The organism is Candidatus Omnitrophota bacterium (assembly GCA_040755155.1).
GTDB lineage: Bacteria > Hinthialibacterota > Hinthialibacteria > Hinthialibacterales > Hinthialibacteraceae > JBFMBP01.
Genome location: JBFMBP010000150.1, coordinates 40,001 through 97,671, shown reverse-complemented (window position 1 = coordinate 97,671; position 57,671 = coordinate 40,001). Strand labels below are relative to the sequence as shown.

Below are 57,671 nucleotides of genomic sequence, written 5' to 3'. Positions count from 1 at the left end.
ACGCTTTATAGCATGGATTTGGACATTAACGCACTCTGGCGATTGTCCAAGGTTCTGCGCGAATCCTATCGCCGCTATCGCCAGGCCGATCCGCAGGAGCGAAAGGCGCTCGCCGCCCAGATGGAAGATTCTCCCGCCCGGCTGAAAGAGAGTTGCAAACTCATCCGCGACGGATTGAACACGATTCGCGATGCGCGGCAAGAGATGATTCGCGGCAACTTGCGGCTGGTTGTCTCCGTAGCGAAGCGTTACAAGCATTGTTTCATTCCCATGCTGGACCTGATCCAAGAAGGAAACCTGGGCTTGACCCGCGCGGTGGATAAATTCGACGCCAGCCGGGGGACGAAATTCAGCACTTACGCCGTATGGTGGATTCGTCAAAGCATTTCCCGCGCCGTCAAGCAACAGCGCCGAACCATCCGCCTCCCTACCGGAGTTACCGACCAGATCGCTCAGGTAGACCGGGCGAATACGCAGTTGACGCAGGATTTGGGACGCGAACCTTCCTTGCGCGAATTGGCGGCTCATGTGGGAATGGAAGAAGAACGGGTAACCGATCTTCTCGGTTGGCAGCAGGATCCGCTTTCTTTGGAAACGCCCATCCGCGACGACCGCGAAACCACTATTGGCGAGTTGATTAAAGACGCCAGAGTGGTCTCTCCCGTTTCCAAGTTGACCCGAAGAGTGCTGAACAAGCGCATCGAAGAACTTTTGTGCCAGCTTTCCGAACGCGAAGAGACCATCATTCGCCTTCGCTACGGATTGTCCGACGGCAAAGTATGGAAACTGGGCGATATCGGCAAGCGCTTCGGCATCACCCGCGAGCGCGTGCGCCAGATCGAACAACGAGCCATTCGGAAATTGAGACACCCCCTGCGGGCGCGGGAGATTCGCGATTTTCTGAATTGATCGCGGGAATTACGTTGAGAGGAACGAAAGGGATGGTTGAACGCCGTCCCTTTTTTTATTCTTTAACAGGGATTTGGAGAAAGGTGGGCTAAGCTTCGCCTTGAGCCCACCCTACTCAACTGTCTACGAAAAGATAAATGAAATATGTCGAGAGGATAAGAGAATCAATATTTCCCCCAAAAATACTCATCCTCCATTTTTCGCGCTTCTCCAACGGTCAAATTTGGGGGAATCGTTACGGAATTCTTCAAATGTTTGGGGATTTGCGGATTGAATAACTTATTATCTCTCTCCGACGTATCTTCGCATACATTGTCAAGCATGTGCCGCCATTTAAGAGAATATTTTTTGATGCATTGTACTTTTTCCGCCATCGCCGGTTCCAAGTTTTCAAGCAACTTTTGATCGATTACCGACGGATCGATAGTGTTGATGAAGGCGGCTGCCCGCAACCTTAAATCTTCTCGAAGATTCTTGTCTTTTACCGCGTCCAGCAATTTGGGAACCGCTGTATTCGTATTATTGAATATCGCGCAGGCGGAGGGCCAAAATTTTATTCGCTGCGATGGCGTCAATTTAATATCCGGCAGCATATCCATACTCGTTGAATAAGTTATATTCATACCAGTCGCCAATTTAAAATCGCCAACGAATACGGTAGCGTATTCAAGGTAAGGTTTAATATCTTGAATGGCGCCCAGCTGTCCCGAAACGAAAATCGCCGTCAATACGCGAAGCGAATCGATCTCGTCCAGATTGCGGTAATAGACCGCCATTAAGTTATTGAATCCTTGAATGGGAAAATGGCTTTTTTTGCGGAATTCTTCCGTGAATATGGATTGCAAATAAGCATCCCGTTTTTCTTTTACTAGCGATCCCGACCAATACATTTTGAGGATTTCACCAGATAATGATGAATATTCGTGATTCAAAGCGCTTCTAAAATTAGAGTTTTTTGCATTTTCATCAGCATCGATTTCGCTTAAATCGATAGGGAAGCCGACCAACGCTTTCAATATTTCCTGGTTGACGATATCCGATTCAGTCGGCATTTTTTTTGAATTTTCCAGCATCTTTTCGATGGAGGGTTCGCCGAACTGCGTCTTCGATTCGTCCCCCGTTTCTTGCGCGGATGGCGAGATAGTTACAATCAATAATGAAATGAAAGTTAAATAAGAATATTTCACTGTTATATCCTATCTTTGATAAAATGTTTTGATGCAAACAAGAACCGCCCTGCCGCCAATGCGCGTTCTATTATACCATGCACAAACAAAAACAGGGCGTAGAATTTCATCTAAGCCCCGATTTTTTACTATTATGAAAACATCAAAATCGCAGGATGGATTGCTCTAACAAACTCATCGTAAGTATCTGAAAGAATTAATATTTCCCCCATATATCCTCATCGGCTATTTTCCGAGCTTCTTCTACGGTCATACCATCAGGAATAGCCATTGACTTTTTGTGTAATTGTTCATCCTTCTTATCTCTCTCTGACGTATCTTCGCATACATTGTAAAGCATGTGCCGCCATTTAAGGGATTTTTTCTTGATGCACTGTACTTTTTCCGCCATCGCCGGTTCTAAACCGTCAAGCAACTCTTGATCGATTACCGACGGATCGATGGTATTGATGAAGGCAGCCGACCGCAGCCTTAAATCTTCTCGAAGATTCTTGTCTTTTACTGCGTCCAGCAATTTAGGAACCGCTGCATTTGTATTGTTGAAGATTGCGCAGGCGGATGGCCAATATTTCAACCGCTGCGATGGCGTTATTTTCACTTCCGGAATATCCGCCATATCAATACTATATACAAATGAGAGAAAGCCTGTCGCCAATTGAGAATCGCCAACAAAAACAGTAGCATATTCAAGATAAGGCTTAATATCTTGAATGGCACCTAGCTGTCCCGAAGCGAAAATAGCTGCCAATACGCGAAGCGAATCGATCTCGTCCGGATTGCGGTAATAGACCGCCATTAAGTTTTTGATTCCCTTAATGGGAAAATGGCTTTTTTTGCGGAATTCTTCTGTGAATATAGATTGCAAATACGTATCCCGCTTTTCTTTTACCAACGATCCCGACCAATACATTTTTAGGATTTCATCCGTCATTAGATAATATTCGTGATTTTGACTTTTAAACCTACGTTCTTTAAGTTTTTCGTCGGCATTGATTTCACTTAAATCGATAGGGAAGCCGACTAGCGTTTTCAATATTTCCTGATTTATGATCTGCGATTCATTTGGCATTTTTTTGGAATTTTCCAGCATCTTTTCAATGGAAGGTTCGCCAAATTGCGTCTTCGATTCGCTTCTCGTTTCTTGCGCAGATATGGAAGTATGAATCATTAAGAATGAAATGAATAATATGGAGTATGTTTTCATTATACTATCCTTTCTATTTGTTTTTTATATTTTAATATAATTTTAATATAATTTTAATATAATTTTTAAAAAGGTGGATAATCCCAATCTGGAATATAAATATTATCTCCAGTATGAAAAGTAATTGATCCTGAAGCTCCAAAATCGCAATTAACATTTTTCTGTAAATTTATTTGGACATAAAATAAGCATTCATCTAAAACAGTATAAGGATTATTAATAATTACCTGTATTTTAAAATTTTGCCAAAATGCTACTTTTTCTGCATTATAATATGTAAATAAAGTTCTTGTTGGACCTGGATGATCGAATACTCTAAATTTATCTGAATAATATCTTGATACTTGGTGATTGCTCGCGATAGAACTTAGTTCATAGCATTGATTTCCTAAAGGCAAACTCCATTGGCGTTTTTCATTTGGCCAAGCAATAAAATCTAAAATCCAACCATTCCATTCTGCAGGACTAACAGATATACCTATCTCTTCTTTAACTACATCATTTTGATTATTCCACGCTTTAGATCTGCCATTTCTCCATACAACAATTGCAATGTTATCTGGATCATTTATACATAAATTTTCTGCTGCTTGATTTAAGGGATTTGCAATTATATCAAATCCCTTTCCGTAAACATACTCATAGTAAAATATGTATGTTCTACCTAGATATATACTAGATAGTCCTCGCAGTGGATTAATTTGACTTAAATCACATTCATCAAAAAAACGATCATCAAAATCACCAGCAGCAGTAGTTACATAATTATGAATAGGATCGTTCGCATCAAATGTTCCGCTTGTATCAAATTCTATTACAAATTCTGGCGTTTGAGCGTATATACTTACCGATAATGAACAACAGCATATTATTATAAACACTTTTTTCATTGTCAATACACTCCTTTTAAATTTTAGGTATTCTCTCTCATTGCGTTTAAGGATTTAAAACAAAATATAGACGTATTTTTTTAATAAATTTACGAATCCAAATTTTGTGATTCTTGAAGATGGATTAAGGGACATAATTAATGAATGCCATAAGCATCACCCCTTTCTATTTCGACTTTTATTCTACTATATTTATATAAATCTTTAAAATAAACACAAATATGGAACTGATAGAAAGAAATGGAACTGATAGAAAGAAATGGAACTGATAGAAAGAAATGGAACTGATAGAAAGAATAGCAAAAATAAATTTGGCTGTCAAGAGAAAATTTAAAAAAATATAAAAATTTTTTTGGGGTTATTAGAAGGGAAAAAATCAAAACGGTACGCAGGACATTGCTATAGTAAGCGTGTTGTCGATGTCGGAATCTTGATCAGTCTGCCGTCAGGCAAGTATTCATAATGAAACGATGAACAAGATTTTTATCCTAAAAATCCTGGCTATCCTGATCCTGACGAAATCTAAATGACCGCTGACGCCGATTCGAGAACTTCCTCCCTAACCCGCCGCACAAGTTCCGGCAACGCCTTGCGTACGTTTTCGGTCAGATCGCCGCCTATGGTGAAGGGATCGGCGACCTCCATAGAGAAGATTTTGAAATCTTGCGGAAAGGGAATTTCTAGTTGTTTTGCCAGAGCCAGGATTTCCGGCAATCCGGCGTAGTGGGGAGAAGGAGCGGCGACGGCGTCCAGATCGGACGCCGTCAATATGCGAATGGTTCCGGGAGGGTATTTTCCGGTGTAGATGGCGTCGATCAATATCGCCCGGTCGTAATCAACCATCAATTCCATCAAAGCGATGCCGGATATGGAGCATTCGATCACGTCGGCGGCGCCGTTGAGATTCTGCGCCAGACTGCGCGCCGCCAAAATCCCAATGGCGTCGTCGCCGATTAAATCATTCCCCAAGCCCAGTACGATGGTTTTCATAAAGGTGCGGATTATGTCATCCACTTTTAAATGCGTCGCTTTTTATTCCTCTCCCAAGATTGGGAGAGGTTAGGTGAGGGTTGATTTTATTATACTTACTATCCCCTCACCCTAGCCCTCTCCCAAAGGGAGAGGGGATTTAATCACGCAATTAGATCAATTCTTTTTCAACTCGCGCACGACGTTTCTTTCCGCATCCAGGACGCGAACGAGCAGCGGCATTTGTCCCGGCAGCGCATGAGTGGCGCAGCCGTGGCAGGGATCGTAGGCGCGGAAGGCCATCTCGATCATGTTCAATATGCCGTCGTCCACCTGTCCGTTTTTAATCAATCCTTTAGCGGATTTATCGACGGACATGGCGATGCGCGCCGCGTTGTTTTGCGTGGCGACGATGAGATTGGCCATGGTTACCCGGCCTTTTTCGTCGGTTTTGTAATGATGGAACAGCGTTCCGCGCGGCGCTTCCACCACGCCAATGCCTTCGTTCGGCGTGGCGGTGGGAATAACGCGGTAATTGGGGTCGGTAATTTCTTGATCGTTGGCTAGTTCCTGCATCCGCTCGGCGGCGTAAAGCAATTCGATCAACCGCGCCCAATGGTTGGCTAGAGTGTGATGAACGGGTTTGCCGCCCAGCGTCGAATACATCTGCTCGTAAGCTTCCTGCGCCAGAGGCGTGGCCATTCCTTCGCTGGCGTTGAGCCGCGCTAAGGGCGCCACGGCGTAAACGCCACTGTCCGCGCCGTCTTCGAATCCCTTCCAGCCGATATCTTTCAGGTAGCAGAATTTAATGTAACTCCACGGTTCGACGTGTTCGGCGACATGATCCAGATATTTGTCCGTGGGGAAATTGAGAAATTCCTTGCCGTCCGGCTTCACGACGCGCAGCGTTCCTTCATAGAAATTGACTTTCTTATTTTGATCGACGAGACCCATATAATAGGTCTTATGCGTATAGGCGTCCGAAACAATCCATTCGACATATTGACTATTCTTGAGAACGATATCATTGAAAACCTGCAAGCTGAACTGGCCGAATTCCACGGCGTTTTTCGCGCTTTGGATGAATCGTTGCTGTTCTTCTTTGCTAATCCCTCGCGAAACGCCGCCCGGCAATCCTAAGACAGGATGAATCGCCTTGCCGCCCAATAAGACCATCAGGTCGCGCATTTCCTTGCGTAATCCGATGACCTTTTTTCCGACTTCCAAACCCACTTTGCCGAGAACGCCGAGAATATTCCTTTCCGCCTTGGGCGCCGATGGGCCGACGACGAAATCGGGGCCGCCCAGAAAATAAAAATGCAGCGCGTGGTCTTCGATGGTGAAAATGTCGTATACCATCTCCCGGATTTTCTTGGCGGCGGGAGGCGGATCTACGCTGAAGACTTTGTCGAGGGCTTTCGTTGCCGCCATGTGATGCGCCATAGGGCAAACGCCGCAGATGCGCGAGGTGATCTGGGGCATATCCTCCACCGGCCGCCCCTGGGCGAACTTTTCAAAGCCGCGCAGTTCGGGAACCTGGAAGTAAGCGTGATCCACGCCGCCTTCATTATTCAAAAAGATGTCGATCTTTCCGTGCCCTTCCAAGCGGGTGATGGGATCGATGACGATTCTGCGGCTCATGCTCGTATTCCTTTCCTTACGCTCCCAGGCTCTTGAACATCATCGAGGAGGGCAGGCTGTATCGGTAAAACGTTCCGTTGGGATCGACGATGGAATCCAAAACCGCCTCCACGTCTTTCTCTTCCATGCTGGTCAAAATGGACGCGAAGCCGGAGAGGGCTTTGGCGCCATAGTCTTGGACGCGGCTAGTCGGCCCTTGGCAGCCCGTGCAAGGCATATTGGCTTTGGTGCAGACGCCTTCGCATCCAGCGCGCGTAACCGGCCCCAGGCACATCAAACCTTGCCCCAACAGGCATTTTTCCGAATCGACGATGATTTGATAAGGACGTTTGAATTCGGCGATTTCCATCTTATCCGGTTTGGTTTCCTTGCGCGGGCATTCGTCGCAGAGCGCTTTATCCGGCGCAAGAACCGTTCCTTTGGGTGGGAGTTTATTCTCCAGAATCGCGCCTAGCGCTTCTGTAATCAGGCGCACCGGCGGCGGGCATCCGGGAAGGTAATAATCTACGTCCACGACCTGGTTCAAGGTTCTGACGTATTCCAGAAATTCCGGCAATTCCACTTCGCCTAGCGGTGTTATGGTCTCCATCTGAGGAAAGGTTCCATCTAGGTTGATCGTGGAAGGCGATTCCTGATAGCTGTTTTTTAATATAGAATCTTTAGAAAAGAAATTGCCCATTCCAGGGATGCCGCCCATGTGGGAGCAGCTGCCGAATGCGATCAGGATTTTCGATTTTTGACGCATGAGATGCGCCATCTCTTCTTCTTCGGAAGTGCGGATGGCGCCATTAACGAAGCAGACGTCCATCTCGCCATCCGCCATAGCGCGCACGTCGTCTTTTTTGAAATCCATGGCGCAAGGCCAAAAGACGATATCCACCGCTGCGACGACGTCCAGTATTTTTTCGTTCAGATCAATAATCGCTTCCTCGCAGCCGCCGCAGGAAGCCAGCCAGTTGAATCCTACTTTGGGTTTGCTCATCTTATGCTTCCTCCGCGCCCGCCATCGCCAATTCCTCTTCTACCAATTCGTGAGGAACGGGAATCGGCGCCAAGCGCAACGGCCCTAACCGGCGAATCTGTTCCGTCATCTCGTTGACGACTTTCTGCACTTTGTCGCCTTCGGAACCGGCGATCCACTCCAGGCGGACGCGCTCGTCTTCCAAACCCATTTCCGCCAGCATCCGCTTCAGCAATTTGATGCGGCGCAGGCATTTGTAATTGCCTTCCTGATAATGGCAATCGCCTGGGTGGCAGCCGCCGATCAGCACGCCGTCGGCGCCTTGGCGCAGCGCCTTCAATACGAATTGAGGATCGATGCGGCCAGAGCACATCACCCGGATCACACGCACGTTGGGCGCATAGGCCAGGCGGGAAATCCCCGTCAGATCGGAAGCGGTGTACGTGCACCAGTTGCAGAAGAAAGCGACGATTCTCGGCTCGAATGGTTCATTATGCATAAGTCAGCACTCCTTCGATCTCTTCGAAGATCTGCTCATCGGTGAATAGGTTTTGCGAGGCGGCGCCGGAAGGACATGCGGCGACGCATGTGCCGCATCCCTTGCATAGCGCTTCGTTGACGACGGCGACGCCCTTTTCCAGATTGGGAGAGATGGCGCTGTAAGGACACATCCCGATGCAGGTGCGGCATCCGCAACATAATTCTTCTTTGATAAACGCCGTATCCGGCTCTAGTTCTACGAATCCCTTATCGACGAGAGCCAGCGCTTCGGCGGCGGCGGCGCCCGCTTGGGCTACAGTGTCGGGAATATCTTTTGGTCCTTGGCACGCGCCCGCGAGAAAGATGCCATCCGTCATAGTGGATACCGGCGCCAACTTAGGATGGCGTTCGGTGAACCATCCATCCTTGCTGCAAGAGATGCCGAACATGCGCCGCACCTCGTCGGCGTCGGCTTGGGCTTCCAAGCCCACGGATAGAATCACCATATCGACGGGAATCCGGCGCGGGGAACCAATGAGCGTATCCTCGACGCGGATTATCAATTTCCCTTCCTCTTTGGCCGTCATTGCCCAATTCGTTACTTCCGCCACGCGGCCCCGGATAAAGTTAACGTCTTCCTTTAGAAGTTTGTCGAAAAATTCTTCATAACCTTTTCCCGGCGTGCGCATGTCGATGTAGAAATTATAAATTTCCGCTCCCGTTCGCTCCTTGACCAGGTGAGCCAGTTTCAAGGAATACATGCAGCAGACGCGCGAGCAGTATTTGTTCGTCTTGGCGTGGCGCGAACCGACGCAGTGGATGATGCCCACGGATTTGGGCTTGGAGCCGTCCTTGAGAACCACTTCGCCTTGAGACGGTCCCGATGCGTTCACCATCCGCTCCACCTCAAGGCTGGAATAGACGTTGTTGTAATGGCCATATCCATATTCGGGCACTCGCTTGGCATCGAAGGGCTTGAAGCCGGTGGAAAGAATCACCGCGCCGCAGTCGACTTCGATTTCCTCTTCTTTCTGCTCGAAATTGATGGCGCGGCGTTCGCAGACTTCGGCGCATGTCTGCTTGCATTTTCCGCGCTTCAATTGGAGGCAAGTCTCCGGATCGATGAGCACCGTAAGAGGCGTCGCTTGCGGGAAGGGAAGATAAATCGGCTTTCGTTTGGACATGCCGAGGTTGAATTCGTCGTCGAATTTCGGTTCTTTAAAAACGCATGCGTCCACGCACAATAGGCAGCCCACGCAATGTTCTTCGATGACGTAGCGCGGTTTTCTTTTGATCTTCACTTTGAAGTTGCCGGTGAAGCCCTCTACCTTGGTCACATCGGAATAGGACCAAAGAGTGATATTGGGGTGATTTTTCACGGCGGACATTTTCGGCGTGAGGATGCAGGCGGCGCAATCCAGCGTGGGGAAGGTTTTATCGAACATGGCCATATGCCCGCCGATGGTCGGCTGGCGTTCGATAAGGTAAACCTTGCGCCCGGAATTGGCGATCGTTAGAGCCGCATGGATGCCGGCGATGCCGCCGCCGACGATGACCACATCGGAATGGACGGGAACCCGCTTCTTTTCCAACGCCTGATGCTGGGCGACGCGGCGAACGGCGGCGCTTACGAGCGCTTTCGCCTTATCCGTCGCTTCCTTGAAATCTTTCGTCACCCAGCTGACATGCTCCCGGATGTTGGCCATCTGGAAGTAAAAGGGATTCAGCCCGCCATCCGCCGCCGCCTGGCGAAATGTTTTTTCGTGCAACAGCGGGGAGCACGAGGCGACGACGATGCGGTTCAGGTTGAATTCCTGGATATCCTTTTGAATCATCTCCTGACCGGGATCGGAGCACATGAATTTATAGTCGCGGCTGACGGCGACGTTGGGCAGGATTTTTCCGTATTCCGCCAATTCGGCGACGTTCAATTTCGAAGCGATGTTCATGCCGCAATGGCAGATGTATACGCCGATGCGCGGGGCGTCTCCGTTGTTTTTATACTGATGCGTTGACACGTTCGCCTCCTCCTTATACCAATCGCCTTTGAATTTGTCGTTTTTAAAATCCATCTCCCAAGATTGGGAGAGGTTAGGTGAGGGTTGATATTATTAGACTTATTATCCCCTCACCCTGACCCTCTCCCAGAGGGAGAGGGAATTATAAGTTGCAATCTTATTAGGAATTGGCATCACACGGCCGCCTTGGTTTTCAAGGGAACAAACAAGCGCTCGAAGCCCAACGTTTTCTCGGAAATTCCGAAAGCGAGGCCCATTAGTTGAGTAAAATAAGCGACGGGCAAATTCAGATTGTCTTCGAAAGTACGATTCATACTGTCCTGATAGCATTCCAGATTGAACTGGCAGAGAGGACAAGCGGTGGCGACGACGTCGGCGCCGCGCTTCTCCGCTTCTTTGAGCAGAATATAACTGAGCCGTTGCCCGATGGCTTCGATGGTGCCGGTCAACGTGCCCCCGCAGCAACGGGTTTTCAACGGCCAATCGACGATGTCCGCGCCTAACGCCGCCATTAACATATCCATCGTTTGGGGATTGTATGGCTCATCGAACGTGGAATAGGGCCGGACGAACTGGCAGCCGTAATAGCTGGCGATTCTCATGCCCTTGAGCGGCTTCTGCGTCCGGGCGGCGATTTTTTCCAGACCGATATCGTTGACGAGAACGTCTAAGGGATGGCGAACCTTGGCTTTTCCCGTGTAATACAATCCATTATTTTTCATGGCTTCGAGAAGAACGTTGGCTTTTTCCTTTTTCTCTTTGATCGCCTTTTGCGCTTTTAATAAAACGAGATAACAGGCGCTGCATGGAGCAATAATTTGGGCGCCGTCGCCGTTCGATTGCATTTCCGCCAAGGCCAGGTTTCGAGCGGCCAGGGCGCTGGCTTTCATATCGTCGACGGCCATATACGCCGTCGCTCCGCAGCAATTCCAATCGTCGATCTCTTGCAAATCCACGTCCAACGCCTTGAAGACCTCCAGCAGCGATTCCTCATAGGCTCTGCCAGTACTTTTTAACGAACAACCTGGGTAATAGAAATATTTCATCGGTTTCTCTCCAGCCATAACTTTGCCATTACTGGCCATGGTTTCCGTTTCCATTCCCATTCTCAACGGCATGAAGAATGTTGAGCAACTGCTGCTTGCCCTTAATCGTATGGGGCATGATCTCCAGCCGCCCTTTAAAGAACAATTTCGAGCCAAGCCCGCTCATGGTGAACAATTTGAAGGGATTGGTTTTTAGAAACATGCGCAATAACAGCAAACCTTCATGGTTGCGTCCGAAGTTGCGGACAGTGCGGGCGAATTCCCGCGCCAAAACGGGAATGGGAAAACGGCTGGGATAGACTTTTTCTTCGATCGCCTTCTGTTTTAGGGTGTACATCAATTCCGTGATTTTGATCTCCTTGGGGCATCCCACGGTGCAGGAGTAGCACGAAGCGCAGAGCCAAATGGTGAAACTGCGCATGACTTCGTCTTTGAAACCTGCGCGCGTCATGGCGATAATCCGCCGGGGAGAATAATCCATGTGATGGCTTACCGGGCAAGTGGCGCTGCACGTTCCGCATTGAATGCAGCCGAAGAGATTGTCGCTGCCAAGTTTCTTTACAACGTCTTGGGCGAATTGAGGATCCAACTCTTCCTCGTATTTCATTTTACGTTGAATTTCCCAATTCGTTACAAGATGGGACTTTCTTCCACCCACCATTTTGAATTTAATTCTTTGTTGCACGAGCCAATCTCGCATGAGAATCTCTCCTCTCACGGTTGTTCGAAGGGATAAACAAAAAAACGCCTGGCGAATTAAGTATACCCATTATCACTACTTCCAAGGCTGTCTCGAATGGGTTATTGGCGGGATAGAAGCCGTAAAAATATTTCTCGACATCCAATTAAATCATAGTTAAATTTTCTATAATGTCAATTCATGAAAAAAAGAAAATTCCCTTTAATCGAAAAATAATTTAACTTTTTTTGATTGCATATTATAATTTTATATTATTATAATTAATATTTTTCCCTATTTTATCGTCCCTTTCTTGAGATTCAATCGACTCAATATTTCCTTGTAAGAATACCGCTAGAAAAAATACCGGTGGATAGCATCAATTATTTCTCGAAATCTCTCATATCTGTACATCGCAGATTAGATGCATCTACCAAATCCCAAATTTGGAATCTATGGCAATGATTAGATAATTATCTATTATTAAGGATAAATTTTTAACCATATATAAAGAGATTTCCCCAAAACATATCCTTAAAAGATTGGCTATGATGGCGCGGCGAGAAGAAAAGATTGCATCCAAACGCCAATTGGCTATATAATCAACCGGCCTTCGCCGGTCAATTTTTATTCATATACTCATTCCAGCTTAAATAAGGGAGCCGGAACCGAATGCCTCCAATCGTTTCTCACGAATATTTCATGCGCCTGGCGCTCAATCAAGCTAAAATCGCGCAAGCCTTTGGAGACGCGCCGGTGGGAGCGATCATTGTGAAAAACGGCGCCGTCATCGGACGGGGACGGAATCAACGGGAAGAAAAGAACGATCCCGCCGGCCATGCGGAAATACTCGCCTTGCGGGACGCCGCCGCCCAGATTGGGAGTTGGCGGTTGGATGAATGCTCCCTTTATTGCACGCTGGAACCGTGCGTTATGTGCTCTGGAGCTATCGTGGCCGCCCGCATTGCGCATTTATATTACGGCGCTCCCGATCCCAAGGCGGGGGGAATCGAAAGTCTGTACCAGATCGCCGAAGACGCCCGGTTGAACCATCAGGTTCTGGTTCATTCGGGAATTTTGCGGGAAGCCTGCGAGGAGTTATTGAAAGATTTCTTCGAACGGCTACGATAAGCAACGTTAGATTCGTACAAAAAGCCTCAAGGTCCCGGAGGGGTGGCCGAGCGGTTGAAGGCGCCCGCCTCGAAAGCGGGTATACGGGTAACTGTATCGAGGGTTCGAATCCCTCCTCCTCCGCATTATTTCTTTCTATATCCGGCGAAAAAGTAGAAGAGCCATCCTGGCTCTTTCTCCTTTCAAGAGGCTGGAAGCTTCTTCTACGCTGAAGTTTCAAAAAAGTTGGCGCCGATATCCCTTTCGCCGAAAGAGAAAAAATCATGAAATACGAAATCCTGGGCGATGACATGCAAATGGCTTTGATCCACCTCGACTCCTCCGATGAAATCCGGGCGGAAGGGGGAGCGATGATGTACATGAACGACGCCGTCCGCTTTGACAGCAAGATGCAAGGCGGTTTTTTTAAAAGCATCGGGCGCATGTTGACCGGCGAGAGTCTGTTTCTGGCGACGTTTACGTCGCCCTCCGGCGGCGGCAAGGTGGCGTTCGCCGCGCCCTATCCGGGAAAAATCCATGTCTTTGAATTGAAGGGCAATGCCGTTCTCTGCCAGAAGGACGCTTTTCTCTGCAGTCACGGCGACATCGATGTTACGATCGCTTTTACGAGAAAACTGGGCGCAGGCTTCTTCGGCGGCGAAGGATTCATTCTGCAAAAAGTCCGGGGGCATGGAACCGCCTTCATCCATGCGGGAGGAACGTTGGTTACGGAAGAACTGGGGCCGGGACAGGTCCTGTTGGTCGATACCGGCTGCTTGGTCGCCTTCGACGATTCCATTCAATACGACATCCAAATGGCGGGAGGATTGAAAACCAGTTTATTCGGCGGCGAAGGGCTTTTTCTCGCCCGTTTGACGGGGCCGGGCCGCGCCTTACTGCAAACGCTGCCCTTCTCGCGGCTCGCCAACCGCATTTACAGCGCCGCCGGAGGCAGTAAAGACGACAGCACGGCGGGCGGGGGATTGTTGGGCGGATTGGGTTCGTTATTAGGCGGGGATAGGTCTTGACTATAGATGTTTTTATACCCACCTGCAATAATATTGTAACTCATAATTCCCTCGCCCTCTGGGAGAGGGTTAGGGTGATGGAATTATAAGTCTAATAATATCAACACTCACCTAACCTCTCCCCATCTTGGGAGAGGAATTTTAAAAGCAACGAATTTAATAGTGATTGGTATTATTTTTCGGCTTTTTCCGTTTTCTTTTTAGTATCTTCTTCTTTGTAGGCGAAAACTTCGATCTCTCTTCCCCGCAGAGCGAAAATGGCTTTTGAGGTCATGGCTTTTACAGGAAAGAGATTTCCCATGATGGAGATCATCACGCCTGGCCAGGCCACTTCTCTCGCCGCAATGCCTTTTTGCTGGGAACGGCCTGTTTCCACCTGTTTCTCCATCAGATGAATGTCGTTCTTCATTTTTTTAACCTGGGCTTGAAGATGCAGCCCGCTGCGGATAATTTTCAACCGCAGTTCTTCCTGCTGCGGCGTGATCTTTCCCTTATCCCGCAATTCGTTCAACGTATGGTTCGCTTGCTGCATTTTTTTATAATTCGCCGCGAGGGACTCCATCTTTTTTTCTTCATCCTTCATGGAGTTAATCAACGCGACTAAATCCTGGCCGAGTTCCAACGATGTTTTCGATCCGATTTCCGAGCCGATGACGGAGGCGGAAATCTCTTTTTCCGCACTGATGCGTCCCCCCACGACAACCGCTTTGCTGCCGCTCACGATAACACTTTTCTTCGCGCGCACATTGGAATTCGATATGGCGCCATTGACGACGACGTCGCCGCCCGCTTCTACAAAGGCATTATTGATGTATTTGACGACGACATCGCCCCCGGCGCGGATTTTGGCTTTTTCGTACCCTTGAATGCCGCCGGCGATATAAATGTTCCCCCCCGCGGTCAATTCCGCCGCTTCCACGAGTCCGTTAATGTGAATATCCTGTCCCGCAATAATTTTAAAATCGCTTAACACGCCGCCGGAAATTTCCACCGTCTCCTGGTAATTGATATTCCCCGTTTTCAAACTGACGTCGCCTTGAATGTTGAGGATGGGACTTACGGAAACCTTTCCATCCACCATGGATACGGCGCCCGTAATTTCCGCAAACAATTCCGTCCCGTCTTCGTTGATGCGCAATCCCTTGCCCGCCGGGAATTTCGCCGGTTTTCCCGGTTTCGGCGGAATCTCTTCCCCATAGACGTTCACGCCCGCTTCCCCAGGCGTAGGATCTGCGAGAACGGCTAATTTTTGATCCGCCGCGACTTGCAAGACGTGATGCTTCTCTTTCCAGTCGACGCGCCCGCCTTTTTCGACGAGTTTGGCGCCTTCCAAAATCGACAGATCGATCGACCAATCGACATAACCGTCTTCGCCGTCTTTGGGTGGGATTCCGCGAGCTGCTGCTACGGATTGATTGAAGAGACCCTCGTCGAATATCCTGCGAATGGCGTCGGAGTCGACGGAAGTGGCAAGATTATTGTCGCCTAGATACTTCAGGATATCTTCAGGAGTATAGTGTTCCGCCGCTTCGAGTTTGATCTCCAGCGTAGCGGACATTTTGCTGGCGGAAACTTCGAGACCGATCCCGTCTCCCCAGACAAATGCCTCTTGTTCCGGCTTTTTCTCTTCGAGAGGCGATCCGGCGTTTGGATTTACGTCGTTCATCGGCCAACTGCCTTGGTAAAAAATTCAGTCTGTCGAGTCAGGGCGATAACTTAACCTTTGGGAATTACCGGCGGATACCGAATTAAGTTCTTGTATTCATATCCGCTGTTGTTATAGTATCTTAAGTATTATACAACCTATCGCTTCTTGAGGATACTCTATTCTTTTAGAAAGTTGAAGGATTTCCATCATGAACGGAACAAGTTCTGCTTTTCGCTGTTTTTTTCTTGTCCTCTCGGCAGGGATATTGTCTTCCTGCGCCTCCAAGGAAATCGTCCAGCTTCAGGAATCCGTCCAAGATATGGACGCTAAGATGCGTCGCATGGAACAACAAGACACTTTGGAAACCGCTCAAACGACGGGCGCTCTCAAGGACGTTAACGAGACGGTCAATCAATCGCTGCGCGATATCCGTTTTACCCAAACGAACCTGACGAATTTGTTGGAACAAATATCTTCTCGTTTGGGAAAAGTGGAAAAAGACCTTGCCAGCTTGCAGGATCGCGTCAGCCGTCTCGATTCCTTCTCCTCGGAAACAGCCAATCTGACTCAGGATTTGCGAAGATCGGGCGACGAGAAGCAAGAACAATTAGCCAGCGTAATCGATAACCTATCCAAAAGCGTCAACGACCTCAAGCGAAGTTCGGCTTCTGAATATCGGCAAGCGCAGCAATCGATCGAAAGTCTGGAAGCGCGGTTGAATAAACGAATCGACGCTATGGATGAGAACACGAAAGCCATCTACAAAAAAATTCTTAAAGAACTCGGCGCCGAAGTTCCCGCCGACGCCAAAACCGCGGCGCCCTCTACGAAAGAGAACAATGCCAAGGAGAGCGCATCGGGTAAATTTCACGTCGTTGAAAGCGGCGATACGCTCTCCAGCATCGCCGCGAAGTACGGCGTCGATATGAAGGCCATTCAAGATTTGAATGGAATCGACAATCCTTCTCAAAATAGACTTGGACAACGCCTGCGCATACCCTAAACCAGAGGGAAATATCCAGTTTTATCTAGGCAAGGCGTCATCCTTACGTCCTTTAACCGGCTGCTAAGAATGGTTCATTCATACACAAAAGTATCGGGCGGTTTCTTTTATTCTTTATAAAACAATGGGATCGTTTTAGGATTTCGTTTTGAGGTTTGCAAAATTTTTAAATTAAAATTCATATAATCTCCTTCATCCGAACATCAAAAAAACGTATCATTTATGGAACGGCGTTTTTTCGCGCTTCGTTGCAGCGCCCCAAAACAGCGCCGGGAAAGACCGCCGAGAGGTTTTCGAAAACCGTCTTGGACGTATAATATTGTTTGGCTTTTTCGTCTATTTCGCTGGATTTTCGTTATGGGGACAATGCCGTCTACGTTTATCTGAGCGAAATCTTGCGGTATGAGGGAAAGACCTGTTTCTAGCAATTCGCCGCCGTATTTTTTCCTTCTTTTCGCCGCCGGAAATTTGTTTGCTCGCTCGATGAGATCGTTTTTTGTAAGAGAATTGGATTACCTAGAACCGAAAAGAGGCGTCATAACCAAATGAATGGCCATTTGTTTCAATGGATTATTTTCTCTCAACTCGGCGATGCGTTGCGGCAAATGCGCGATAGTTCGTTTATCGGCTTATCCGTTTATATCAGCCTTTTTGCGCTTTCCGTCATTACCTGGGGACTCATCCTCAAGAAAGTATTCGATCTGCGCGCGGAAAAAAAACGCGCTCAACTCTTCCGGCAACTTTTCAATAAATTGGAGGGCAATATCGTAGCGCTGTCGCAAGAAGGCATTCTTCCCGCCAACAGCCCTGCGCGTCTTTTCGTATCGGCGTATGAAGAGCTGAGGCTTTGGGCGACGCTGGACAGGGAAAGAAATTGCATTATCGCCGACCGTCCCGTCATTCCCGCCTTGGAACGAACCTTGGATCGCGCCATCGAACTCGAAAAAGAACGCTGGGAACGAGGGACGACGTTCTTGGCGACTACGGCCAGCGTTTCGCCGCTGCTGGGCCTTCTCGGCACTGTGTGGGGCGTTTTCCTCACGTTTCACCAAATGGGCATGGAGCAAAACATCACGCTGCAGACGGTCGGCCCCGGCATCTCGGAAGCCCTTTTGACCACAGTAGTAGGGTTACTCGTGGCCATTCCAGCCGTTTTCGCTCATAACGGGATTCTCCGCGCCGTGAGAAACATCGAAACGGAACTGGAAAGCTTTTCCAGCGAAATCATCAACCATTTCGACCGGCAAATCGTTGTCGGAGCCTACCGCAAGCAACCCGAAAAACTGATGCTAAGGAAGAAAACCAGTGTCGTTACGTAAAGTCCGTTATCGCACGGAAGCCTTGGCCGACGTCAACATGACGAACCTAATCGACGTTGTCATGGTGCTGTTGATCTCTTTCATCCTCGTTTCCAATTTCGTTCAAACCGGTCTGGACATCCAGGTGCCCGAAGTGGGTTACGTTACGGCGACGGGAAAAGAAAAAATCATCGTCGGCGTCGATCAATTCGGAAAAATTTCCGTCAACGGGGCTCCTATCAACAAAGAGGAACTTGTCGGAAAACTGAAAGGATTGAAGGCGGACTATCCTGAAGAGGAAATCTTCATCCGGGTGGATAAACGGAGCCTGGTCGAGAATTTCGCCTTTGTTTCCTCCGGCGCCAAAGAAGCCGGATTCAATAAAATCATGCTTCCCATGACCCTCTTGAAGCAAGAGCCATAAAGGAATGCGCCCATCTTTGCAGCGTCGTTTTTTTTCCGCCTTTCGCGATAGAAAAACGGGAACGAAATCATGAACGAGCGGACATCCATCATCGTTTCCTTCCTGATTCATATCGGCGTCTTCTGCATTCTTATTTTGCCGCCCCGCTCGCGTTATCAATTGATAACGGACCAATTCATTCCCGTATCGTTGCAACCGTTTCAAGATCAAGCCCAACAACAACCCGCCCCGCAACCGCAAAAGCCGCCGGAACCCAAACCGCCCGAACCTAAGCCGCCGGAGCCGGAAGTAAAAAAAGAACCGGAGCCGATAAAAGAAAAGCCGGAACTCAATAACATCAAAGAACTTTTAAAAGACGCACTATCGAAAAAAAATACGCCCACGCCGGCGCCTACGAAGAAAAAGATTCCAACGCAGAAGCCAACGCCCAAAAAAGCGGGTACGCCCACGCCAACGCCGCCCGCGTTTACTCCCATTCCCACGGAGAAACTGATACCTTTGTCCGAGGTTCCGGCCATTGTGGAGTCCGCTTCCGCGCCGATTGTGAAGTCCGCTTCTACGACGGAAGCCAAAATGACGCTGGAAACGGGAAACTCCAACGTCGATTTCAGCAATTACGCCGCCATGCTGCAATATTATTTACGGCAAAATTGGCGCGCTCCCGCCGTACGCCGCCCCGAACGGCGGGAATATGTTACTGTAGCCAGTTTCACGATCTATAAAGACGGACTGATTTCCGATATCATTATCGAACAATCATCCGGATGGACTTTGTCGGACGAATCGGTGATCGAAGCCATCAAGCTTACGAGCGGATTATTGAAACTCCCGCCCGAATACGCCGACGGAAGCATCCGGGCGAAATTTCCATTTATCCTACCTATGGAATGAAAAGTTGAGGGATTAAGATGAAAGGATTAACGTTAAATAAGTATTTATTGTCCGCAGTGGTTTTTGCGGGATTCATTGCAACCGGCCAAACGGAAAACATCCAGGAATTCGGTCCTATCATCGCCGATTTGCGGAAGCCGCCGCTTCTGGTGACAAAACCGCAAGCGGAAACGCCGTTCGCCGATCAGGAAAAAATCATTCAGGAACTCTACGATCTATTCCTTTTCGACTTAGCTTTTGCCGACGCTTTCCAAGTTTTCCCCGAAACGCCGCAAGCCGCCATCCTGATCCAGCAGGACAAGCAGAACAATACCTTCGATTACGCTCAATGGAAACAATTGAAATTCCAGGACGACATGCCCGAATACGTGGTGGAAACCGTCCTTGTGCCTAGAGGCGAAGGAAAATATCAACTCAATTTGCTCGTATACGATCTCGTGGATGGGAAACGAGCCATCGGCACAGCCTATGGCGCCGATCCCCATCCTCCCTTTGGGGCGAAAGACTTGCGCCGCGCCGGACATCGAGCCACAGCGCAAATTATCGGCGAACTCACCAATGGTTTAATCGAACCCATTACGGAAACAAAAATCGCCTTCGTCAATCACAACAGCGTCAAACGCATCAAGGAACTTTATCTCATCGATTACGACGGATGGAAAGACAGCCTCATCCAACTCACCTATTTTAACTCAATTACTCTTTTCCCCGATTGGTCGCCCGATGGGGCCGATCTTGCTTATGTCTCCTTTAAAAACGAATGGCCGGATTGCTTTATCCAAAATGTGGCTACGGGAAAGGTCTTCACGCTGGCGAAATTTTTGGGTACTAACACGACCCCCCGCTGGTATCCCGACGGCCAGAATCTGGCCCTGTCGCTTTCCGCTCCCGGCAATCAGGAAATTTATCGGATTCCCCGCACGGGAGGAAAACCCGTCCGCCTGACGCATACGAACAACGACGCCATCGACGAAGCGCCCGACGTCTCGCCGGACGGAAATCAAATCGCCTTCACGTCCGACCGCAACGGCAAGCCCCAGATTTACGTAATGGACGCCAATGGCGCGAATATCCGCCGGATATCCTACGTCGACGGCGGGCAGCGCAAATGCGACACGCCCCAATGGTCGCCCGTTCCCATCGATAACAAAAAACAGAACAAAAAAGATTTCCGCATCGCCTTTACCGGCTTTTTCGATTCCCTGCAATCCGACATCTTTTCGGTTTGGCAGGACGGTTCGGACCTGCAAATGATCTCGGAACACGTAGGGGAAAATCACAATCCATCCTGGTCGCCGAATGGCAAATATATCGCCTACGCTTCCAACCGATTGGGGAAATACGATATTTTCATCGCTCCCAGCGAGCCGGGACGGCTGATCTTCATCGGCGACAAGGGGATGAGAAATTACCGCGTTACCTATCTGGGCGGTGATAATTTATCCCCCGCCTGGTCGCCTAAGTAAGAATTTGATCGCGTTTTTTTTTCGAAAGGCGCTGCTTTGCTTGCAAACCGGCAACGGTTGAGATAAATTATATATACAATTTTGGGAATAGGTTCTTTTTTAACTTACATATTTTAAGTTTTAAGGATTACTCTCTTCTATGAGCGGGCGATATGCGCTTATGATGAATTTATTGTGGTTTGTTATGGCTGATCTTAGCCGCCGCTTATGGACGCTCGTTCCTTCCTTATCTTGCGAGGCGATGCCGATAAACGCCGTTCGCCGCAATTCTTTTTATGGCGAATGGCGCCGTCTTACGTTTCTTATCTCTCCTTTTGCAATAGGGAAATCCAATTGCTTTTTCAACCGAAACGCAATAGAGATATTTTGCGAAGACGGCCCAAAAGAAATGGGAAAATCGTGAATTTAGCGATTTCTCTCCTCTAGGGACTGGATTGAGTATAGAAAATGAAAAAAAAATCGCGTAAATTAGCGGCGCATGGTTGAAGAAAAACAAAGAATATGACATCCTGTTCTCGAATGATCGAAGCATGAATAGGCCGGTGAAAAACCACTTGATTCTAGAGAGTTAGAGTGTCAAACTTGTACGGTTGTTTTCGAAGAGAAAAAGAATATTCGGAAAATTATTAACGAATAGATTTATTTTAGAAGAACTGGGAGGTTCTAATTAAGATGACAAAGATGAAAAGCACAGTCTTGACTGTAATGGTTCTTTTGTTGATAGCCGGTCTTATGACGGGTTGCGCGACAAAAGGAACGGCGGGAAAAGGCGCTTATGCTCGCGCGGAAAAAGCGGGAACTCCGCCGCCGCCGCCGTCGGAAGGACCAACGGATCGTCCGCCCCTAGGCGAAGAGGTTCCTTTCTCCAAATTGCCTGATGCGCCGGCGGGAATCTGCGACCGGATTCACTTCGATTACGATAAGTCGGATATCAAGCCGGAGTGGATCGATTGCTTGACCAAAATCGCCGCCTATTTGGTCGCCCATCCCGAATTCCTCGTCGTTATTGAAGGCCATTGCGACGAGCGCGGCACCAACGAATACAACATGGCGCTCGGCGAACGGCGTTCCAAATCGGCGCAGAACTTCCTAATGGAAAAAGGCGTTGCGGCGGAACGGATCGTTACCCGCTCTATGGGCGAAGAGAAGCCCCTCGAGACCTGCCACGACGAAAGCTGCTGGAAGGTCAATCGCCGGGACGAATTCTTTGGTGTTCGTCAAGCCCGCTAAACCGGAACGAGCGATTCGAATAGCGATATAAAATTACTAGCCTGCGCCTTTTGCGGAATGAGAAGGCGCAGGCTTTAACTTTGCATACAGCGCTGATACAAATCCTCGAACTGCGCCGTCATACGCTCGGCGGAAAAGGCCTCGCGGATCCGATTTTTCGCCGCTTGGCCTATACGCCGTCTTCTATCCCCGTCGTTTAACAATTCCGCCAATGCTATCTCCAACCCATCCAAATCTTTCGGCGTAAAAATCAAGCCCGACTTGCCCTCTTCCACGATTTCAGGAATCCCTCCCGTGCGGGCGGTGATTACCGGTAGACCAGCATCCATTGCTTCCATTAGAGAGACCGGTTCGCCTTCGACGTCCGAGGGCAATGCGAAGATATCCATCCCATAAAGAATTCGGCGGGCGTCATGGCGATATCCAGCGAAAATCGTTTCCTCGGCTACGCCTTCTTTTTCGGCCAAGTCACGCAAAGCCGATTCCATCTCCCCTTGTCCGACAAATAATAAACGAAGTTCGGGAAACCGCATCTTCAACCTAGCTGCCGCTTGGATTAGCAAATCATGACGCTTGGCAGGACGCATTTGCGCCACGATGCCCGCGACAAGATGGTTTTCCGCTAAACCGAATTCCCGCCGAACCTCGCAGCGAAGTTTTTCCGAATCGCCTTCATCTACGGTTGTTTCGATGCCATTATGAACCAAAGCGATCTTTTTTCCCGGCAAGCGGATGAGATGGAGCACCTTGTCGAGTCCCAATTCGGAATTGACGACGTAAAGGGTATCCAAAGGATGAGTGAGCCGTTCGATCCAGGCGTAAAGCCGCCCGTATCCTTCGACAGTATAAACCGTACTGATGCCGGACAATAACTTGATTTTTCGTCGAAATAAAACCGTCAAACGGCCAAGAAGGTTGGAATGAATCAGCAGGCTTTGAATGACATCCGGCTGAAACTCACGAAGCAAACGGCGCCAGGCGGCCAGACCTTTCCAGAGAGATTCTTCGCGCAGTTTCAGGTTGACGCCGGGAACGCCCCACTCTTTTGCCGCATCGATCAAATCGCCAGGGCCGAAAAGCGTAACCAACGATGGTTCGAACCGGCTCCGGTCGATATGGCGCAACAGGGATAAAATGATCCGCTCGGTTCCGCAGATTTCGGAATCGGTGGTCAACATCAATACGCGGATTTTTCGCGGTTCCATAGTTTTAAATCCATGTTACGCAGTCTGGGAGTGCGGACGTCTCGTCCGCAAGTTGAATGAATTTTTCCAGAGCGGCGCAAGCCAACCCGCCGTTAAAACGGCGGGCTATTACCGTTTGCCCCTTTAAAGGGGCATTTAAAAAAAGCCCAGCCTTTCAAGGCTGGGACACGAAATTTCGATAGAAGAGTAAAGGCAGGCTGCGCCATGCCTTTGCCACCCAACCGTCAATCCTCTTCCGACAATTTACGGGCGGCGGACGGTTCGTAACCGCGTTCTTGCAGCGCCCTCATCAGTAATTTGGCTTTAGATTCCGGCAGAACGAAATGCCGTTCCGACACCCGCTCGCCCAGCAAATCCTTCACTTCGGGCACGTGCAGCATTTCGTCGGCCAATTCCGGCGCGTCGCATTCCACCAGGACGGTTCGATACAGTTTGATTCTTCCATACTTGCGGCGCCAATCCTCCAGGCTGTAGCGCACGTTTTCGGGAATTTTTCCTCCTGCGGCCGTTTCCAAGAATGAGATCATCTCGCCAGCGTCCCATCCGGCGCGCAATGCGCCGACGACGCTTTTTTGCGTCAACTGAAACGTCGTCATAACATCCCGCCGCTTGAACTCCGCCATCCGGTCTAGTTTCCACAAGATCGAATACTCCGCCGTCGGAGGCGCCAGCAATTCATAATTCGGCTGCAGAACGCATAGTGCGGAGGAAGGTTCTTGAGCAGGTTCGAGAATTTCCCTTCCAAACAGAATATGAACGCCTGCGGGAGTGAAATGAAATGCAGGTTCTTCGCCATGATTCATCCGTAGAAGTCCAAGCGATTGCAGCCGCCGCATGGATTCTTGTATGGATCGAGATGGATCCAATTGCAGCATATCCTTGGGATGGATGCCCCGTAAAAACTCCTTCTCCAAATCCTTCAAAAGAAACAACGGCGTTCCCCCGCTTTCGCAAACGGATTTCTCCGCCGTTAACAGAACGATGGCCAGTTGTTGGAATCCGAAGTCGCCAAGGATGCGTCGCCGCAAGAGATGACGCCATAGATCGCGCCGCATTTCTTCTTCGTTTTGCGCCATCCAATCTTCCGCCGAAGGCGCAAGGACGTATTTGTTTTGGCGATCGATCAATAAACCTTTTTGCAGACAATACTCGAAGGCAAAGGCGAACAAATCGCCGCCTCCAGAGTCAATTCCAATCCGTTGCCGCCATCGATCGACGATTTTTTTGTGGATTTCCCCCTTTTGCGTCCGTTTGGCGCGGACGCGGCGCAGAAGGCAGAGCAGATGAAAAATTGATTCCAGCGCATCGTCCTGCAAACGGGCGTCATCCCATTTCATTTCTCCCTGCGGCGATAGACGGCCGGTTTGGGAAAAAAACAACGTCCGCAAATTGCGCCGGATTTCGTCCGGAAGCATAACGGCGTCCGGGTATTCCGAACCGGCAGGGAAAAGAAATCCTTTTTCGTACAGAATCAGCCATTGTTCCGAGAGAGGAGTTTCGCCGCGCCAGGCTTGCCGCAATTCCTCAGGGATGCGAATCAATCCGTTATCCGAATCGACAAAAAAAACCAATGTCCGCAGCAGTCTGCGGCAGGAAGCGGGCAATTCCGTCAAAACCTCCGCCAAGAAATCCCGATCGCGATAGCGAACCATAAGCGCCTGCAACAAATTGCGTTTGGAGGGCGTCAACGAAGAAAGGCCGAATTCGTCTGCCAGCCGTTGCAGCTGTTCATGGGGGAGATGAACCAGAAGGTTGGATAAGTTCATGATGCTCGACCGGGAACGATCGTCAAAATCCGGTTTGCCAAGCCGCGATCGTCTTCCATGTTTTGAATGGAATATTGATATCCCTGTTCGGCTAAAAAGCGTTGCCGTTTTTGCGCGAATTCGCCTTCGTTGCTGTCGCGGGTGACGATCGTATAAAAGTGAGCGATCGCGCCCTCCGCTTTTGGGCGTAAGATTCGTCCCAGGCGTTGGGCTTCTTCTTGGCGTGAGCCGAAGGATCCGGAAATCTGGATGGCGATATTCGCTTCCGGCAAATCCACGGCGAAATTGGCTACCTTCGAAACCACAAGTCCGCCGATTTCTCCCGTCCGGAATCGAGCATATAATTTTTCCCGCTCCAAGTTCGGCGTTTGCCCCGTAATCAGGGGAAGATGGAAAACGCTGGCGACGATTTTCAGTTGGCGCAAATACTGGCCGATGACCAACACGCGGTCGTCTTTATGGCGATAGAGCAATTTTTCCAATACGTCCAATTTCAACGGATTTTCCGAGGCGATGCGGTATTGTTCCCGCGGGGGGGAGACGACGTATTCATGCCGCAGTTCCGGCGCCATCGGCGTCCGGATTTCATGGCATTCCGCCGTAGCGATCCACCCTTGTTTTTCCAAAACTTTCCAAGGAACGTCGTAGCATTTGGGTCCGATCAAACTGAAGACGTCCGTCTCCAAACCATCCTCGCGGATAAGCGTAGCGGTCAATCCCAGCCGCCGCCGCGCCTGGATATCGGCGGTGATGCGGAATACCGGCGCCGGAAGCAGATGCACCTCGTCATAAATAATCAATCCCCAATCCTGAGCTTCGAATACCTTCAGATGAGGAAAATCTTCTTCTTTATTTTTACGGAAGGTTAAAATTTGATAGGTGGCGAGGGTGATGGGACCGATCTCTTTGCATTCGCCGCTGTATTCGCAAACGGCGCTTTCGTCCAAGTAGGTTTTATCCAGAATTTCGCGGCGCCATTGCCGCAAGGCGACGATGTTGGTGACCAAGATCAAGGTTTGCCGCTTCATTTCCGCCATGACGCCGAGGCCGATGATAGTCTTTCCCGCGCCGCAAGGCAATACGATGGCGCCGCTTCCCCCGTCCGCCCCGCCGCCGCGATAGAATACGGAAACGGCGGAACGCTGGTAATCGCGCAAATAGAAAGGACGTCCTCCCAAGGTTTGCTCGCGCAGCGTGATATCCAACGGCGAGCCTTCCACGTAACCGGCCAGGTCCTTGACGGGAAATCCGATTTTCAGCAGATTCTGCTTGAGATGGCCGCGATAATCGCCGCCGATTTCCACCGTATGGGCATTCAGCCGTTCGCCGATATAGGGCTGCGTCTTTTTATGACGGACAATTTCATCCAATAAGGAAGAGTCCTGGCTGCGCAGCAATAGCCGTCCGTTTTCTTTTTCAAGGAGGAGCCTACCATACCGCCCCATATACTCGACGATATCCACCTTCACATTGCCGGGAATGGCGTAGCGGGAATGCTTCTCTAAATTTTGCACGACTTCCTCCGCCGTCAAGCCGGCGCTGGCTGCATTCCAAAGCGATAGAGGGGTTATGACGTAAGTATGAATATGTTCGGGGCATTTAATCAGTTCGGCGAAAGCGCCAAGTATATCGCGAGCTTCTTCGTAACCATCGGAGTCGACATCGAGAAAAACGGTTTTATCGCTTTGAACGATTAGAGGTTTGTTTGACGACATATTTTCCTGACTGGCGCGTTGAAATCGGCGACATCGTTATAAATCGGTTTCAACATCGTTCGACCGCCGATCGCGGCGGGATCATCTATCTCATTCGCAAAATGGCAAGTTTTATATTATACCTTCAGGAGCGAATAGCCAAAAGAGTAAAGATAAAAAACAACGCCCCGCTGGAAAAATTCAACGGGGCGTATTCTTTGTATTGGCTAAAATTTCGATTATTTTCCGATAACGTTGGAAATGTTGAAGATGGGGAGGTAGAGCGCGACGACGACGCCGCCGATGATGCCTCCCAACATAACGATCAGCAACGGTTCGATGAGTTTGGCGAGACCTTCGACCGCATCATCGACCTCGCGTTCGTAAGCTTCCGCCACTTTAATCAGCATCTGATCCAAAGCGCCCGTCTCCTCGCCGACTGCCACCATATGAACCACAAGGGGAGGAAAGATGGGGAACGCTTTCATCGGTTCCGAAACCGTATCTCCATCGCGGATGGAAGAGTGAATCTCCACCATGGCGCGGGAAATCACTTCGTTGCCTGACGTATCTTTAACGATCAATAGCGTTTGCAGAATGGGAACGCCCGTATCCAGCAGTGTTCCGAAGGTACGGGCGAAACGGGCGATGGCCGACTTTTGCACAATGCCGCCGAAGATGGGCAGCCTGAGCAAAACGCGGTCGATAATATAGCGCCCTTGATTGGTGCTCGCCATTAATTTGAACAATACGATGATCCCTATGATCGCGGCGAGAGGAATATACCAATAATCCACTAAGCCGTGGCTGATGTTAATTAAAACCTGTGTGGGATAGGGCAACTCCGCTCCCAGTCCGGAAAACATATCCGCGAACTTGGGAACGACGAAGATCATGATGATCGCCACGACGGACATCGCAATGGTGATGACGACGGCGGGATACCACATCGCGCCCTTGACCTTGGAGCGGACCGCCTGGCTTTTTTCCTGAAACATGGCGAGACGGTCGAGAACCTGCTCCAACGCGCCGCCGATCTCTCCCGCTTTGACCATGTTCACATAGAGCCGGTTGAAAATGCGAGGGTATTTCGCCATGGCTTCGGAGAGCGTGCTGCCGCCTTCGACGGATTCGGTGATTCCTATCAGCGCATCCTTAAGATTCTTGTCTTCCACTTGCTCGCGGAGGATTTGCAAACTGCGCAAGAGCGGAAGCCCTGCGCCGATCAGCGTCGCCAATTGGCGGGAAAAAGCGGATAGGTTTTTCAATCCGACTTTTCCGCGGGACAAAATCTTGCCCACGATGCGGAAAATGGGCAAATCCAAGAGATCGACCTGGCCGATGCCCTGTTTGGAGCGGTTGACCTGGGTAACGTAATACCCCATGCTGCGCAACCGCTCGACAACGGCCTCTTCGCCCGTCGCTTCGATATTCCCGCGAATTTCCTTTCCGCCTTTATCTAACGCCTTATAGGAAAACGTCGGCATTCTTCGCCTCCCAACAACCGATAGCGTCCAGGGTTGTTATAGTTAGGAGAAAGAACATCCTCTTCTTTCTCGATCGTTCCATCTTTTACGTAAACTCTGAATGAAAATGGCTAAAAAGTATTTGCAGAGCAAGTCCCGCTTATAAATATTATATGAATTTGCGCGAGATCGTCAACTTACCGGTTTGAAAGTAAAAAAGGGCATATTTTCTCAAAGCCGATGATACGGAATTCATCATACCCATTTCCCTGTCAAAATTCCAGGACTTTCGATGGGAAAGAAATAATTCCGCAAGAAGGAGAGAGGATCGAAAGATAGGTACGGGATATCCGCACAATCGTCGAAGGGTCAGAATCCAAGTTCGAGTTTGGCGGCTTCGCTCATCATATCGGGATTCCACGACGGCTCCCAAACGATTTCCACATCGCAGGATTGAATGCCCTCGATGGCGTTCACTTTCGCCTCCACTTCTATGGGAAGCGATTCGGCCACCGGGCAGGCGGGAGAAGTAAGCGTCATGACGATGCGGCAGCTGCCGTTATTATCGACGAATACGTCGTAAACCAAGCCCAACTCGTAGATATTGACGGGGATTTCGGGATCGTAGACGGTTCTCAAAACCGCAATGACTGCTCCTTCCAAATCGAAATTGAAGGAAGAGATATTTTGGGGCGCTGCCATTTCGCCGCCGGTATGATTTTGAGAATCGGGATTTTGCGGATCTATGTTATTCATGGCGTTCGTCTCCATAACCAGCTATTCCGTCGTAACCATCTCTTCATTATTGATGGCCGCTTGCATGGTGTGCCAAGCCAAGGTGGCGCATTTGACGCGCATGGGAAAAGCGCGAACGCCCGCCAAGGCTTTTAACTTTCCTAGAGAAGGAAATTCGCTAACGCTCTCTTCATCGCCGGCGACGAGATGATGGAAATTGTGGAAAATCTCTTCCACTTCCGCTAATGTTTTCCCTTTGAGACTTTCGGTCATTAACGAAGCGGAAGCGGTGGAGATGGCGCAGCCCGCGCCGGTAAACGAAACGTCTTTAACGATTCCATCGTCAACGTGCAAGAAGATGATGAACCGGTCGCCGCAAAGAGGATTGAAGCCTTCCGCCTTGTAATTGGCGTCGCACATCTCCTTGCAATTCCGGGGGCGCTTGGAATGGTCGAGAATGACTTCCTGGTACAAATTTTGAAGATCGGTCATTATTGAAATACCTCGATGACTTTATGAATGCCTTGGACGAGCCTGTCGATTTCCTCTTGGGTGTTGTAAAAGGCCAATGACGCCCGCGCCGTCGCCGGGACGCCGAAGCGATCCATGATCGGCTGGGCGCAATGGTGGCCGGTGCGGATAGCGATGCCCTCGCGATCCATAATGGTTCCTATATCGTGAGGGTGAATGTTCTTGAGAACGAACGTCAAAACGCCTGCTCTTTTCTTAGCGGTTCCGATGAGACGCAGTTCCGGAATTTCGCTCAACGCTTTCGTTGCGTAGGCGTACAGTTTTTGTTCATAGCGGGCGATTTTTTCCAAACAGAGTTTCTGTACATACTCGATAGCGGCGGCGAGTCCGATGGGACCGACGATATCCGGCGTTCCCGCTTCGAATTTATAGGGCAGGGAATTGTACAGGGTTCTACCGAAGGTTACCGACCGGATCATATCGCCTCCCCCCTGATAAGGCGGCATGGCGTCCAGCATTTCTTCCTTGCCGTACAACACGCCGATGCCCGATGGGCCGTAGAGTTTATGGCCGGAGAAGACGAAGAAATCGCAATCCAATTCCTGAACGTCCACTTTCATATGCGGAACGGATTGCGCGCCATCCACTAGAACCGGGATGTTGCGCGCATGAGCCAGTTGGATGATCTCCTTGATGGGATTGATGGTTCCCAGGGCATTGGAGAGATGAACCACGCTGACGAAGCGGGTGCGGTCCGTCAGGAGTTTTTCGAATTCGTCCATCTTCAGCTCGCCGTCGTCATTGACGGGAGCTACGCGCAAAACCGCGCCGGTCTGCTCGCAGACCATTTGCCAGGGCACGATGTTGGCATGATGCTCCATGTGGGTAATCAAAATCTCATCGCCCGGCTTGAAATGAGAGCGGCCGTAGCTGGAAGCCACGAGGTTGATTCCCTCCGTGGCGTTGCGCACGAAGATAATCTCGTAGGAATGCCGGGCGCCGAGAAACTTTTGAATCTCGCTGCGCGCCAGATCGTGCTCCTGAGTAGAGAGTTGGCTTAAGAGATGAACGCCGCGATGAATGTTGGAATAATATTCCGTATAAGCCTTCGTGATGGCGTCGATGACGCATTGCGGCTTATGGGCGCTGGCGGCGTTGTCCAGGTAAACGAGGGGATGGCCGTAAATCTTGCGGCTGAGAATGGGAAAATCCTTGCGGATGCTTTCCACGTCGAAATGATGACAATGCGCGTCCAGTTCAATTTCAGGAATCGCAGCGCTGACGCCGATCATTTTTACTGCTCCTTTTCCCGCGTAGGCGAGAGAATGCCTCCTCGAATGATTTCGTCCAATTTTTCCCGAATCGCCTCTACGCCGATTTCCTTGACGATTTCGCTGGCGAAGGCGTAGGTCAGAAGAGTGCGCGCCGAAGCTGCATCGATTCCCCGCGTACGAAGATAGAACAAGGCTTCGTCATCCAGCTGGCCCGTTGTGGAGCCGTGAGTGCATTTTACGTCGTCCGCGTATATCTCCAGTTGGGGCATAGAACTCGTTTCGGCGTTTTCGGAAAGCAATAAATTCCGGTTGCTTTGCTTGGCGTCCGTTTTCTGGGCGTCTTTTTCTACGCGAATTCTCCCGCGAAAGACGCCCTTCGCTTTATCGTCGAGGATGCCTTTATACATCTCCCAACTATGGCAATTCGGCTTAGCGTGGATAATTTTCGTATTGTTGTCCATAACCTGGCGCTCGTTTGCCAAATACAAGCCATACATGATATTCTCGACGCCCTCGCCGTCCAATACGGACGAGAGATCGTTGCGAGTGAAAGCGCCGCCGAACATGACGGAATTATGTTTATAGGCGCTATGGCGATCAAGATGGATTTGGGTGGAAGAAATATGATAAGCCGCCGCCGCTTCCCGTTGAATTTTTATATGCTCGATGCGCGAACCCTCGCCTGCGAGCGTTTCGGTCAAGGGATTGTTCCAATAGGCGCCGCCGCTTCCGGCATAGGATTCGACGATCGTTCCCCGGCTTCCTTCTCCGGCGACGATCAAGGTGCGGGGAAAGATAATCGGAGATTCGGTTTCCGCCGTCGTGAGATACAACAGATGAATTGGCTTGTCGATTTCCGCTTTGCGGGAGATGTGAATGTACGCCCCATCTTGAAAAAAAGCCGTATTCAACGCTGCAAAAGCGTTATCTTCGTAACTTCCCTTGCGCGCCAGGAACGATTCCAGCCACGCCGGATCCTCATTCAAGGCCGCCGCCAAACTGCCAACTTGGACGCCGTCTGGAATTGCCTTCAGCGAAGAGAGTTTCTCGACGAAGCGTCCATTGACGAACGTCAACCGAACTGCATCCATTGCGGGATAATCGAACTCCTCGACCATTCGTGAATCGACATCTGCCGGTTCGGAAGCCAGAGCAAACTCACACTCCAACAACGGTTTGAGGTTGGCGCTTCTCCATTCTTCCGTTCTGGCCGAAGGAAATCCCAATGCTTCGAACCGGGCTATCGCCTCTTTTCGGATTTCGCGCAGCCATACAGGCTCCGTTGCGGAAAGGCGCCGCTCGAATTGGTCGAATTGAGAAACGAAAAATTCTTTTTTATCTTCATGATTTTGAATAGAAATCGCTGTCATATTATTCCCTAATCCAATAATTTTTGAATTTGTCGCTTTTAAAATCCCTCTCCCAAGATTGGGAGAGGTTAGGTGAGGGTTGATAGTATTAAGCTAGTATCCCTCACCCTAACCCTCTCCCAGAGGGCGAGGGAATTTTAAGCGACATTCTTAGAAGGACTTAGCATAATCCCGATTTTCTTCCACAGTTCCAGGGCTCGCCTCTACGCCATCGCCGGTTCTTTCGCCAATTCGTCGAGCCAGGAATAGCCCTTCTCTTCTACTTCCAGCGCCAGCTCCCTTCCATCCGTGCGAACGATCTTGCCGCCGGAGAGGATATGGACGACATCGGGAACGATGTAGTTTAGTATGCGTTGATAGTGAGTGATGACGATGAAAGAGCGATCTTTACTGCGTAGCGCATTCACGCCGTTGGATACTACTCGCAACGCGTCGACATCCAGTCCGGAATCGGTTTCGTCCAGAATCGCCAGCGCAGGCTCCAAAACGGCCATGTGAAAAATCTCGTTGCGCTTTTTCTCACCGCCGGAAAAGCCTTCGTTGACGGAGCGGTTCAGCAGGTCTTCTTTCAATTCAACTAATTTTACTTTTTCTTTGACTAGTTCCAGAAAATCGAAGGCGTCCATCTCCGGTTCGCCCTTGGCTTTCTTAATGGAGTTCAGCGCCGTGCGCAGAAAATAGGAATTAGTAACGCCGGGGATTTCTACGGGATATTGAAAGGCCATAAAAACGCCTTCGCAGGCGCGCTCTTCCGGCGACAGTTCTAGAAGGTTTTTTCCTTTATAAATCACTTCGCCTTGCGTGACTTCGTAATTTCCATTCCCTGCCAGCACTTGGGAGAGCGTGCTTTTTCCGGAGCCGTTCGGTCCCATAATGGCGTGTACTTCGCCTGCTTTCACGCTCAAATTGATTCCCTTCAGAATCTCCCGGCCTTCGACGTTTACGTGTAAATTTTTGATTTCCAACATTTATTTATTCTCCAATTATTATAGTCTCGCTCAAATTAATAATGTCTGCTTTTTAATTCTCCCCCCAAGCTTGGGGGGAGTTAGAGGGGGGTTGAATTTATTAGACTTAAAGCAACCCCCTCCTAACCTCCCCAGTCTTGGGGGAGGAATAAAGGAATTATGCAAACACCTCTTTTCGATTATCCCACGCTGCCTTCCAAACTTACGCTTAGCAGTTTTTGCGCTTCGACGGCGAACTCCATCGGCAACTCGCGGAATACTTCCTTGCAGAAGCCGTTGACGATCATGCTGACGGCGTCTTCGGCTGAAATGCCGCGCTGCTGGCAGTAAAAAATTTGATCCTCGCCGATTTTGGAGGTTGTCGCCTCATGCTCGACTTTGGAAGAATCGTTTCTTACGTCGATATAGGGGAACGTATGCGCTCCGCATTTGTCGCCGATCAGCATCGAATCGCATTGAGTGTAATTGCGGGCGTTGGTTGCTCCCTTTTGAATTCGCACCAATCCCCGATAGGCGTTCTGGCCGAATCCGGCGGAAATTCCTTTGGAAACGATGTTGCTGGAGGTGTTCTTGCCGATGTGAATCATCTTGGTTCCGGTGTCTGCTTGTTGGTAGTTGTTGGTTAGCGCCACGGAATAGAACTCGCCCGTCGAGTTGTCGCCTTGCAGGATGCAGCTGGGATATTTCCATGTAATCGCTGAACCCGTTTCCACTTGCGTCCAGGAAATTTTCGAGTTGACGCCCTGGCATTTGCCTCGTTTGGTGACGAAGTTGTAGATGCCGCCCTTGCCATTCTCGTCGCCGGGATACCAGTTCTGTACTGTGGAATACTTAATAGAAGCGTTGTCGAGGGCGACCAGTTCCACCACGGCGGCGTGCAATTGATTTTCGTCGCGCATGGGCGCCGTGCAGCCTTCGAGATAACTGACGTACGCCTCTTCGTCGGCGACGATCAGCGTGCGTTCGAATTGGCCTGTTTGCGAAGCGTTGATGCGGAAATAGGTCGAGAGTTCCATCGGACAGCGGACGCCTTTCGGAACATAGACGAAAGAGCCGTCGCTGAAGACTGCTGAATTCAACGTCGCGAAAAAGTTATCGGTATAGGGAACTACCGATCCCAAGTATTTTTTCACCAAATCGGGATGGTTTCGCACCGCTTCCGAAAAAGAGCAAAAGATAATGCCCAGTTCGGACAGTTTTTTCTTGAACGTCGTCGCCACGGAAACGCTGTCGAAGACGGCGTCAACGGCCACTCCCGCCAGCAATTCCCGCTCCGCCAGAGGGATGCCAAGCTTGTCGTAGGTTTCCAGTAATTTAGGATCGACCTCTTCCAGACTTTTGGGACCGTCCTTTTTGGATTTCGGCGCCGCGTAATAATGGCTGTCCTGATAATCGATCGCAGGATAATGGACAAACGCCCAAGTTGGCTCTTCCATCGTCTTCCAATGCTCGAAAGCCTTTAGGCGCCATTGCAGCATAAACTCCGGTTCTTCTTTTTTGGCGGAAATTAGGCGAACGATATCCTCATTGAGGCCTTTGGGCGCTATTTCCTGTTCGATGTCGGTTACGAATCCGTATTTATACTCTTTCAAAGCGTCTTGAATCGCGTTGGGAGATGAGGACATTACCGGTTACTCCATAAAATTGACTTTTTTTAAATCCGTAGGATGGGTCATGTCGTTCGACTCATCGATTGCCCTAAATATTGATGGGTCAAAAAACGCGACCCATCCTACTTTTCTTCCTTTTCCAAAATCCATAAGAAGGAGAAAGTCTTGTTTAATTAGTTGACTATGTCAAGTATACCTCAATTACTTGACATAGTCAAATATTTCTTGCGTAAAAATGGAAATTTCTTGAATTTTCTATTTTTCCCTCAACACAAGAAGAAATACGGGGCCATGACGGCCCCGCAATCTACTACAAACGCAGGAAGAAGCGGAGAAGATCAACGTTTCTGCGAACGTTCCGATCCGGCGCGAGGAGGTTTTTGCTCCATCGCGCGCATCGGTTTTACTTCTGCTTTTTGGACGGATAGAGGCTGCAAGGATCCGCCGCTGCGAATGGGAGACTTTATCTTTCCCGCCATGCCTTGATCGATCCAGGTTCCTAGAAATCCGGTAAGATCGAACCGACTCATTTTATAGGAAGCCCAAAGAAAAAGAAATTCATTATTATTACCCACCGAAACGCTGGTTCCACGTATGATGGAAAACTCTTGATCCAGCGGAATTGGATCGGTGAGATAAAGATGTTCGCTGGCGTCATACCACCGCGCCCAGAAAGTTTTATTTATACCATCGTACCAAGTTACGATGAAGCGATTTCCCGCCAGCGCGGCGACGGATGGCAGACGGCAGAAATTGGTTGTTTCGCCCGAGTCCATAATGAATTCTGGAGCGCGCAAGGTTCCAGCGTTATCGATGGCGGCCGCATGAATATGGCTGCCTTCCGAGGGGATGGTATTCGTCCAAACCACAAGGAACCAGCCGTCGGATACGGCGACCTGCGGCTCTGTGGCCAAATCGTAGTAGTTATCGAAATCGCTGATGTTAATCTCGGCGATAGATTCGGGAACGGCGTTTTTGGCGGTTACATTCGTCTGGAAAGAGAAGAATCGGCCATAAATATCATCCCTCTTTTTGCTGTTTACAATCACCCGGTTGTCGGACCAGACAACGAGGATGTTATTCCTGTCGTCGATCGCCGCATCCAGTTCACCGACGTTCGTGTCGTTATAGGGGAGGTTTACTTGGAAATCCTTGGCGTCGATCGCCGTAATATTTTTCCCATCCCAGCGTAGACGCCGGGCGAACAAGTCATTCAAGTAGTTGCGGTTGTCGCTCCAACACGTGATCATATCGCCGTTATTCTCCAACGCTAAAGCCGGGAGTTTTGCATTCGTATCCTGAAATAGAAGGTTTACCTCGTAATCATTCGTAACTAAGCGGTTTCCGGACGAATCCAGTTGGGCGAGATAGATGCTGCTCAGTTTTTCTATGCTGCGATTGTCCGACCATGCAATATGCCGGATGCCGCCGCCATCGACGTTGATATCGGGATCGTTCGCTTCCGTATTTTCGTAAGTTTGATTGACGATAAACGGTCCCGAAACGCTTTTATTGCTGGCGTCGAGCCAACGCAAGCCAATATCCTTATAATCGCCCAGCTCGACAGAGGCGATGGCGTAGCCTTTTTGATAATCGAAAGCCGCCCGGGGATGGCTGACATCCAGCGCATCGTTGGGATCGGTAATCGTATACAACTCTCCATAAACTCCCGCCTGCGGCGCCGGCGTCGCCGTTGGCGTGGCTGTGGGATTAGGCGGTTTTGGAGTGGAAGTCGCGGTAGGCGCCGCCCCGCCGCCAATGTCGAATAGCGCCCGCAGATTCGGATCGGCGACAGTGGCGGCGTTGAGGGAATAAATCTCGAAATTATCGAGCATAATGGTTACGGCTTTCATATCCGATGAAGGAGCGACCGCCAATTGGAAAAAGGGAATCATCGCCTTGCTTTTCGGGCGGTATAACATCGTGAGCCGTTGATAATCCGCCATCAACGAGCCGCTGTCCGCTTCCAGAGAGTAAGACAAACTCCCATCCACGTTGGACAGCGAACCGCCTGGAGCGGCATCCAGCGCGCCCGCCGCTACGGCGCCTCCCTGGCCGAGCGAGAAAACGGAAACGCGCAACACCATCAACTCTCCATTCGTGGGAATAGCGGGGCCATAGACGAACGATCCCTGGCCGGACAGCGCCGTAATGATAACGCCGCGCCCATTCGTGAGCGTGGGATCGGCCGGGGTGGAAGGAATCATGCCCACGGAAACGGAAGCGGGAGCATAAGCCCCAAATCCCGCCGAAATCGCCGTCCAACCGGTCTTTTGCAAATCGGATTGATCGAAGTCGGTTTTGAAAACCGGTTCGATGGCGATTGACGACAGAGGAAGGCAGAGAATCCATAATACAACGGTGGCGAAATAACGTTTGTTTAGAACAACGGATTGATTCGTAATTGTCATGATACGCGCCTCCTTGATGGGAAATCTTTCACTTTCCGAATCGATTTGTATTTTCTTTATTCGATAAAGTATATCGTTGCAGTTCCAATTGCGGCTAACATCGTTCTTTCATCTTTCCTGTCCGCCGCTGCGGACTTACTATCTCTAAACCCGGCGACTATACTCCAAGCATTATTGGAAGGAAATGCTACTCTCAAACCGCCATGCCTATCAACGCTCTTCTATTCGACTTGGATCAAACTCTCGGCAGGGATCGGGACAGCTATTTGATATCCCTTGAAAGAATCATGCCCGTTTGCCGTCAGCGGCATCCGGAATTATCGGCGGATACTTTTCGAGAAACTTTTATACGCATCAACAATTGGCATTGGGAACATTACGACGATTCGCCCATCCGTTCGATGATCGATCCCGCCGAAGTCAGGTTTCATATTTTCGGCGAAATTTTTTCTGCGTTTCATTTGCTTTTGGAACCGGATTTTCTGCGGGCTATCGCGAAGGAATTCCAGAAAGCCCGCGTCGAAACGTATCGATGTTACGACGAAGCCCTTGGCGTTCTGGAAACGCTGCATGGCCGCATTCCCCTCGCCATCGTTACCAACGGCAATACGATCATGCAGAAGCAAAAAATTAAAGCCTGTGGATTGGAGCCATACCTTTCCGCCGTTTTCATCGCTCAGGAGGCGGGGATATCCAAACCGGCGCCGGAAATATTTCTAAAAGCCTTGGCCGCCGTGAACGCAAAGCCTCATGAAGCCATGATGGTCGGCGACAATCCTGAAAAAGATATCCTCGGCGCCAAAGCCGCCGGAATCAAAACCGCCTGGATACCGCGGCGAAACGGTTACGCCGATCCCCAACCTGACTATCGCCTAACCAACTTGAAGGACTTATTGCCCATCGTCGAAAAAGAAAATGGCCGAATTCCCTCCCTCTCAACCTAACGAACCTCTTACGCTCAAAAAGTGGATCGTCGGCCTCGCCTTCGCCATCTCGGCGCAAGCGTTGTTTGGAACGACGTTCGCCTTCAACAAACTCGTCATCAACCAAGGCGTCGATCCCATCCTTCTCGGATTCAACCGCATGGGATTGGTCGCCCTTTGCTTCCTTCCTCTTTATTGGCTGCAAAAGAAAAAAATCGTCTGGAAGCGGAAAACCTGGCGCCAGGCGGCGCTGGTGGGAGGGATTTACTGTACGCTAGGAATGATTTTGGAATACGTCGGCACTAAATTTACTACGGCGTCTAACGCCTCCTTAATCATATCCACAGAAGCGGTTTTTTCCATATTTCTATCCGTCATCATTCTTAAAGAACGCCTTAACGCGCCCAACATCGCAGGCGGAATGGGCGCCGTGATCGGCGTTTTTCTCGTCGTCTTGGAGGATCTCCACGGCATGGAATTTCGCCTGGGAGGAGCGCTCTTCGGCGATTTCATGGTCCTCGCCTCGGTCATCAGTTGGGGACTGTATACGATTTTCAGCAAACGGGTGTTGGACGATTCCGATCCGATTCAGGCGATGCTTTTCGTATCCCTCTTCAGTTTTGCCTCTTTCGGCGTCATCAACGCCGCTACGGATAGACTGCCGGGGATTTGGGAGATGTCCTGGAAATCGTGGCTGGTTACGATCTACTTGGGCGCCGGATGTTCAGGGCTAGGGCACTTTCTCTACTACAACGCTTTGAAGTGCCTGCCCGCGTCGATCGTGTGCATGACGTTGACTTTGCTGCCGGTCTTCGGCGTCATTTTCTCCATTTTCCTTTTACAGGAGACGCTGACGGTTGCGAAAACGATGGGGACCGCCGTCATTATCGCCGGAGTGGCCTTCGCCGTCTGGCCGAGAAACCATCAACCGCCGCCAGTGCTGCCAGAACCGATTGGTTGAACGGCGAATCCGCCTTCAAAATCGTTTTGTCTTTTCTATATAAGCAAAAAGAGTGGGAATATCTCCCGCTTCCTCTATGAAGCAGGTTCGGGTCCATGCGGGGAGAGGATCAACCAAAATGATTCAAAATAGCCTCTTTTTCCGAGAGAAATCTCTCGATATCCTCAACGATTAAGACTTCATGGGAGGAATCGCCGATGATATCAAACAAGTTATTATCATGCTTATTATTCGTTTTAATAAGAATCTTTCCTTTATATTTGTTTTTTTGCGACGCTTTGACAAGAAGTTTTTCCGCTTCTTCCAACGATTCGTTGCTGCGTTGTATTTTCACAGGGATCGGCTTAACGATGTCGCCGTATTTTAGAAATCCATCTATGCCTTTATTTCTCTGAACGGGAACGGCCCCAATTATTTCTAGTAGTTTATTGATCTCATGAGATTGATTTACATAAGCGCTTTTGCCTTTTTGCAATAAAAATGATTCCGTTCTAATGGGAGCGCGCACTCTCTCTTTGCATATGGCGATTGCATCTTTCGATATATCGATTCCGATAAATTCTCTTTTTAAAAGTTCTGCGGCAACAAGCGTAGTGCCGCTTCCGCAGAAAGGATCAAGTACAAGATCGCCTTTATCTGTGACTAATTGGATAATTCTTTCTAATAATAGAATTGGCTTTTGAGTCGGATATCCCGTTCTTTCTTTTGCTTTTGGATTCAAGTAGGGGATTTCCCAAACATCGGATAGGGGAACTCCTCTCTTATCTTCCAGCAATTCGCAATCCCCATTTATGTCCTTTTTATAAACAGTTTTCCCGTTTTTGTCTCTAATTCTCTTTTGAAATATCTGATCGATATTGGTGGTAGGAGAGTAGCCTTCATAGATTGGATAAAATTTAAAGTCTGGGAATTTAGCGTAAAAATAAATAATTTGATGAGCGTTAAGCAATCCTTTTTTATTGTTCGACCATCTTTTATAAATCCAAACAATCTCGCTTTGAAATTGATCACTCCCAAAAACGTCATCGAGAGACATGCGTAAATGGTGAGATGCCGATCGATCGCAGTGAACAAAAATGCTGCCGGAATTTTTCAATACTCTCCGGCATTCTTTCAACCGTTCACCAATAAATTGATAATACTCGTTTATGCTATCCCATTTATCGTCAAAGCAATATTCTTTCGTATTGTCTCGCGTTTTCAATTTCTGGCGTTTTTGAGTAAAAAAGGGAGGATCCATGTAGACTAAATCTACGGTCTCGTTTCCGAGATTTTTTAATATGTCCAGGCAGTCTCCCGTATAGAACATGTTTCTATTTTAATTGTTTTTTCGAATTTTCTTCCGCGATCTCTTCCATGATTTTAAATAAATCTACGCCCGTTTTCTTGCGTATAAGTTCCCACGCCTTATTTCCATAATTGTATTCGCCGCCAATCCCCGAATAGATTGTCTCTATTGTTTCTTGTATTTTAATCGCTTGATCGCGATTAGGATAATAAAACATGATCCTAATCGGTTTAAATCCCGCCTCTTTTATATTTTTCACTCTTGTATGTTCTTTGGTAATATGATCGCCGTCTGTGGTTGCATCCCGCCATTTAATTTCATACGCTTCCGTTCCAATAAGACAATCGATCTCGAATGTTTTAGGACGCGAACCGTGAGTGTTAGGTATTCTTACCTTTTTCTTCGTATTTTCGAATTTCTCTTCAAAACATAAAATGGCCGATTCTTCTAAAAGGGCTCCCGCATATTTATATAAAAATCGGCCTTTATTCTGATAAATATCAATCAACTCCCCTTCTTGATTCGTCACTCCCAATACTCGATAAATCAAGTAATGAGACTTGTCGTCCGAATCCATTTTTTTCACTCTTTCGGTAATCTTTTTATTCAGATCTTCCGAATAGTTACGGGCAAGTATTTTTATTTTCTCCTTAATGCCGCTCATCTGGTTATCCCTAGCCGTTGCAGAGAATAAAAACCGCATAATAACTGTTGACGTATGAATTTCCGCGTTAAGTGAAAAAATCAAGAGTAAGGGGGGCGCATGCCCCCCTTCTGCTCAATCTTGATTCAATGATCGATTCAGCTCACTTCATGCCGGGAATTTTCGTTCCGGGAACGGGAATGGGATCGGGCGGCATGGGAACGCCCCAATTCATATTATTTGGAAATATGTCGTAATCCATATTCAACGCTTCGTCCCAGCTCAATCTTTTGCCCATATAGGCGGACATGCGTCCAAAGATGGCCGTGAAGGTGCTGACGGCTACCTGCATGGCTTCGTTCAATTTGGGGCCGGTTCCGCGAATGCTGGCTTGCAGATCGGCGTGTTCTTGCACGTAGGCGCGGCCGCCCACTCTTTCGGACGCCATGTCGTTGCAATTGCTCTGCCCATTGCGGAAAGCGCGATTGGTTCCCGTAATGAGTTCGGAGACGTCGTCGTCGCAATTGTCCCAATGGCGGCAGGAGCTGATAACGTGCACGCCGTTCGGATATTCGAAATCGCAGTTGAAATGATCCCAAATATTGCCGTATTTTGCTTCCGGAGGCTTCTGGGCGCGTCCGCCGCTGGCATCGACGGAGATGGGATGCGCTTGGAAGACCCAGTTCATGACGTCGAGGTTGTGCACGTGCTGTTCGACGATATTGTCGCCGCAAATCCAGCAGAAGTTGTACCAGTTGTAAAGTTGATAGGTCAAATCGTCCATGCCTTCTTTGCGTTCGCGGCGGTGAGGCAGGGTGCCGTTCCAATAAGCGCGGCCCGCGACGATTTCGCCCAGGGCGCCGTCATGGATTTTTTGGATGGTTTCGATGTATTCCTTTTGATGGCGGCGCTGCGTTCCCACGACGATGCTTAGTCCAAGACGCTCCGATTTGCGCGCGGCGGCCATGTAGCGGCGGATGCCGTTGGAATCGGTCGCCACCGGCTTTTCGCAGAAGCAGTGCAGTTTCTTCTCGACGACCGCTTCGAAATGGATGGGGCGAAATCCCGGAGGCGTGGCGATAATAATGTAGTCGGGCTGCAAATCGATCACTTTTTGATAAGCGTCCAATCCCCAGAAGACCGTCTCTTCGGTCATTTTAATGTTGTCGGCGAGATTGGCGTTGTTTTTGAATCCATTGAACGCATTCTTCGCCGTCTGTTCCATGACGTCGGCTATGCCGATGAGATGAATGTTGTCCGACGCCTTCATCGCATCCTGCACGGCGCCGGTTCCGCGTCCGCCTGCGCCAATCAAGGCAATCTTCAAGGGATCCGCGGCGGCGGCGTTCCGAACGATCCCCAATCCGGCCGCGGCGGTTGCGCCCGCTATGGCCGTCTTCCCAAAATCTCTGCGCGACATGCCTTTTTTCGCTTCGCTCATTGCATCTACTCCTTTTGGAATGGGTAATGTTTCTGTTTCGTTTATTCGAAAAATAAGACGAAAACGGAAATGAATTCTAACTCTCCCGCATATCAAATTACCACGCCCAAGATTATTGTTAAAGGCGTCTGGGAACGAGAAAAAGATCTTCGGCTCTCTTCCCGCCGCTTTCCCAGAACGCCGGAATCGATCCCTTGACAATACGAAAAAGATATTCCTATCATCCTGAACAAAACCGAAGCGGATTCGGCTTCGACTCGCGGCGGCGGCGCATGAGGTTCATTTCGATGGCGGATTTGATTCTTCGAAGGGCGAAGGAGGAAGATTTTCCCCGGGTTGTGGAATTGTGGATCGAGATGATGGACTATCACCTCTCGTTCGATCCCCGCTTCGAGTTGGCGGCGAATCATGAAGAATCCTATCTCGAATATCTTCGTTCCATCCAAGAGAACTACGATTACGCGATCTTTGTTGCGGATAGAGAGGGAACGATCGTCGGCTATACCATCGGCATGATCTTATCCAATCCCACCGTCTTCGCGCTGGGCCGATACGGCTTCATTGCGGAAATGGCCGTCGCCGCATCGGAACAACGCTCCGGCTGCGGCGGCAAGTTATGGGAGCATATACGCCGATGGTTTAATCGAAGGGGGATTACCGTCATTCAGTTGAACGTTTCTCCCCGCAACGAGCGAGGATATCGCTTTTGGCAGAAAGTCGGATTCAATCCGTTTCTCCATATTATGTGGCACAATATCCCCAAGGATTTATAAATCTTCAGTCTCTTCGCCCCACACAAGGCCGCGAGAAAAAGGAATGGTTTGATGGCGTCCTGGACGGAAAAAACGGCGGCGATCGTCGAGATCGCCCGTCCCAAGCAGTGGGTAAAGAATGCGTTCGTTTTCGCGCCTTTGATTTTCGCCCGGGAATTCGGCCATGCGGATTCCGTCTTGAAAGCGTTTCTCGCGTTTGCGCTTTTTTGCCTTTACTCCTCCTGCGTTTATATGATTAACGACATCGTCGACTTGGATCGAGACCGGCTTCATCCCGACAAACGCCAACGCCCATTGCCTTCTGGACGCCTGGACGTTTTCACGGCGTTGGCCGCTTGCGTCTTTCTGTTTCTCGCCGCCACCGGCGCCTCCGCCTGGCTTTCTCTTTCCTTTCTGCTGGTGGGTTGGCTCTACGTCGCGACGAATATTCTGTATACCTTCTGGTGGAAAACCGTCGTCATTCTCGACGGCATGATCATCGCGTTGGGATTCGTGCTGCGCACCTATGCCGGAGCCGTCGTCATTGGTGTGAAGTTTTCCGACTGGCTCTACATCTGCGCGATATTCGTCTCGCTCTTTCTCGCCTTTTGCAAACGCCGCCATGAAATTCTTTTGCTGGGCGAGGAAAACGCCGGAAACCATCGCGCCATCCTGCAGGAATATTCGACGGCCTTTCTCGATCAGATTATCTGCATCGTCACGGCGGGCGCCGCCGTAACCTATTCTCTCTACTGCATCGATCCCAATCCCGAACACGGATCGGCGGGGTATCATCCGGGAATGAAATACTCCATCCCCTTTGTTTTATACGGATTGTTCCGTTATCTTTTCCTCGCTTACCGGAAAGAAGAGGGCGGAAATCCTACGGAATTGTTGTTGTCTGATCGCCCTCTTCTCGTGAATGGTTTTCTCTGGCTGATCGTTGTTTTTTGGGTTGTGTATTTGGGGGAATAAATTTTTCAAATCAGGTATTGACTTGGTTTCTCTTACGTGTAATGTAGCGAGCGGAGACATAAGGTATCACTTTCGGTAGCGAGGGTTCTCCAAATTAGTTAGCGCTGAGGAGTACTATCATGGGAGATAATCATCGCTGGTTTTCTAGGATGACGAAATCTTCAATCATTGCCGTAGCTTTCCGCATTCCGGGATCGCCATGCGTTGGCGCGCTTGTCCGCGCGGCGGACGGAAGTCTGATTCCTTGTTGGATCGCCGTAGCCGGCGCCGAATGGCGCGGCGCTTCAGTGGATTCTCTCAAGGCCTATCTGTTGGGGTGGGACGAAGAGGAAGAATCCTTTGACGACGAAGTCGAGGGAGCAGACGACGAGGAAGAAGACGACGAGCTGGAAGACGACGAGTTTTTCGAAGACGAGGACGACTACGACGAGGACGAAGACGAGGACGACGATCTGGACGATCTGGACGACGACTACGACGACGACTACGACGAGATGGACTACGATGTGGATGAGGAAGAAGAATATTAAGGCGTTAGGCTGGCGTTCGGTTCCATTCTCCGAGCTGGCGTAACAATTCTTCCGCAATTTTCATGCTGTAATTCATCCCGCGATCTTCCGGGTATATCTGCGCCATCGTACAAAGATAAAGTCCCGGCAGCGGAGTATCGAAAGCGGGTCTGTTGGCGGAGTACAGCAACCCGACGACGGGTTGTGCGAAGTGAGCTTTTGATAAAGTAAACTCTCGAATCCACTCCCTCCGAAAATTGGGGAATATTCTTTCCAACTGCGCGGCGAACATGTCGCGCAGAAAGGAGGGGCGCGTCTTGAACATGGGGTGCTCCCGGTCGAGATAACGGGAGAGATAAACCGGCGTCAATTCGCCGTAATCCGGATCGTCGAACAGCCGGCTATGTTCGATAACGGCGACGAAAGGCGATTCGGGAGCGGTGATGTTGAGCCAGTAATAAGGCGAGATCGACCGTTCCAAGCCCAATGCCGCCGTAATGTTGGCTTGGAACGGAATCGCTCCATATTTCGCTTTAACCTCTTCCGGAAGCGAGGGAACGGTTTCCGCGAACGTCGCCAGGCTGGGCGTGAAAATCACGCGGTCGAATTCGTCCGTTCCCGCGCGCGTGCGGACAATCAATCCTTTTCCGCTAGGTTCGATCGCTTTCACGATTTCGTGAAAGCGAAAAATCCCGCCCTGTTTGGCGATTTGTTCGCCCATGCAGTCGAAAATCCGTCCCCATCCGCCTTTCAGATAGCCCAAACATTCTCCAGCGCCGCTTTTGGAGCGCGTCCCGCCGCGCAGTTTGACCTTGCCCCAAAACCAAACGGCGGATACTTCGCGGTAGCGGTCGCCGAATTTGGAGCGCAAGAGCGGCTCCCACAAGACGCGGTACGCCTGCTCTCCCATTTCCCTTACGATCCATTCTTCCGCCGTAATCTTCTCCAGCGGTTCGTAAGATTTAATGCGTTGGGCTTTTAACACCGTCCAGCCGACGCGCAGCCGGGAAAGCCAGGAAAGAGGCCGGAACGTCAAAAGGTCTTTCGGCGTCGTGAAGGGATATAATTCGCCCTTATATTCGAATCCAACGGAAGAGGAGCGCCAATGCAAATCGGAGGCGAGACCCAATAGCTGGATATAAGACTGGATGCGATCGTCGCTGGTGAAGATGTGATGATAGAATCGATCCAGGCGAGTGCGCCCGAAAGGAATAGCGGAAGCCAACCCTCCCAGCCCTTTTTCGCGCTCGTAGACCACGACCTCATGGCCGTTGCGCGATAAATGCCAGGCGAGCGTGCATCCGGCGGCGCCTCCGCCGACGACGGCGTAACGGCATTTACTTTTCATCGAGCATTAACTTGTAATCGATGCTGTCGACGAGCGCGTCCCAGGAAGCTTCAATGATGTTTTCGGAGACGCCCATGGTGATCCATTCCCGCTCGCCGTCGCTGGATTCGATCAAGACGCGGGTTTTAGCCGCCGTTCCCTGGCCGGAATCGATGATGCGCACCTTGAAATCGGTCAACCGCACATCGCGCAATTGGGGAAAATGGCCTTCCAGCGCTTTACGCAGCGCGTTGTCCAACGCATTGACGGGGCCGTCTCCGTCTCCCGCCATAAAAAGCACTTCGTCGCCGATCTTGACGCGCACCGTCGCTTCGGACCAGAGATCGTCGCTGGCGTGATGCTGATCGACGAGCACTCGGTACGCCACGAGTTGAAAAAAGGAACGATGCTGTCCCAATTCCTTGCGGATCAACAATTCCAGGGAGGCGTCGGCTGTTTCGTAATAATAGCCCTCGCTTTCCAATTGTTTGATCTTTTCCAGAATGCGGCGTCCTACCGGCGAGGATTTGTCCAATTCGATTCCCATATCTTTCAATTTATGGAGGATGTTGGATTGACCGGAAAGTTCGGAAATCAACACGCGCTGCCGGTTGCCTACGAGGGCGGGATCGATGTGTTCGTACGTTTTCGAATCGCGCTGCACGGCGCTGACGTGAATGCCGCCTTTGTGAGCGAATGCGCTCATCCCCACGTAGGGTTGATTGTGTTTCGGCTGCACGTTCGCCAGCTCGGCGATGTAGAGGGCCAATCCGGCCAGTTCCTTCAAATTCTCCATCGGAACAACTTCGCACCCCAATTTGAGCATCAGGTTGGGAACCACCGACGAAAGATCGGCGTTTCCGCAGCGTTCGCCAAAGCCGTTGAACGTTCCCTGGACGTGCTCGGCGCCTTCCAAGACGGCGGCGAGAGTATTCGCTACGGCGCAGCCGGAATCATTATGGGTGTGGATGCCCAGTTTGCAGGAGATATTCGCTTTGGCGATGCGGGCGATCTGGCTGATTTCGTGGGGAAGGCTGCCGCCGTTCGTATCGCAGAGCGCAATGACTTCCGCTCCCGCTTCCGACGCCGCCTGGATGGTTTTCAGGGCGTATTCGGGATTGTTTTTATAGCCGTCGAAAAAATGTTCGGCATCGTAAATGACTTTTCGTCCCTGAGATTTCAAATACCCTACCGAATCCCGGATCATTTGCAAATTGTCCGATAACTCGATCCGCAACGCCTGGGTAACGTGAAAATCCCACGATTTGCCGAAGATGGCGACGGCTTTCGTTTCCGATTCCAGCAACGCGCGAATGTTGGGATCGCTCTCCACGGCGTTGCGCGCATGGCGCGTGCTGCCGAACGCCGTAATCGTCGCGTTCGCGAATTTCAAATCCTTGGCGCGTTGGAAAAATGCGATGTCCTTGGGATTGGAGCCAGGCCATCCGCCCTCGATGTACATGATGCCGAATTCGTCCATTCTCTGGGCGATCCGGATTTTATCCTCGACGGAATAATTGATGTACTCTCCTTGCGTCCCATCGCGCAGCGTAGTATCGAATAGTTCTATCTTACCCGACAAAACGACCACCGCCTTTCATGAAATCCCGATTTAGTTCCCAGGTTGGAAAATTAAAAAAAGTCTGATGCCAATCGCTAGATATAAACCAGCCTCTTCTGGAAAGAAACGGCGCATCCAATTTCCGGGACGGGTATAGTAAGAGTTAGGCGAGGCAGCGCCTCGCCCATCCTCTTGCTCATTATAATGGAAAAACAAAAGTCCGAAAGTTATTCGCTGCGATTTCAGCCGCTAAAAGAGCGACCAGTCCGAAATCGCATTGTTGGCGACGACCGTCAAAGCATTTTCCAGTTGCAAGCGCCGGCCATCCCCGGTTTGCACTTTCAAGGTATAAACGCCGGGCTGCAAACCGGCGGGCGCTTCCCCGCTCAACGAATGGCTGTCGACTCGCTGCAGCCGGTCGATCGTCGCGAAATCCAAGTAGGCGCGGTATCCGTTGGCGAAAAAGAAGCCGTCTCCTTCGATCGCGATCGGAACCGGACCGGAATTCTGCGAGAGATCGATCGTATCCGGCGTAATGCGCGTCAAACGGGGAGAGGCGGATTCGGCTTCCTCCAGCCATTGCAATCCTTTTTGGATAATGGTGGCCGCTTCGCTTGTAGAAGTAGACAATTCCAAGGGAAAAGCGAGAAATATCGCCCGATAGCCGCTGGTTTCTATCGTAACGCCTACGACGTTGTTCTTATTGCCATTGGCGTAAAAGGCGGATGTCGCGATTCCTCTCGACGCGATAGGAGCGATGAGATCGGGGAAATTCTCGAAATTGCCGGGATAACTCAGATTGATATTGCCGATCTCGGAAAAGATGGTATTCTCCGGAAATCCTTGAATCGTATTCGCTCCGTGATCGTGATCCGCCATCTCCACGCCTAATATTTCCTGGGGAAAGGCCGCCTCTTCCTTGTCGTCCAAAAAGTCTTGTCCGGTAAGGAAGAGCGTTCCGCCCCCGGTGAGGTACAACATCATGGCGCTTTCGAAAAGATGGCGCGAATTATAGGCGGTCACGTATTTCTCGTAACCCGCATCGGTGGATTGATCGTAGGAATTAAGGCTGCTCGTGGAAAGGAACCATACGACAGTGCGAAAAGCAGAGAGATAATTCAACGTGGGATATTCGCCGATGGTTTTGACGTCCCACGTCGAATAGGAATAACCCGCCGTCGTTAGAGCTTCTTGATAAAACGTTTGGTAACTCTCGCCTTCGTCGTCATCCACGAGGAGTATATTTCCCGACGGCTGATTGACCGGCTCCGTTCTTACCCAAAAGGGAATGGGATAGGTTTTGCCCGTCGTTTCGTTTTTCAAGAGCAAATTCGACTCATGATCGCCGCTGGCAAGGGACGAGGGAATGATGAAAGAAACTCTAATCTCTTTCTTTCCGCCCGGCGCGATCGTAAATCGATCCTCCGAAAGAACGGTTTGGATGGTGTTTTCCGACGAATCCCTTGTTAGGGCATACTCGCATTCCCGGTCGGAAACATTGACAATTGTAAAGGGCTTCGCGGCCGTCTCTTTGGAATAAAGCATATATTTCCCCAAGCTTAAAATTGAAGGAACCACAACGGTATCCGCTTCGGACGCCGCGTTTGCGTCCGCCAAACCACCGCCGCATTCGACAATAGCGGCCAAGCTGTTGCTGGGCGACGCTTTGTAGATGGAGCGATTCGCATTCGTAACCAGAACGGATTTAATCCAGGCGGGAGGCCAATCGGGATGCTCCTGCCGGATCAAAGCGGCGATTCCCGCCACTTGGGGCGAAGCCATGCTGGTTCCGGCATACCAATAGAATCCGGAGGCGGCGAAGGTGGATTGCGTGGTGTCGTCGTTCTGGGTTGCGCCGAAGAGACTATGGCCGACGGCGGACAAATCTGGTTTCAAGAGATATTCCGCCGTAGGTCCTTCGCTGCTGTAGGATGCCATATGCGATGGAGTGGACGAACTGGAATTGAGTTTCAAGGAATGAATGTCGATTTTTACGTCAAGCCCATCTTTCAACGCATCCTTGATGGTTTTTCCCGCCGATTTGCTTATCATCATGCTGGGCAGCGAGGAACCTTCCACGCCGGGTTGATCGCCCGCCGCGTCCTTGTTGTCCATAAAGATCACGCCGTTGGCGCCCGCGGCTTGGGCTCTTTTGACTTTATCCGCAAATAAGCAGTCGCCGCGTTGAACCAGCAGCCAGGCGTTCAAGGGCGCGGGCAGACTGACGTCTGCGCAAAACAGACCGTCTCCCGATCCGCCGTAGCTGCCGCCATCCATCAAATCGAGGTCCTTAATGGGAAAAGTTCCGATATACGGCGCCGTAAACGAACTCCCCCCACCGCCAAAAATCGCTTGCGCATCGCTCAGAACGGTTTCGCCTTCCACGATGACGGATAAGCCCAGATAAAAACTGGCTTCGAAATCGTCGGTGGATGCGCTTGGAGCGTGTCGATTGGTTACGGCGCCTACCGTGATAGCTTCCTCCGCCTGGGCGGGATTGCCGATCGTATAATCTTTTCCGCTATTGCCCCCGGCGACTACTACAACAGCTCCCAGATCGACGGCGTTGCGCAACGAGAGAATCTGCGGATCGTGCTGGGGATCGCCGAAGACATCGGAGCCTAAACTGAGATTGATCACATCCGCCCCATCTTCCACAGCTTGTTCGACGGCGGCGACGATCTGATCGCTGTCCGCGCCGCTGCTCAACGTGAAAACTTTATAGTTTCCCAGATAGGCTTTCGGCGCGCCGCCGGAAAGGGGGCCCAGCGGCGAATCGACGTTGAAATTCGCCGCTGCGATCGATGACACGTCCGTTCCATGCCCTTCCCGGTCGAAGAGGGTCGTATCGCCTTTATTCCTCCCGTTAGGCGGAAAAACATGGGCGGCGATGATTTTGTTGTTGGTAAAACTCGCATTGCCCTTGGGAAATCCGTCCGGCATAACGAAACCTTCGTCATCGAAGGCGGGATGCGTAACGTCGACGCCCGTGTCGATAATCGCGATATAGACGCCTTCTCCCGCCTTTTCTCCGCCTCCCAGCAGTTCCCAGGCTTCAGGCAAATGGACCAATGTAACGCTTTTGGTCAACATCGGTTTTACCGTACAGACCGGCGCGATGTAAGCGACGCCCGGCAAAGAAGCCCATTGCGTCTGCTCTTCCGGCCCAGCTTCCACCGTCATGGCATTGAGCAGGTTGGTGAAGCGTCGATGTATTTTCGCGCTGGGCGCCGCTTTCAGGATCTCTTGCTCCACAGCGTCTTGTTCCGCCCGGAGAACCGCCGCATACGCCCGAGCGCTGGCTTGCTTGGCCTTGAATTCCGCCGTTTTCATAAGATATCCCCCGCTCATCGCCTTTTGAGCGAGGAGGACGGGGGAAGATTTCATCACCACAAAACATTTCGACGATTTCGAAACATCCGTTATGGTCCAACCCAATGAGCTAACCAATAGAAACAAGCTAACGATCCCAAGGATCGTTCGGGAAGAAGAATGACTCATCTTTTACCTTTCCAGGATGCCGAAATCGCGTCGAGCCGGCGGGATTATTTTTCCAGCTCGGCGATCTCCTCTTTCTTTTCCAAGTCGAATTCTTCGCAAAGCGCCCGCACGGCCAATTCCGTGTAGTCCTCATGAATAACGCAAGAAACTTTAATTTCCGAGGTGCTGATCATCAGGATGTTGATTCCTTTCGCCGCCAAGGCGTTGAACATCCGCGACGCCACGCCCGCATGGCTGCGCATTCCCACGCCGATCGCGGAAATTTTCGCGATCTTGTCGTCGTAGGCGATCTTTTGAGCGTTGATGACGCCGCATAGTTCGTTTTCGAACTTCTTGATGTAAGGCAAATCGGTGCGCTCGACGGTGAAGGAAATATCCGCCATTTCGTTTTCGCCCGTATTTTGGACGATCATATCCACGTTGATATTCTTGCCGGCGAGAAAATTGAATAAGGCCGCCGCCGTGCCCGGCTTGTCCGCGATGCGGCTCAAAGTAACTTTGGCTTCCTTGACGTTATGAGTAATGGCGCTGACGACGACTGTTTCCATGGCTTCCTCCTTAGTAATCATTGTGCCTGGCGTATCTACGAAACTGGATAAAACTTGCAATGGAACATTGTATTTCGCGGCGAATTGCACCGACCGCGTATGCAACACTTTCGCTCCCGACGACGCCATCTCAAGCATCTCTTCGTAGGAGAGGGCGGGAATCTTCTTCACTCGCGGAACGATGCGCGGGTCGGCGGCGTAGACTCCGTCCACGTCGGTGTAGATGTCGCAACGGTCGGCGTTCAACGCTGCGGCGATAGCGACGGCCGTCGTATCCGAACCGCCCCGGCCTAGCGTCGTAATCTCTCCGGCGTCGGTTACGCCTTGAAAACCGGCGATGACGACGATTTTCCCTTCTTTCAACGCCTGACGGATCTTCTCGTCGCCGATGCTGCGGATTTTCGCCTTCGTGAAGGCGGAATCCGTTCGCATGTCGATCTGAAATCCCGTAAACGAAATCGCCGGACGTCCCAATTTCTCGATGGCCAGAGCCATCAATCCGATCGTTACTTGCTCGCCTGTGGAAGCGATGACGTCCCGCTCGCGCGGCGATCCGGCGGGATCGATTTCGTTGGCCAGATTGAGCAAACGATCCGTCTCTCCCGACATGGCGGACACGGTAACGACCACGTCATGCCCCGCTTCCGCGTCCCGGACGGCTTTGCGGGCTGCATTCATGATCTTCTGCGTGGTTCCCACGGATGTGCCGCCGAATTTCTGCACAATGATTGACATGGTTTTTCCCTCGCTATAGTAATGCGCCAAAAAGGCGTTATGCGTCCAAGCTGGATAAACTGATATTCTCGCGCAATACGTCCAATAGGCGATAACCTGGAACAATCCGGCTTTCGCGCCGCTGGATGGATATTTCCGAAAATCCGCCGGTTCCTTTTACGCCGGCGTCCCGGCTATCGTAAAGAATGAATGGGACAGGCTCATTGACATGGGTTTTCAAGGCGATCGGCGTGGGATGATCCGGCAGAAGCAACAGCCGGAAATGTTCGCCCCAAGCGCGCAATCCCTCCACCAGCCGCCGCAGCATCCGCCGGTCGAAATCGGCGAGGCATTGCGTTTTCATGGCCGCGTCACCTTTATGCCCCATCTCGTCCGGTCCTTCGACGTGAATCAATACGAAATCATTCTTGCGAAGAACGGCCAAGGCGGCGTCGGCTTTGCCTTCGTAATTCGTGTCCTGCAATCCCGTTGCGCCAGCTACTTTGACAATTTCCAATCCCGCTAACGTCCCAATGCCCTTGATTAAATCGACCGCCGATATAACGCTGCCCGATAAACCGCAGCGGATGGAATAAGGCGGCAGCATCGGCTCCGTTCCTTGCCCCCAAAGCCAAATTTGCGTCGCCGGGGGCTTTCCCGCCGCGATGCGCTTGAGATTGACGGGATGATCGGCCATGATCGCTTGGGATTTTTCCATGAGGCTGCGAATAATGGTTTGGGAACCGCCGCGTGGAAGATGCGGCGCAATCTCTTTGTCTGTAATATCATGCGGCGGAGTGCATTCCACAGCGGCGAAGGAAGGCGGCGCCGTCATGATGTGGCGATATTGCACTCCCGTATAAAACCGGACGTTTTCTTTGCGGAACTCCCGATCCAAGTCTTGAACGATCTGCCCGGCTTCTTCGGTAGAGATATGGCCGGCGGTGAATTCTTTCATGACGCCGTCCCCAATCGTCACCAGGTTGCAACGAAAGGCCGCCTTGTCGTTCAGTGCGACGCCCAGGCTGGCGGCTTCCAGCGGAGCGCGTCCCGTATAGACATCAGCAGGGTTGTAGCCGAAGATGGATAGCAGCGCCACATCGCTTCCGGGAGGAAAGCCATTCGGAACGGTTTTCGCCCAGCCCGCTTCGGCGCGATCCGCCAATTCGTCCATCGTCGGCGTCTCGGCGCAGAAGAGGGGCGTATCGCCGTTGGGATAATCGCTTAACCTGTCCGTAGCGCCGTCGGGTACGGCGATAATATATTTCATCGGCAATATCTCGTTTCTATTTCGCGTTTGGGAAAAAGACGGCAGAGCATTCAACGCACCGTATCATTCCTTAATTCGAGATTCGTCTTTTCTCTTTTTTCTCTATGATAAGGTTTGACATGAGGCGTTCAGCTTTTTCTACCATCCATTTGCTCGATGCGAATCACTTTCGGTTGCGCCATGACGACGTCGAGTTCTCTGATCTGTTCGAGAGCGCGCCACAAATCGCCTTCGCGCGCTTTATGCGTCATGATCACGATAGGACAAACATTGTCGCGGCTCAACTCCGTCTGCAACACGGAAAGGATGCTAATTTCGCGATCGCCTAAAATCCCCGCAATCTTCGCCAATACGCCCGGCTGATCTTTCACCAGGAAGCGTAGATAATATTCCGCGATGATATCGCCCATCGGCCTCATGCGCTTTTTCGGCGTGTAGAAGTTGCGGTAATCGACGCTGCGGCGCGCCATACTATCCTGCGCGCATTGAATCGCGTCGCTGATGACGGCGTGGCCGGTGGGCAGATCGCCCGCTCCTCGCCCATACAACATTGTCGATCCCAATCCTTTGGCGTAGGTGTTGACGGCGTTGAAAACGCCGTTGACCGACGCGAGAAGCTGGCTTTTGGGGATGAATGTCGGATGCACCCGCACTTCGATTTCCTCACCCAAGTCTTTGGCGATAGCCAGCAGTTTCAAGCGATACCCCAGCCGCTGGCCGAAACGAATGTCATCCACGGTGATATCCTGGATGCCTTCCGTATATACGGCTTGCAAGTTGACTTGCGTATCGAAGCAGATGGAAGCCATGATCGCCAGTTTGTGCGCGGCGTCGATTCCTTCTACGTCGTAAGTGGGATCGAGTTCGGCGTATCCTAACTGCTGAGCTTCTTTGAGCACTTTTTCGAAAGGAGCGCCCGCTTCTTCCATGGCGGTGAGAATATAATTGCTGGTTCCGTTAATGATGGAATGGATTTCCGAGATTTTCGCCGACGCCAATCCGCCGTAAAAGGATTGAATCAAGGGAATGCCGCCCCCGACGGCGCCTTCGAAATAAATCTTCCTTCCTTGATCCGCCGCGAGTTTGAACAACGTTGCGCCATGGCTCGCCAGCAAGGCTTTATTGGCGGTGATGACGTCTTTGCCATTCTCCAACGCGCCTTTGACGAAATCCTTGGCGATGCCGGAGCCGCCGATCAGCTCGATAATTACGTCAATCTTAGGATCGCGGATTAAACGCCAGCCGTCCGTCTCTTTGGCAACGCCGGAAAGATCAATCCCCCGGTCGCGGCTCCAATCCACATCGGCGACAGCCGCTAGAACGATTTCCGTTCCCGCCCGCCGCGCGATCGCATCGGCGTTTTCTCTCAGCGTCTTGACGGCGCCTGCGCCGACTGTGCCAAAGCCTAGTAATCCGATGCGAAGTGCCATGTAATCGTTATTCCCCCAATCTAATGCGGTTATATTTATCTCGGCGCCCGTATTCCAGAAAAGGAATGCAGGCGCAAGCCATAATCGAAAATCCTATGGAACGAGTCGATGAGAAAATCAATAAACAGCTTTAGAAGGGAAAGTTTACATTTCCTTCTTCTTCCCGTGAAGGAGAGAGGATGCAAACGCTAGCAATTCGCCCTGTTAAGGAAGAAAAAATCCTGCCTATATTCGTTGGCGCTCTATTCCGTGTTAACCGGCGGCGGTTGACAGAACCGGGAAGGAATTGAATAATATTCGTTGGGATCGCCGTTCGTTGCGATCCCCTCTTCCTTTAATAGAGCCTGCAATTCGGCGGCGTAGCCAAGTGGTAAGGCAGAGGACTGCAAATCCTTTATCCCCCGGTTCGAATCCGGGCGCCGCCTTGTTATCCTCCTTTCCTAACGTCCGTTCTTCCCTTGCGTTAAATATCATCGCCGTTTTCGCGCTCATTCGTGAAAACAATTTTCATTCGTCTTGAAAAATCCGTCCATTCAAAGGCATCCGCTTTTCTATGGCGATTAAGGGTAAAATGGAGACGATCTTATAGATATTAATATATAACAACCCCTCGAATATTGGGATTTTTTTATGTTTGCCAGAAAATATGCAATATTTGCGCCAGCCGATATAGACTTACATAAATCAAATATAATTAATTAGTTATAATTCACTTATGAGCATTTTTTGCATATGGGCCGCTCATCGCCGAGAAATTTTTGCGCACTTCGCATTGGAAAAATCGAATTCCAGAATCGCCGGCGTCAAGGAATCCCCTTTTATATATTTTTCCAGGCAGGATATTCGATTCGATTCAAGCCATCTTATCGAGATTCATCCTTTTTTTACAAATTCCCGGCCAATTTTTCTCCTCGAAAGAGGTTGGAAAGTACGAATTCGCGGGATTTTTTTATTTTTTTTCTTTTTTTATAATTCGATATAATTTACTTATTTTATTATACTTAGTTCATCTCATCCCTTAAAGGGAGAATTTTTTTTAAAAAAAATTATTAAAAATGAATTAGGGGACTTCCCCGACTCATCAACCTCGCTATACTTTGCTCCGCGTTGGCTGACGTGGCCGATGGCAAAAAGAAAAGAACTCCCGTCTTTCGCGAAGGAAATGATTTGCGAGAGAAAACAAACGGGGCCGAAAACGAAACGCGAAAAAAATAAAAAAAAATCATCTAGCGGGTTGACAGCGTTTCGAAAAGAGATAAAATAATCCTTCGCCCGCACGAATACAGGATTAGGCTGGTTCGAGCGGGTTTAGTTTCTCAGGAGTAAGTGGAAGGGCATTCCTTCCTTGTTCTTTGACAATCGAGCAGGTTAACGTCAAGTGTGAGAGTTTGCTTTCCTTGCCTAAACCATATTTTATGAGCGAAGCAAGGGAGGCTCCCACAATTGAATCCGAACAAAAGTCACTTAGTTGACGTTCAGATTCGTTTTGTAAAGCAGGTAAATCCATCCGCTTCGGCGGATGTTGCAAATTCTCTACGGAGAGTTTGATCCTGGCTCAGAACGAACGCTGGCGGCGTGGATAAGGCATGCAAGTCGAGCGTGAAAGTTCCCTTCGGGGGACGAGTAAAGCGGCAAACGGGTGAGTAACACGTGAATAACCTACCTTCTGGTGGGGGATAACCTAGGGAAACCTGGGCTAATACCGCATAATGTTCCCATTACACAAGTGATGGGAACCAAAGGGGGGGACCTTCGGGCCTCCCGCCGGATGAAGGGTTCGCGCCTGATTAGCTAGTTGGCAGGGTAACGGCCTACCAAGGCTTTGATCAGTAGCCGGTCTGAGAGGATGGCTGGCCACACTGGGATTGAGATACGGCCCAGACTCCTACGGGGGGCAGCAGTCTAGAAGCTTCGGCAATGGGCGAAAGCCTGACCGAGCGACGCCGCGTGCAGGACGAAGGTCTTCGGATTGTAAACTGCTTTCGACAGGGATGAACGGTAGGAGAGCTAACACCCCTTCTATTTGACAGTACCTGGAGAAGAAGCCCTGGCTAACTCCGTGCCAGCAGCCGCGGTAATACGGAGAGGGCAAGCGTTGTTCGGATTTATTGGGCGTAAAGCGCGTGTAGGCGGCAGAGTAAGTCGGATGTTAAAGACCCACGGCTCACCCGGGGGAATGCGTTCGATACTGCTTTGCTTGAGTGCGGGAGAGGAAAGTGGAATTCCAGGTGTAGCGGTGAAATGCGTAGATATCTGGAGGAACACCGGTGGCGAAGGCGGCTTTCTGGCCCGCAACTGACGCTGAGACGCGAAAGCGTGGGGAGCGAACGGGATTAGATACCCCGGTAGTCCACGCTGTAAACGTTGGATACTAGGTGTGGGAGGTTTTCTACCCCTTCTGTGCCGCAGCTAACGCATTAAGTATCCCGCCTGGGGAGTACGACCGCAAGGTTGAAACTCAAAGGAATTGACGGGGGCCCGCACAAGCGGTGGAGCATGCGGTTTAATTCGACGCAACGCGAAGAACCTTACCAGGGCTTGACATCACCGTAAGGAATCGTGGTCCTATGGAAACATAGGATCTTAGATAGACAGGTGTTGCATGGCTGTCGTCAGCTCGTGTCGTGAGATGTTGGGTTAAGTCCCGCAACGAGCGCAACCCCTATCCCTAGTTGCCATCGGTCCGGCCGGGGACTCTAGGGAAACTGCCGGTTTCAAGCTGGAGGAAGGTGGGGACGACGTCAAGTCATCATGGCCCTTATGTCCTGGGCTACAC

At 50.3% G+C, this 57,671-nt stretch carries 45 protein-coding genes, 2 tRNA genes and 1 rRNA gene (2 of these 48 running past the window's edge); 17 read left to right on the top strand and 31 right to left on the bottom strand.

Annotated elements, in window-relative coordinates; translation table 11 throughout:
* Positions 1–909 carry the 3' portion of a sigma-70 family RNA polymerase sigma factor gene (locus tag AB1656_23235; GenBank protein MEW6238309.1) on the top strand. The gene continues 546 nt to the left of window position 1, outside the view, so only the last 909 of its 1,455 coding nucleotides appear in the window; the start codon falls outside the window, past its left edge; its stop codon occupies positions 907–909.
* A 164-nt stretch (positions 910–1,073) separates the two neighbouring features.
* Here the strand turns inward: AB1656_23235 and AB1656_23230 are convergent, their stop codons facing one another.
* From AB1656_23230 to AB1656_23185, 10 genes are all read right to left on the bottom strand, one after another.
* Positions 1,074–2,096 (bottom strand): hypothetical protein, encoded by a 1,023-nt coding sequence (locus AB1656_23230; GenBank protein ID MEW6238308.1) that lies wholly within the window; start codon positions 2,094–2,096, stop codon positions 1,074–1,076.
* Between the two features lie 196 nt (positions 2,097–2,292).
* Positions 2,293–3,165, bottom strand: coding sequence for a hypothetical protein (locus tag AB1656_23225; protein MEW6238307.1), 873 nt, complete (start codon positions 3,163–3,165; stop codon positions 2,293–2,295).
* 200 nt (positions 3,166–3,365) lie between these two features.
* The gene (locus tag AB1656_23220) at positions 3,366–4,190 is read right to left on the bottom strand and encodes a hypothetical protein (GenBank protein ID MEW6238306.1); all 825 of its coding nucleotides are present in this window, start codon (positions 4,188–4,190) and stop codon (positions 3,366–3,368) included.
* Positions 4,191–4,712: 522 nt separating this feature from the next.
* On the bottom strand, positions 4,713–5,204 hold the full coding sequence (locus AB1656_23215; protein MEW6238305.1) for a hydrogenase maturation protease: 492 nt from the start codon (positions 5,202–5,204) through the stop codon (positions 4,713–4,715).
* A 132-nt stretch (positions 5,205–5,336) separates the two neighbouring features.
* Positions 5,337–6,800: a Ni/Fe hydrogenase subunit alpha gene (locus AB1656_23210; protein ID MEW6238304.1), complete on the bottom strand. Its 1,464-nt coding sequence runs from the start codon at positions 6,798–6,800 to the stop codon at positions 5,337–5,339.
* A gap of 16 nt (positions 6,801–6,816) precedes the next feature.
* Positions 6,817–7,782, bottom strand: a complete 966-nt coding sequence (locus AB1656_23205) for an oxidoreductase (protein MEW6238303.1) — start codon at positions 7,780–7,782, stop codon at positions 6,817–6,819.
* A gap of 1 nt (position 7,783) precedes the next feature.
* A complete protein-coding gene (locus AB1656_23200; GenBank protein MEW6238302.1) occupies positions 7,784–8,260 on the bottom strand; it encodes a hydrogenase iron-sulfur subunit in 477 nt (158 codons plus the stop codon).
* Positions 8,253–10,259: a CoB--CoM heterodisulfide reductase iron-sulfur subunit A family protein gene (locus AB1656_23195; GenBank protein MEW6238301.1), complete on the bottom strand. Its 2,007-nt coding sequence runs from the start codon at positions 10,257–10,259 to the stop codon at positions 8,253–8,255. The genes AB1656_23200 and AB1656_23195 overlap by 8 nt, the downstream gene beginning before the upstream one ends.
* 173 nt (positions 10,260–10,432) lie before the next feature.
* A complete protein-coding gene (locus AB1656_23190; GenBank protein MEW6238300.1) occupies positions 10,433–11,359 on the bottom strand; it encodes a CoB--CoM heterodisulfide reductase iron-sulfur subunit B family protein in 927 nt (308 codons plus the stop codon).
* Positions 11,334–12,005 (bottom strand): 4Fe-4S dicluster domain-containing protein, encoded by a 672-nt coding sequence (locus AB1656_23185; GenBank protein MEW6238299.1) that lies wholly within the window; start codon positions 12,003–12,005, stop codon positions 11,334–11,336. Before AB1656_23185 ends, AB1656_23190 begins: the two co-directional genes overlap by 26 nt.
* Positions 12,006–12,656: 651 nt before the next feature.
* On the opposite strand from AB1656_23185, the gene tadA reads away from it, so the two are divergent.
* The 3 genes from tadA (at position 12,657) to AB1656_23170 (ending at position 14,122) form a co-directional block, all read left to right on the top strand.
* Positions 12,657–13,115, top strand: coding sequence for a tRNA adenosine(34) deaminase TadA (gene tadA, locus AB1656_23180; GenBank protein ID MEW6238298.1), 459 nt, complete (start codon positions 12,657–12,659; stop codon positions 13,113–13,115).
* A gap of 36 nt (positions 13,116–13,151) precedes the next feature.
* A tRNA-Ser gene (locus tag AB1656_23175) sits at positions 13,152–13,238 on the top strand.
* A 140-nt stretch (positions 13,239–13,378) separates the two neighbouring features.
* Positions 13,379–14,122: a TIGR00266 family protein gene (locus tag AB1656_23170; GenBank protein ID MEW6238297.1), complete on the top strand. Its 744-nt coding sequence runs from the start codon at positions 13,379–13,381 to the stop codon at positions 14,120–14,122.
* A 172-nt stretch (positions 14,123–14,294) separates the two neighbouring features.
* On the opposite strand, the gene AB1656_23165 is transcribed toward AB1656_23170, so the two are convergent.
* Positions 14,295–15,788 carry a FapA family protein gene (locus AB1656_23165; protein ID MEW6238296.1) on the bottom strand — a complete coding sequence of 498 codons (1,494 nt, stop codon included), beginning with the start codon at positions 15,786–15,788 and terminating at the stop codon, positions 14,295–14,297.
* Between the two features lie 190 nt (positions 15,789–15,978).
* On the opposite strand from AB1656_23165, the gene AB1656_23160 reads away from it, so the two are divergent.
* From AB1656_23160 to pal, 6 genes are all read left to right on the top strand, one after another.
* The gene (locus AB1656_23160) at positions 15,979–16,773 is read left to right on the top strand and encodes a LysM peptidoglycan-binding domain-containing protein (protein ID MEW6238295.1); all 795 of its coding nucleotides are present in this window, start codon (positions 15,979–15,981) and stop codon (positions 16,771–16,773) included.
* Between the two features lie 545 nt (positions 16,774–17,318).
* Entirely contained in the window at positions 17,319–18,092 is a 774-nt protein-coding gene (locus tag AB1656_23155) for a MotA/TolQ/ExbB proton channel family protein (protein ID MEW6238294.1), read from the top strand.
* A complete protein-coding gene (locus AB1656_23150; protein ID MEW6238293.1) occupies positions 18,079–18,495 on the top strand; it encodes a biopolymer transporter ExbD in 417 nt (138 codons plus the stop codon). The genes AB1656_23155 and AB1656_23150 overlap by 14 nt, the downstream gene beginning before the upstream one ends.
* 69 nt (positions 18,496–18,564) lie before the next feature.
* Positions 18,565–19,386 (top strand): TonB C-terminal domain-containing protein, encoded by an 822-nt coding sequence (locus AB1656_23145; protein MEW6238292.1) that lies wholly within the window; start codon positions 18,565–18,567, stop codon positions 19,384–19,386.
* A gap of 17 nt (positions 19,387–19,403) precedes the next feature.
* The gene (locus tag AB1656_23140; protein ID MEW6238291.1) at positions 19,404–20,852 is read left to right on the top strand and encodes a hypothetical protein; all 1,449 of its coding nucleotides are present in this window, start codon (positions 19,404–19,406) and stop codon (positions 20,850–20,852) included.
* A 672-nt stretch (positions 20,853–21,524) separates the two neighbouring features.
* Positions 21,525–22,082 carry a peptidoglycan-associated lipoprotein Pal gene (gene pal, locus AB1656_23135; protein MEW6238290.1) on the top strand — a complete coding sequence of 186 codons (558 nt, stop codon included), beginning with the start codon at positions 21,525–21,527 and terminating at the stop codon, positions 22,080–22,082.
* 74 nt (positions 22,083–22,156) lie between these two features.
* Here the strand turns inward: pal and AB1656_23130 are convergent, their stop codons facing one another.
* The 11 genes from AB1656_23130 to AB1656_23080 all read right to left on the bottom strand — a co-directional run bounded on the left by AB1656_23130 (position 22,157) and on the right by AB1656_23080 (position 37,052).
* Complete coding sequence (locus tag AB1656_23130; protein MEW6238289.1) at positions 22,157–23,287, bottom strand: glycosyltransferase; 1,131 nt, start codon at positions 23,285–23,287, stop codon at positions 22,157–22,159.
* 224 nt (positions 23,288–23,511) lie between these two features.
* A complete protein-coding gene (locus AB1656_23125; GenBank protein MEW6238288.1) occupies positions 23,512–25,053 on the bottom strand; it encodes a helicase-associated domain-containing protein in 1,542 nt (513 codons plus the stop codon).
* Entirely contained in the window at positions 25,050–26,768 is a 1,719-nt protein-coding gene (locus AB1656_23120) for a DNA repair helicase XPB (protein ID MEW6238287.1), read from the bottom strand. Before AB1656_23120 ends, AB1656_23125 begins: the two co-directional genes overlap by 4 nt.
* Before the next feature lie 218 nt (positions 26,769–26,986).
* Entirely contained in the window at positions 26,987–28,234 is a 1,248-nt protein-coding gene (locus tag AB1656_23115) for a type II secretion system F family protein (protein MEW6238286.1), read from the bottom strand.
* A gap of 348 nt (positions 28,235–28,582) precedes the next feature.
* Positions 28,583–28,915 (bottom strand): DUF59 domain-containing protein, encoded by a 333-nt coding sequence (locus tag AB1656_23110; protein MEW6238285.1) that lies wholly within the window; start codon positions 28,913–28,915, stop codon positions 28,583–28,585.
* A gap of 75 nt (positions 28,916–28,990) precedes the next feature.
* Complete coding sequence (gene sufU / locus AB1656_23105; protein ID MEW6238284.1) at positions 28,991–29,440, bottom strand: Fe-S cluster assembly sulfur transfer protein SufU; 450 nt, start codon at positions 29,438–29,440, stop codon at positions 28,991–28,993.
* On the bottom strand, positions 29,440–30,711 hold the full coding sequence (locus AB1656_23100) for a cysteine desulfurase (GenBank protein ID MEW6238283.1): 1,272 nt from the start codon (positions 30,709–30,711) through the stop codon (positions 29,440–29,442). Before AB1656_23100 ends, sufU begins: the two co-directional genes overlap by 1 nt.
* A 2-nt stretch (positions 30,712–30,713) precedes the next feature.
* Positions 30,714–32,063: a Fe-S cluster assembly protein SufD gene (gene sufD / locus AB1656_23095; GenBank protein MEW6238282.1), complete on the bottom strand. Its 1,350-nt coding sequence runs from the start codon at positions 32,061–32,063 to the stop codon at positions 30,714–30,716.
* Positions 32,064–32,266: 203 nt separating this feature from the next.
* Positions 32,267–33,031 carry a Fe-S cluster assembly ATPase SufC gene (gene sufC, locus AB1656_23090; protein MEW6238281.1) on the bottom strand — a complete coding sequence of 255 codons (765 nt, stop codon included), beginning with the start codon at positions 33,029–33,031 and terminating at the stop codon, positions 32,267–32,269.
* Positions 33,032–33,210: 179 nt separating this feature from the next.
* Positions 33,211–34,656 carry a Fe-S cluster assembly protein SufB gene (sufB, locus tag AB1656_23085; protein ID MEW6238280.1) on the bottom strand — a complete coding sequence of 482 codons (1,446 nt, stop codon included), beginning with the start codon at positions 34,654–34,656 and terminating at the stop codon, positions 33,211–33,213.
* A 323-nt stretch (positions 34,657–34,979) separates the two neighbouring features.
* Positions 34,980–37,052 (bottom strand): hypothetical protein, encoded by a 2,073-nt coding sequence (locus AB1656_23080; protein MEW6238279.1) that lies wholly within the window; start codon positions 37,050–37,052, stop codon positions 34,980–34,982.
* Positions 37,053–37,255: 203 nt separating this feature from the next.
* Between AB1656_23080 and AB1656_23075 the strand changes: the two genes are divergently transcribed.
* Both AB1656_23075 and AB1656_23070 read left to right on the top strand, forming a co-directional pair.
* Positions 37,256–37,996: an HAD family hydrolase gene (locus AB1656_23075; GenBank protein MEW6238278.1), complete on the top strand. Its 741-nt coding sequence runs from the start codon at positions 37,256–37,258 to the stop codon at positions 37,994–37,996.
* The gene (locus AB1656_23070) at positions 37,968–38,936 is read left to right on the top strand and encodes a DMT family transporter (protein MEW6238277.1); all 969 of its coding nucleotides are present in this window, start codon (positions 37,968–37,970) and stop codon (positions 38,934–38,936) included. The genes AB1656_23075 and AB1656_23070 overlap by 29 nt, the downstream gene beginning before the upstream one ends.
* Positions 38,937–39,045: 109 nt before the next feature.
* On the opposite strand, the gene AB1656_23065 is transcribed toward AB1656_23070, so the two are convergent.
* The 3 genes from AB1656_23065 to AB1656_23055 form a co-directional block, all read right to left on the bottom strand.
* Positions 39,046–40,245 (bottom strand): site-specific DNA-methyltransferase, encoded by a 1,200-nt coding sequence (locus AB1656_23065; protein MEW6238276.1) that lies wholly within the window; start codon positions 40,243–40,245, stop codon positions 39,046–39,048.
* Positions 40,246–40,249: 4 nt separating this feature from the next.
* The gene (locus AB1656_23060) at positions 40,250–40,888 is read right to left on the bottom strand and encodes an ApaLI family restriction endonuclease (protein ID MEW6238275.1); all 639 of its coding nucleotides are present in this window, start codon (positions 40,886–40,888) and stop codon (positions 40,250–40,252) included.
* 142 nt (positions 40,889–41,030) lie between these two features.
* The gene (locus AB1656_23055) at positions 41,031–42,308 is read right to left on the bottom strand and encodes a Gfo/Idh/MocA family oxidoreductase (protein MEW6238274.1); all 1,278 of its coding nucleotides are present in this window, start codon (positions 42,306–42,308) and stop codon (positions 41,031–41,033) included.
* 194 nt (positions 42,309–42,502) lie between these two features.
* Between AB1656_23055 and AB1656_23050 the strand changes: the two genes are divergently transcribed.
* From AB1656_23050 to AB1656_23040, 3 genes are all read left to right on the top strand, one after another.
* The gene (locus AB1656_23050) at positions 42,503–43,081 is read left to right on the top strand and encodes a GNAT family N-acetyltransferase (GenBank protein MEW6238273.1); all 579 of its coding nucleotides are present in this window, start codon (positions 42,503–42,505) and stop codon (positions 43,079–43,081) included.
* Positions 43,082–43,132: 51 nt separating this feature from the next.
* Complete coding sequence (locus AB1656_23045; protein MEW6238272.1) at positions 43,133–44,035, top strand: decaprenyl-phosphate phosphoribosyltransferase; 903 nt, start codon at positions 43,133–43,135, stop codon at positions 44,033–44,035.
* Between the two features lie 119 nt (positions 44,036–44,154).
* Positions 44,155–44,565 carry a hypothetical protein gene (locus AB1656_23040; GenBank protein MEW6238271.1) on the top strand — a complete coding sequence of 137 codons (411 nt, stop codon included), beginning with the start codon at positions 44,155–44,157 and terminating at the stop codon, positions 44,563–44,565.
* A gap of 4 nt (positions 44,566–44,569) precedes the next feature.
* Here the strand turns inward: AB1656_23040 and AB1656_23035 are convergent, their stop codons facing one another.
* The 6 genes from AB1656_23035 to AB1656_23010 all read right to left on the bottom strand — a co-directional run bounded on the left by AB1656_23035 (position 44,570) and on the right by AB1656_23010 (position 54,895).
* On the bottom strand, positions 44,570–45,892 hold the full coding sequence (locus AB1656_23035; protein ID MEW6238270.1) for an NAD(P)/FAD-dependent oxidoreductase: 1,323 nt from the start codon (positions 45,890–45,892) through the stop codon (positions 44,570–44,572).
* Positions 45,882–47,453, bottom strand: coding sequence for a citramalate synthase (cimA, locus tag AB1656_23030; protein ID MEW6238269.1), 1,572 nt, complete (start codon positions 47,451–47,453; stop codon positions 45,882–45,884). Before cimA ends, AB1656_23035 begins: the two co-directional genes overlap by 11 nt.
* Positions 47,454–47,681: 228 nt before the next feature.
* A complete protein-coding gene (locus AB1656_23025; protein MEW6238268.1) occupies positions 47,682–50,819 on the bottom strand; it encodes a S8 family serine peptidase in 3,138 nt (1,045 codons plus the stop codon).
* A gap of 158 nt (positions 50,820–50,977) precedes the next feature.
* Positions 50,978–52,216 carry an aspartate kinase gene (locus AB1656_23020; protein ID MEW6238267.1) on the bottom strand — a complete coding sequence of 413 codons (1,239 nt, stop codon included), beginning with the start codon at positions 52,214–52,216 and terminating at the stop codon, positions 50,978–50,980.
* Positions 52,217–52,253: 37 nt separating this feature from the next.
* Complete coding sequence (locus AB1656_23015; GenBank protein ID MEW6238266.1) at positions 52,254–53,465, bottom strand: cofactor-independent phosphoglycerate mutase; 1,212 nt, start codon at positions 53,463–53,465, stop codon at positions 52,254–52,256.
* A gap of 128 nt (positions 53,466–53,593) precedes the next feature.
* The gene (locus AB1656_23010; GenBank protein ID MEW6238265.1) at positions 53,594–54,895 is read right to left on the bottom strand and encodes a homoserine dehydrogenase; all 1,302 of its coding nucleotides are present in this window, start codon (positions 54,893–54,895) and stop codon (positions 53,594–53,596) included.
* Positions 54,896–55,248: 353 nt separating this feature from the next.
* Here AB1656_23010 and AB1656_23005 point away from each other — a divergent pair.
* A tRNA-Cys gene (locus AB1656_23005) sits at positions 55,249–55,320 on the top strand.
* 1,107 nt (positions 55,321–56,427) lie between these two features.
* Positions 56,428–57,671 (top strand): 16S ribosomal RNA (locus tag AB1656_23000) (it continues 317 nt past the right edge of the window).

Bases quoted from the DNA above. Each gene is read 5' to 3' on its own strand.
- AB1656_23225 (MEW6238307.1), bottom strand. From the start codon at position 3,165: ATGCCAAATGAATCGCAGATCATAAATCAGGAAATATTGAAAACGCTA.
- AB1656_23220 (MEW6238306.1), bottom strand. From the start codon at position 4,190: ATGAAAAAAGTGTTTATAATAATATGCTGTTGTTCATTATCGGTAAGT.
- AB1656_23210 (MEW6238304.1), bottom strand. From the start codon at position 6,800: ATGAGCCGCAGAATCGTCATCGATCCCATCACCCGCTTGGAAGGGCAC.
- AB1656_23205 (MEW6238303.1), bottom strand. From the start codon at position 7,782: ATGAGCAAACCCAAAGTAGGATTCAACTGGCTGGCTTCCTGCGGCGGC.
- AB1656_23200 (MEW6238302.1), bottom strand. From the start codon at position 8,260: ATGCATAATGAACCATTCGAGCCGAGAATCGTCGCTTTCTTCTGCAAC.
- AB1656_23190 (MEW6238300.1), bottom strand. From the start codon at position 11,359: ATGGAAACGGAAACCATGGCCAGTAATGGCAAAGTTATGGCTGGAGAG.
- AB1656_23185 (MEW6238299.1), bottom strand. From the start codon at position 12,005: ATGCGAGATTGGCTCGTGCAACAAAGAATTAAATTCAAAATGGTGGGT.
- tadA (MEW6238298.1), top strand. From the start codon at position 12,657: ATGCCTCCAATCGTTTCTCACGAATATTTCATGCGCCTGGCGCTCAAT.
- AB1656_23170 (MEW6238297.1), top strand. From the start codon at position 13,379: ATGAAATACGAAATCCTGGGCGATGACATGCAAATGGCTTTGATCCAC.
- AB1656_23165 (MEW6238296.1), bottom strand. From the start codon at position 15,788: ATGAACGACGTAAATCCAAACGCCGGATCGCCTCTCGAAGAGAAAAAG.
- AB1656_23160 (MEW6238295.1), top strand. From the start codon at position 15,979: ATGAACGGAACAAGTTCTGCTTTTCGCTGTTTTTTTCTTGTCCTCTCG.
- AB1656_23155 (MEW6238294.1), top strand. From the start codon at position 17,319: ATGAATGGCCATTTGTTTCAATGGATTATTTTCTCTCAACTCGGCGAT.
- AB1656_23145 (MEW6238292.1), top strand. From the start codon at position 18,565: ATGAACGAGCGGACATCCATCATCGTTTCCTTCCTGATTCATATCGGC.
- AB1656_23140 (MEW6238291.1), top strand. From the start codon at position 19,404: ATGAAAGGATTAACGTTAAATAAGTATTTATTGTCCGCAGTGGTTTTT.
- pal (MEW6238290.1), top strand. From the start codon at position 21,525: ATGACAAAGATGAAAAGCACAGTCTTGACTGTAATGGTTCTTTTGTTG.
- AB1656_23130 (MEW6238289.1), bottom strand. From the start codon at position 23,287: ATGGAACCGCGAAAAATCCGCGTATTGATGTTGACCACCGATTCCGAA.
- AB1656_23125 (MEW6238288.1), bottom strand. From the start codon at position 25,053: ATGAACTTATCCAACCTTCTGGTTCATCTCCCCCATGAACAGCTGCAA.
- AB1656_23120 (MEW6238287.1), bottom strand. From the start codon at position 26,768: ATGTCGTCAAACAAACCTCTAATCGTTCAAAGCGATAAAACCGTTTTT.
- AB1656_23115 (MEW6238286.1), bottom strand. From the start codon at position 28,234: ATGCCGACGTTTTCCTATAAGGCGTTAGATAAAGGCGGAAAGGAAATT.
- AB1656_23110 (MEW6238285.1), bottom strand. From the start codon at position 28,915: ATGGCAGCGCCCCAAAATATCTCTTCCTTCAATTTCGATTTGGAAGGA.
- sufU (MEW6238284.1), bottom strand. From the start codon at position 29,440: ATGACCGATCTTCAAAATTTGTACCAGGAAGTCATTCTCGACCATTCC.
- AB1656_23100 (MEW6238283.1), bottom strand. From the start codon at position 30,711: ATGATCGGCGTCAGCGCTGCGATTCCTGAAATTGAACTGGACGCGCAT.
- sufD (MEW6238282.1), bottom strand. From the start codon at position 32,063: ATGACAGCGATTTCTATTCAAAATCATGAAGATAAAAAAGAATTTTTC.
- sufC (MEW6238281.1), bottom strand. From the start codon at position 33,031: ATGTTGGAAATCAAAAATTTACACGTAAACGTCGAAGGCCGGGAGATT.
- sufB (MEW6238280.1), bottom strand. From the start codon at position 34,656: ATGTCCTCATCTCCCAACGCGATTCAAGACGCTTTGAAAGAGTATAAA.
- AB1656_23080 (MEW6238279.1), bottom strand. From the start codon at position 37,052: ATGACAATTACGAATCAATCCGTTGTTCTAAACAAACGTTATTTCGCC.
- AB1656_23075 (MEW6238278.1), top strand. From the start codon at position 37,256: ATGCCTATCAACGCTCTTCTATTCGACTTGGATCAAACTCTCGGCAGG.
- AB1656_23070 (MEW6238277.1), top strand. From the start codon at position 37,968: ATGGCCGAATTCCCTCCCTCTCAACCTAACGAACCTCTTACGCTCAAA.
- AB1656_23065 (MEW6238276.1), bottom strand. From the start codon at position 40,245: ATGTTCTATACGGGAGACTGCCTGGACATATTAAAAAATCTCGGAAAC.
- AB1656_23060 (MEW6238275.1), bottom strand. From the start codon at position 40,888: ATGAGCGGCATTAAGGAGAAAATAAAAATACTTGCCCGTAACTATTCG.
- AB1656_23055 (MEW6238274.1), bottom strand. From the start codon at position 42,308: ATGAGCGAAGCGAAAAAAGGCATGTCGCGCAGAGATTTTGGGAAGACG.
- AB1656_23045 (MEW6238272.1), top strand. From the start codon at position 43,133: ATGGCGTCCTGGACGGAAAAAACGGCGGCGATCGTCGAGATCGCCCGT.
- AB1656_23040 (MEW6238271.1), top strand. From the start codon at position 44,155: ATGGGAGATAATCATCGCTGGTTTTCTAGGATGACGAAATCTTCAATC.
- AB1656_23035 (MEW6238270.1), bottom strand. From the start codon at position 45,892: ATGAAAAGTAAATGCCGTTACGCCGTCGTCGGCGGAGGCGCCGCCGGA.
- AB1656_23025 (MEW6238268.1), bottom strand. From the start codon at position 50,819: ATGAAATCTTCCCCCGTCCTCCTCGCTCAAAAGGCGATGAGCGGGGGA.
- AB1656_23020 (MEW6238267.1), bottom strand. From the start codon at position 52,216: ATGTCAATCATTGTGCAGAAATTCGGCGGCACATCCGTGGGAACCACG.
- AB1656_23015 (MEW6238266.1), bottom strand. From the start codon at position 53,465: ATGAAATATATTATCGCCGTACCCGACGGCGCTACGGACAGGTTAAGC.
- AB1656_23010 (MEW6238265.1), bottom strand. From the start codon at position 54,895: ATGGCACTTCGCATCGGATTACTAGGCTTTGGCACAGTCGGCGCAGGC.